64 protein-coding genes and 1 pseudogene (1 of these 65 cut by a window edge) are annotated in these 56,920 nt (G+C 39.4%); 16 read left to right on the top strand and 49 right to left on the bottom strand.

Features of this window, described 5'->3' with window-relative positions; all coding sequences use genetic code 11:
- A protein-coding gene (locus tag CH362_RS13935; RefSeq protein ID WP_100710942.1) for a ComF family protein crosses the window boundary here: on the bottom strand, positions 1–191 show its beginning. Its footprint begins 538 nt before the window's first position; 191 of the gene's 729 nt are visible here — the first part of the coding sequence; it begins with the start codon at positions 189–191; its stop codon lies off the left edge, out of view.
- 126 nt (positions 192–317) lie between these two features.
- Here CH362_RS13935 and CH362_RS13930 point away from each other — a divergent pair, with 126 nt between their 5' ends.
- The 3 genes from CH362_RS13930 to CH362_RS13920 all read left to right on the top strand — a co-directional run bounded on the left by CH362_RS13930 (position 318) and on the right by CH362_RS13920 (position 4,475).
- Entirely contained in the window at positions 318–1,622 is a 1,305-nt protein-coding gene (locus CH362_RS13930; protein WP_425269066.1) for an LA_0442/LA_0875 N-terminal domain-containing protein, read from the top strand.
- A gap of 84 nt (positions 1,623–1,706) precedes the next feature.
- The gene (locus CH362_RS13925) at positions 1,707–2,975 is read left to right on the top strand and encodes an LA_0442/LA_0875 N-terminal domain-containing protein (protein WP_244280590.1); all 1,269 of its coding nucleotides are present in this window, start codon (positions 1,707–1,709) and stop codon (positions 2,973–2,975) included.
- A gap of 105 nt (positions 2,976–3,080) precedes the next feature.
- On the top strand, positions 3,081–4,475 hold the full coding sequence (locus CH362_RS13920) for a hypothetical protein (RefSeq protein WP_100710940.1): 1,395 nt from the start codon (positions 3,081–3,083) through the stop codon (positions 4,473–4,475).
- Between the two features lie 18 nt (positions 4,476–4,493).
- On the opposite strand, the gene CH362_RS13915 is transcribed toward CH362_RS13920, so the two are convergent.
- Entirely contained in the window at positions 4,494–5,195 is a 702-nt protein-coding gene (locus CH362_RS13915; RefSeq protein ID WP_165780276.1) for a TetR/AcrR family transcriptional regulator, read from the bottom strand.
- Positions 5,196–5,304: 109 nt separating this feature from the next.
- Here CH362_RS13915 and CH362_RS13910 point away from each other — a divergent pair, with 109 nt between their 5' ends.
- From CH362_RS13910 to CH362_RS13900, 3 genes are read left to right on the top strand one after another with little or no spacing between them, the layout of a single operon-like run.
- Positions 5,305–6,771, top strand: a complete 1,467-nt coding sequence (locus CH362_RS13910; RefSeq protein ID WP_100710939.1) for an aspartate aminotransferase family protein — start codon at positions 5,305–5,307, stop codon at positions 6,769–6,771.
- A gap of 29 nt (positions 6,772–6,800) precedes the next feature.
- Positions 6,801–7,457, top strand: coding sequence for a class II aldolase/adducin family protein (locus tag CH362_RS13905; protein ID WP_100710938.1), 657 nt, complete (start codon positions 6,801–6,803; stop codon positions 7,455–7,457).
- Positions 7,454–8,110, top strand: a complete 657-nt coding sequence (locus tag CH362_RS13900) for a class II aldolase/adducin family protein (RefSeq protein ID WP_100710937.1) — start codon at positions 7,454–7,456, stop codon at positions 8,108–8,110. The genes CH362_RS13905 and CH362_RS13900 overlap by 4 nt, the downstream gene beginning before the upstream one ends.
- 245 nt (positions 8,111–8,355) lie before the next feature.
- Here CH362_RS13900 and CH362_RS13895 read toward each other — a convergent pair whose 3' ends face one another.
- Positions 8,356–8,859, bottom strand: coding sequence for an LIC10604 family protein (locus CH362_RS13895; protein WP_100710936.1), 504 nt, complete (start codon positions 8,857–8,859; stop codon positions 8,356–8,358).
- A 302-nt stretch (positions 8,860–9,161) separates the two neighbouring features.
- Between CH362_RS13895 and CH362_RS13890 the strand changes: the two genes are divergently transcribed.
- Positions 9,162–11,147 carry a PP2C family protein-serine/threonine phosphatase gene (locus CH362_RS13890; RefSeq protein ID WP_100710935.1) on the top strand — a complete coding sequence of 662 codons (1,986 nt, stop codon included), beginning with the start codon at positions 9,162–9,164 and terminating at the stop codon, positions 11,145–11,147.
- 32 nt (positions 11,148–11,179) lie between these two features.
- Here CH362_RS13890 and CH362_RS19170 read toward each other — a convergent pair whose 3' ends face one another.
- From CH362_RS19170 to CH362_RS13715, 35 genes are all read right to left on the bottom strand, one after another.
- Complete coding sequence (locus CH362_RS19170) at positions 11,180–12,157, bottom strand: hypothetical protein (protein WP_125169723.1); 978 nt, start codon at positions 12,155–12,157, stop codon at positions 11,180–11,182.
- Between the two features lie 771 nt (positions 12,158–12,928).
- A complete protein-coding gene (rplQ, locus tag CH362_RS13880; protein WP_100710933.1) occupies positions 12,929–13,513 on the bottom strand; it encodes a 50S ribosomal protein L17 in 585 nt (194 codons plus the stop codon).
- Position 13,514: 1 nt separating this feature from the next.
- Complete coding sequence (locus CH362_RS13875; RefSeq protein ID WP_008593478.1) at positions 13,515–14,492, bottom strand: DNA-directed RNA polymerase subunit alpha; 978 nt, start codon at positions 14,490–14,492, stop codon at positions 13,515–13,517.
- 22 nt (positions 14,493–14,514) lie between these two features.
- Positions 14,515–15,138 carry a 30S ribosomal protein S4 gene (gene rpsD / locus CH362_RS13870; RefSeq protein WP_100710932.1) on the bottom strand — a complete coding sequence of 208 codons (624 nt, stop codon included), beginning with the start codon at positions 15,136–15,138 and terminating at the stop codon, positions 14,515–14,517.
- 12 nt (positions 15,139–15,150) lie between these two features.
- Positions 15,151–15,558 (bottom strand): 30S ribosomal protein S11, encoded by a 408-nt coding sequence (gene rpsK / locus CH362_RS13865; RefSeq protein WP_008595617.1) that lies wholly within the window; start codon positions 15,556–15,558, stop codon positions 15,151–15,153.
- Positions 15,559–15,560: 2 nt separating this feature from the next.
- Positions 15,561–15,938 (bottom strand): 30S ribosomal protein S13, encoded by a 378-nt coding sequence (gene rpsM, locus CH362_RS13860; protein ID WP_100710931.1) that lies wholly within the window; start codon positions 15,936–15,938, stop codon positions 15,561–15,563.
- Positions 15,939–15,940: 2 nt separating this feature from the next.
- Positions 15,941–16,054, bottom strand: coding sequence for a 50S ribosomal protein L36 (rpmJ, locus tag CH362_RS13855; RefSeq protein WP_008594142.1), 114 nt, complete (start codon positions 16,052–16,054; stop codon positions 15,941–15,943).
- A 9-nt stretch (positions 16,055–16,063) separates the two neighbouring features.
- Positions 16,064–16,282, bottom strand: coding sequence for a translation initiation factor IF-1 (infA, locus tag CH362_RS13850; RefSeq protein WP_008595303.1), 219 nt, complete (start codon positions 16,280–16,282; stop codon positions 16,064–16,066).
- 1 nt (position 16,283) lies between these two features.
- Positions 16,284–16,847, bottom strand: coding sequence for an adenylate kinase (locus CH362_RS13845; protein WP_100710930.1), 564 nt, complete (start codon positions 16,845–16,847; stop codon positions 16,284–16,286).
- Positions 16,848–16,851: 4 nt separating this feature from the next.
- Positions 16,852–18,234 (bottom strand): preprotein translocase subunit SecY, encoded by a 1,383-nt coding sequence (gene secY, locus CH362_RS13840; protein ID WP_086448211.1) that lies wholly within the window; start codon positions 18,232–18,234, stop codon positions 16,852–16,854.
- 121 nt (positions 18,235–18,355) lie between these two features.
- Complete coding sequence (gene rplO / locus CH362_RS13835) at positions 18,356–18,880, bottom strand: 50S ribosomal protein L15 (protein WP_100710929.1); 525 nt, start codon at positions 18,878–18,880, stop codon at positions 18,356–18,358.
- Between the two features lie 13 nt (positions 18,881–18,893).
- Positions 18,894–19,073: a 50S ribosomal protein L30 gene (gene rpmD, locus CH362_RS13830; protein ID WP_008594182.1), complete on the bottom strand. Its 180-nt coding sequence runs from the start codon at positions 19,071–19,073 to the stop codon at positions 18,894–18,896.
- A gap of 5 nt (positions 19,074–19,078) precedes the next feature.
- The gene (gene rpsE / locus CH362_RS13825) at positions 19,079–19,594 is read right to left on the bottom strand and encodes a 30S ribosomal protein S5 (RefSeq protein ID WP_020770439.1); all 516 of its coding nucleotides are present in this window, start codon (positions 19,592–19,594) and stop codon (positions 19,079–19,081) included.
- Positions 19,595–19,596: 2 nt separating this feature from the next.
- Positions 19,597–19,959: a 50S ribosomal protein L18 gene (gene rplR / locus CH362_RS13820; RefSeq protein ID WP_100710928.1), complete on the bottom strand. Its 363-nt coding sequence runs from the start codon at positions 19,957–19,959 to the stop codon at positions 19,597–19,599.
- Positions 19,960–19,963: 4 nt separating this feature from the next.
- On the bottom strand, positions 19,964–20,503 hold the full coding sequence (gene rplF / locus CH362_RS13815) for a 50S ribosomal protein L6 (protein WP_100710927.1): 540 nt from the start codon (positions 20,501–20,503) through the stop codon (positions 19,964–19,966).
- Between the two features lie 25 nt (positions 20,504–20,528).
- A complete protein-coding gene (gene rpsH / locus CH362_RS13810; protein ID WP_008594088.1) occupies positions 20,529–20,927 on the bottom strand; it encodes a 30S ribosomal protein S8 in 399 nt (132 codons plus the stop codon).
- Positions 20,928–20,940: 13 nt separating this feature from the next.
- Positions 20,941–21,126: a type Z 30S ribosomal protein S14 gene (locus tag CH362_RS13805; protein ID WP_010513640.1), complete on the bottom strand. Its 186-nt coding sequence runs from the start codon at positions 21,124–21,126 to the stop codon at positions 20,941–20,943.
- 13 nt (positions 21,127–21,139) lie between these two features.
- Positions 21,140–21,691, bottom strand: coding sequence for a 50S ribosomal protein L5 (gene rplE / locus CH362_RS13800; protein WP_008594895.1), 552 nt, complete (start codon positions 21,689–21,691; stop codon positions 21,140–21,142).
- 3 nt (positions 21,692–21,694) lie between these two features.
- The gene (gene rplX, locus CH362_RS13795) at positions 21,695–22,048 is read right to left on the bottom strand and encodes a 50S ribosomal protein L24 (protein ID WP_100710926.1); all 354 of its coding nucleotides are present in this window, start codon (positions 22,046–22,048) and stop codon (positions 21,695–21,697) included.
- On the bottom strand, positions 22,048–22,440 hold the full coding sequence (rplN, locus tag CH362_RS13790; protein WP_008596038.1) for a 50S ribosomal protein L14: 393 nt from the start codon (positions 22,438–22,440) through the stop codon (positions 22,048–22,050). Before rplN ends, rplX begins: the two co-directional genes overlap by 1 nt.
- 1 nt (position 22,441) lies before the next feature.
- A complete protein-coding gene (rpsQ, locus tag CH362_RS13785; protein ID WP_100710925.1) occupies positions 22,442–22,711 on the bottom strand; it encodes a 30S ribosomal protein S17 in 270 nt (89 codons plus the stop codon).
- A gap of 2 nt (positions 22,712–22,713) precedes the next feature.
- A complete protein-coding gene (rpmC, locus tag CH362_RS13780; protein WP_100710924.1) occupies positions 22,714–23,016 on the bottom strand; it encodes a 50S ribosomal protein L29 in 303 nt (100 codons plus the stop codon).
- A complete protein-coding gene (rplP, locus tag CH362_RS13775; RefSeq protein ID WP_008593851.1) occupies positions 23,013–23,426 on the bottom strand; it encodes a 50S ribosomal protein L16 in 414 nt (137 codons plus the stop codon). Before rplP ends, rpmC begins: the two co-directional genes overlap by 4 nt.
- 30 nt (positions 23,427–23,456) lie before the next feature.
- A complete protein-coding gene (gene rpsC / locus CH362_RS13770) occupies positions 23,457–24,134 on the bottom strand; it encodes a 30S ribosomal protein S3 (RefSeq protein WP_086448204.1) in 678 nt (225 codons plus the stop codon).
- A gap of 11 nt (positions 24,135–24,145) precedes the next feature.
- Entirely contained in the window at positions 24,146–24,478 is a 333-nt protein-coding gene (gene rplV / locus CH362_RS13765; protein WP_100710923.1) for a 50S ribosomal protein L22, read from the bottom strand.
- Positions 24,478–24,759 carry a 30S ribosomal protein S19 gene (gene rpsS, locus CH362_RS13760; RefSeq protein ID WP_024863921.1) on the bottom strand — a complete coding sequence of 94 codons (282 nt, stop codon included), beginning with the start codon at positions 24,757–24,759 and terminating at the stop codon, positions 24,478–24,480. Before rpsS ends, rplV begins: the two co-directional genes overlap by 1 nt.
- A 2-nt stretch (positions 24,760–24,761) precedes the next feature.
- Entirely contained in the window at positions 24,762–25,601 is an 840-nt protein-coding gene (gene rplB, locus CH362_RS13755; RefSeq protein WP_100710922.1) for a 50S ribosomal protein L2, read from the bottom strand.
- 3 nt (positions 25,602–25,604) lie between these two features.
- Entirely contained in the window at positions 25,605–25,913 is a 309-nt protein-coding gene (locus tag CH362_RS13750; protein WP_086448201.1) for a 50S ribosomal protein L23, read from the bottom strand.
- Positions 25,910–26,545 (bottom strand): 50S ribosomal protein L4, encoded by a 636-nt coding sequence (rplD, locus tag CH362_RS13745; protein WP_100710921.1) that lies wholly within the window; start codon positions 26,543–26,545, stop codon positions 25,910–25,912. Before rplD ends, CH362_RS13750 begins: the two co-directional genes overlap by 4 nt.
- Before the next feature lie 15 nt (positions 26,546–26,560).
- Complete coding sequence (gene rplC, locus CH362_RS13740; RefSeq protein ID WP_100710920.1) at positions 26,561–27,181, bottom strand: 50S ribosomal protein L3; 621 nt, start codon at positions 27,179–27,181, stop codon at positions 26,561–26,563.
- Between the two features lie 11 nt (positions 27,182–27,192).
- Positions 27,193–27,501: a 30S ribosomal protein S10 gene (gene rpsJ / locus CH362_RS13735; protein WP_008593919.1), complete on the bottom strand. Its 309-nt coding sequence runs from the start codon at positions 27,499–27,501 to the stop codon at positions 27,193–27,195.
- A 10-nt stretch (positions 27,502–27,511) separates the two neighbouring features.
- On the bottom strand, positions 27,512–28,717 hold the full coding sequence (tuf, locus tag CH362_RS13730) for an elongation factor Tu (RefSeq protein ID WP_100710919.1): 1,206 nt from the start codon (positions 28,715–28,717) through the stop codon (positions 27,512–27,514).
- Between the two features lie 51 nt (positions 28,718–28,768).
- Positions 28,769–30,643 carry an elongation factor G-like protein gene (locus CH362_RS13725; protein WP_100710918.1) on the bottom strand — a complete coding sequence of 625 codons (1,875 nt, stop codon included), beginning with the start codon at positions 30,641–30,643 and terminating at the stop codon, positions 28,769–28,771.
- A gap of 58 nt (positions 30,644–30,701) precedes the next feature.
- Positions 30,702–32,003 (bottom strand): glycoside hydrolase family 1 protein, encoded by a 1,302-nt coding sequence (locus CH362_RS13720; RefSeq protein ID WP_100710917.1) that lies wholly within the window; start codon positions 32,001–32,003, stop codon positions 30,702–30,704.
- 1 nt (position 32,004) lies between these two features.
- Entirely contained in the window at positions 32,005–32,670 is a 666-nt protein-coding gene (locus tag CH362_RS13715; protein ID WP_100711128.1) for a TetR/AcrR family transcriptional regulator, read from the bottom strand.
- A 187-nt stretch (positions 32,671–32,857) separates the two neighbouring features.
- Between CH362_RS13715 and CH362_RS13710 the strand changes: the two genes are divergently transcribed.
- The 3 genes from CH362_RS13710 to CH362_RS13700 all read left to right on the top strand — a co-directional run bounded on the left by CH362_RS13710 (position 32,858) and on the right by CH362_RS13700 (position 35,087).
- Positions 32,858–33,718 (top strand): bifunctional helix-turn-helix domain-containing protein/methylated-DNA--[protein]-cysteine S-methyltransferase, encoded by an 861-nt coding sequence (locus CH362_RS13710; protein ID WP_100710916.1) that lies wholly within the window; start codon positions 32,858–32,860, stop codon positions 33,716–33,718.
- The gene (locus CH362_RS13705; RefSeq protein WP_100710915.1) at positions 33,715–34,419 is read left to right on the top strand and encodes a 2OG-Fe(II) oxygenase; all 705 of its coding nucleotides are present in this window, start codon (positions 33,715–33,717) and stop codon (positions 34,417–34,419) included. The genes CH362_RS13710 and CH362_RS13705 overlap by 4 nt, the downstream gene beginning before the upstream one ends.
- A gap of 68 nt (positions 34,420–34,487) precedes the next feature.
- Positions 34,488–35,087 (top strand): alpha-ketoglutarate-dependent dioxygenase AlkB family protein, encoded by a 600-nt coding sequence (locus CH362_RS13700; protein ID WP_100710914.1) that lies wholly within the window; start codon positions 34,488–34,490, stop codon positions 35,085–35,087.
- Here CH362_RS13700 and CH362_RS13695 read toward each other — a convergent pair.
- Together CH362_RS13695 and CH362_RS13690 are read right to left on the bottom strand one after the other, a co-directional pair.
- Positions 35,084–36,133 (bottom strand): questin oxidase family protein, encoded by a 1,050-nt coding sequence (locus CH362_RS13695; RefSeq protein WP_100710913.1) that lies wholly within the window; start codon positions 36,131–36,133, stop codon positions 35,084–35,086. The two genes, CH362_RS13700 and CH362_RS13695, sit on opposite strands and share 4 nt — an antisense overlap.
- Positions 36,134–36,169: 36 nt before the next feature.
- A complete protein-coding gene (locus tag CH362_RS13690; protein ID WP_100710912.1) occupies positions 36,170–37,189 on the bottom strand; it encodes an MBL fold metallo-hydrolase in 1,020 nt (339 codons plus the stop codon).
- Between the two features lie 68 nt (positions 37,190–37,257).
- Here CH362_RS13690 and CH362_RS13685 point away from each other — a divergent pair, with 68 nt between their 5' ends.
- From CH362_RS13685 to CH362_RS13675, 3 genes are all read left to right on the top strand, one after another.
- A complete protein-coding gene (locus CH362_RS13685; protein WP_100710911.1) occupies positions 37,258–37,845 on the top strand; it encodes a YdeI/OmpD-associated family protein in 588 nt (195 codons plus the stop codon).
- 119 nt (positions 37,846–37,964) lie between these two features.
- On the top strand, positions 37,965–39,452 hold the full coding sequence (locus tag CH362_RS13680) for an RCC1 domain-containing protein (RefSeq protein ID WP_100710910.1): 1,488 nt from the start codon (positions 37,965–37,967) through the stop codon (positions 39,450–39,452).
- Positions 39,453–39,595: 143 nt separating this feature from the next.
- Positions 39,596–40,921 carry a di-heme oxidoreductase family protein gene (locus CH362_RS13675; RefSeq protein ID WP_244280589.1) on the top strand — a complete coding sequence of 442 codons (1,326 nt, stop codon included), beginning with the start codon at positions 39,596–39,598 and terminating at the stop codon, positions 40,919–40,921.
- Here CH362_RS13675 and CH362_RS13670 read toward each other — a convergent pair.
- The 5 genes from CH362_RS13670 to CH362_RS13650 all read right to left on the bottom strand — a co-directional run bounded on the left by CH362_RS13670 (position 40,913) and on the right by CH362_RS13650 (position 49,266).
- Positions 40,913–42,967: a sensor histidine kinase gene (locus tag CH362_RS13670; protein ID WP_100710909.1), complete on the bottom strand. Its 2,055-nt coding sequence runs from the start codon at positions 42,965–42,967 to the stop codon at positions 40,913–40,915. The two genes, CH362_RS13675 and CH362_RS13670, sit on opposite strands and share 9 nt — an antisense overlap.
- 111 nt (positions 42,968–43,078) lie before the next feature.
- The gene (locus CH362_RS13665; protein WP_100710908.1) at positions 43,079–43,519 is read right to left on the bottom strand and encodes a DUF1761 domain-containing protein; all 441 of its coding nucleotides are present in this window, start codon (positions 43,517–43,519) and stop codon (positions 43,079–43,081) included.
- Positions 43,520–43,606: 87 nt separating this feature from the next.
- Positions 43,607–44,911, bottom strand: a complete 1,305-nt coding sequence (locus CH362_RS13660; protein WP_100710907.1) for a cyclic nucleotide-gated ion channel — start codon at positions 44,909–44,911, stop codon at positions 43,607–43,609.
- 82 nt (positions 44,912–44,993) lie between these two features.
- Positions 44,994–47,132 carry a 7TM diverse intracellular signaling domain-containing protein gene (locus CH362_RS13655; RefSeq protein ID WP_100710906.1) on the bottom strand — a complete coding sequence of 713 codons (2,139 nt, stop codon included), beginning with the start codon at positions 47,130–47,132 and terminating at the stop codon, positions 44,994–44,996.
- A 49-nt stretch (positions 47,133–47,181) separates the two neighbouring features.
- Positions 47,182–49,266: a 7TM diverse intracellular signaling domain-containing protein gene (locus CH362_RS13650; protein ID WP_100710905.1), complete on the bottom strand. Its 2,085-nt coding sequence runs from the start codon at positions 49,264–49,266 to the stop codon at positions 47,182–47,184.
- A gap of 66 nt (positions 49,267–49,332) precedes the next feature.
- Between CH362_RS13650 and CH362_RS13645 the strand changes: the two genes are divergently transcribed.
- Positions 49,333–49,782 (top strand): SRPBCC domain-containing protein, encoded by a 450-nt coding sequence (locus CH362_RS13645; RefSeq protein WP_100710904.1) that lies wholly within the window; start codon positions 49,333–49,335, stop codon positions 49,780–49,782.
- A 9-nt stretch (positions 49,783–49,791) separates the two neighbouring features.
- On the opposite strand, the gene CH362_RS13640 is transcribed toward CH362_RS13645, so the two are convergent.
- From CH362_RS13640 to CH362_RS13630, 3 genes are read right to left on the bottom strand one after another with little or no spacing between them, the layout of a single operon-like run.
- Positions 49,792–50,616, bottom strand: coding sequence for an SDR family NAD(P)-dependent oxidoreductase (locus CH362_RS13640; RefSeq protein WP_100710903.1), 825 nt, complete (start codon positions 50,614–50,616; stop codon positions 49,792–49,794).
- Positions 50,617–50,618: 2 nt separating this feature from the next.
- Positions 50,619–52,451 (bottom strand): alpha/beta hydrolase, encoded by a 1,833-nt coding sequence (locus tag CH362_RS13635; protein ID WP_100710902.1) that lies wholly within the window; start codon positions 52,449–52,451, stop codon positions 50,619–50,621.
- Positions 52,452–52,460: 9 nt separating this feature from the next.
- Positions 52,461–54,188: a GMC oxidoreductase gene (locus tag CH362_RS13630; protein WP_100710901.1), complete on the bottom strand. Its 1,728-nt coding sequence runs from the start codon at positions 54,186–54,188 to the stop codon at positions 52,461–52,463.
- A gap of 104 nt (positions 54,189–54,292) precedes the next feature.
- Here CH362_RS13630 and CH362_RS13625 point away from each other — a divergent pair, with 104 nt between their 5' ends.
- Positions 54,293–55,837: a metallophosphoesterase gene (locus CH362_RS13625; protein ID WP_100710900.1), complete on the top strand. Its 1,545-nt coding sequence runs from the start codon at positions 54,293–54,295 to the stop codon at positions 55,835–55,837.
- Position 55,838: 1 nt separating this feature from the next.
- Here the strand turns inward: CH362_RS13625 and CH362_RS13620 are convergent, their stop codons facing one another.
- On the bottom strand, positions 55,839–56,678 hold the full coding sequence (locus CH362_RS13620; RefSeq protein WP_100710899.1) for a sterol desaturase family protein: 840 nt from the start codon (positions 56,676–56,678) through the stop codon (positions 55,839–55,841).
- Between the two features lie 98 nt (positions 56,679–56,776).
- Here CH362_RS13620 and CH362_RS19410 point away from each other — a divergent pair.
- Positions 56,777–56,920: pseudogene (locus CH362_RS19410) on the top strand (adenylate/guanylate cyclase domain-containing protein); the annotation flags it as partial.

Here is a 56,920-nt window from a genome sequence, read left to right as displayed (position 1 = left end):
CAAACCTTCTCCGCATCGGACAAAGGAGAAGAACATAAATTACATCTGTATAATGGCTTGGAAGTCCGAGCAGCATAGGCGCATCTTTTACAAAGGCCTATTTTTAAGGAGAAGAAGTCTTCTCTGCCGCAAATCCCACAGAGTAAAGGAAAGAAGAAATCCAAAAGCCGAAGAAAGAATAAAAATCTCATAAACTATGCAGGTGTTAAACTATTTTTACCGCGGATATTTTTCCTCAATTAGAGCATCTTTTATTCATATATATATTTAATAAGTTATTGCCTATCGAGTAAACATAACTTCTAATAGACCACGTTATGGGAAGTTCCAACATAAGAATCTGCTTATTAATCCTTTTATTATCTTCCCCCTTAGCAGAATTATTTGCAGAACTGCAAACGATCTATATGAGGAGCGGGCAGATCTTACGCGGAGAAGTCGTCCAACAGACTGCAACAACAATGCAGATTAGAATGGAAGACGGAAAGATCAAACAGCTCACCAAAAAAGAGATACAAAGAGTTAGTTATAAAGAACCAACCATCCAAGAAAAAAAAGAATCAGAAGAAAAATTAAAACAACAAACTGTAGTAGTCGAAGAACCACCTCTTCCAACTTCGGAGCCTGTTAAAAAGTCCGAACCCGAAATTGATAAAGCAGCTAGTCCATATACAATCGACCAGGCCAAAAGAAAGGATATTGAATTATTCTTTGGAGCGGGCCTTGGAACATACCGCCCTCCTACTGAATCCTATTTAAATCAAACTTCGGTAAAAGCAAATGTATTATCGGGGCAGCTTCCTCCGGATCATGATTCACCCAGTTATAAAAGAGGTTTAGCTTATAGTATGGGTGCCATATACTATTGGAAGAAGTTTGCATTTGGCTTAAGCGCAAATCATTTCAGCGGTGAAACATCTGAAAGAATTAAAGTATATAATCCTAATGCTAGTTTACAAGAAATCGCCGGAAAATTCCCCGAAAAACAAAGCTCCTTAAAAGCAGATGTTTCCTATCTCGCTTATACTAATCAAAGGTTCGATCTAAGACCTAGCTTTGGTTATTCTCAATTTTGGGGAAAGACAGATGATAATAATACAATTTCGACCGGTTATAACGGAAATGAACTGACTTCTTTTTTCAAATACCATTACTATTTTTTAGAAAAGTTAAAAGGTCCATCGATCGGATTAAAAACTACAGTTAGACAAGGCGAAAGATGGGAGCATAGGATAGAATTACATTATCTGATTCTTTCAGGCGCTCAGTACAGTACAGGAAATTTGTCGATGTTTAACCCTCCGAATTTTTTTGATTATGGGGTAAGCCTAGGAAGTATACAGTGGGATGCAAAAGGATTCAATTTTTCTTATAAACTTTTCTATAAATGGACACCTACAATTTCTTTTTGGGTAGGGATCCAAGCATTCGAATGGAAATATTCTTTAAAATCATTTGATCAATCTTTCAATGGGCTAGCAAATATAGACAATCCAAGCCCAGTCGATCAATTGGTACTTATAAATCTTCTGTTAACTTCCGCATCAAAAATGACCCCTGCTACAAGCAAAGCATCCTCTTTAGAATTCGGAGTCATGAAAAGATTTGAGTTATCTCAATAATCGAAATTTATTTTTGAGCTCTAATTGAGTGCATTAAATTATTGCTTCTATCCTTTTAAGATGCAGACTACGCCGTAGATGAGATTGTATCGTTTTCGGTTACTTCTACCCTTTGTTTTCTTTCTAATCCCTGCGATTTCCTTGTATGCGGAAATGAAAACCATCTATCTAAAGAATGGCCAGGTCATTCGTGCGGAAATATTGCAACAAACTGCGACCAGCATGACGATCAAAACGACAGAAGGAAAAACGATACAATTAAACAAATCCGAGATCAATACAGTTAGTTTTAACGAACCTGCTAAAGTTCAGCAAGAAGAGAAAAAACCTGCCCAAGCAGAACAAATTCCTATTCCACAAATTACAGAAGTTCCCAAACCTATTGTAAATTTTCATATAGATCAGTTAAAGAGAAATGATTTGGAAATTTATTTTGGATTAGGAGCAGGAAGATATTCTCCGGAAACCCAAGGGTTGCCAGTACAGATCCAAAACAAAGTTGGATTAGCTTCCGGAACACTTCCGACTGTAATCGATAAACCAACACATTCTCCCGAATTATCACAAACCTATGGAGCAATATATACTTGGAAAAGATGGTCGGGAGGAATTGCAGGATCCTATTTAGGAAATAGAAGTACATATGATAGTCATTCTTATGCAAGTGGGATGATACATAGCACAGGAAGTTTCCCTGAAAGACAAAGTTCTTTAAAAAACGAAGTGTCATTTCTTGCGTTTACAAACGAAAGATTCGATCTAAGACCAACAATCGGATACCAATACTTCTGGGGACAATCTCAAGATACAAACATATCCACTTCCTATTATACAGGCAACAGTCTGTATTTATACTCTCAAGGTGTAATGAAGTTTAACGAAACACTTAAAGGATATTCAATCGGATTAAAAGCAACTATCCGAATGGGAGAAAGATGGGAAAATAGATTAGAATATCATAATTTAACTTTATCAGGAAACCAGGATGGAAGCATAGTATCCGCACTCGTTCCGGCAAATCTTTCTCAAGTAGCATTTTACAGACAATGGCAAAATATTTCCTGGGACGCAAAAGGATTCCATCTTCTCTATCGATTAGTTTATAGAGTGACTCCTACAATTTCTATTTACGCAGGATTTCAATTTTACGAGTGGAAATACAGCCTGAACTCAGATCAGCAATATCTTTATTCATCCAAAGACGGATTGATAGGAGTGGACTTGAGCAATCCTAATGCTTATCTAGTACAACAAAAATTAATGGAAGCAATAGGGAAAACAATCAATTCAGAGAGTAGATCTGCAATTTTAGAACTCGGAGTGATGAAGAGATTTGAGTTCTTACACCAATGACTTAGAGACTTGCCTGAACTTTATCCAAGTTGGGATAAATTCTTATACATAAATATAATACGAATATTGATTGTCCGATGACTTCTTTCTCCAGAAGTTCCTAATATGTATATTCTAAGAAAGGTCTTATTGGCAATTGTGCTATCTTTCCCTTTCTACATTATACCGAGCGAAGAAAAGAAAATTCGCTTAAAAAATGGTATATCTATCCAGGGAATTATCACAGAAGAAACAGATATTTACATAAGGATCAAAACAAAAGGAGGAGTGGAAGGAAAACTAGAAAAACGCTTTATTGAGAATGTATTCGATGAAGTTCCGGAATTTCCGAAAGAAACAAAATCAGTTTTAACTGATGCTGAAAATACGGATTATATCTTAGAATCCGTTCAAAAAAAAGAAGAGGAAAGCCTAAAACTTCAACCTGAAGAACTTCCACCATTTATAGAAATTCCTCCTAAAGAATCGAAAAACGAATCTCTTGAAACATCATTAGAAAACGGCAAAGCAGACGCCGTATTACCCTCGGAAATAAAATATCATACCCTAGAATTTTATGCAGGGATCGGGCCCGGAACATACCAATCACCCGGTGCGAAATTTACCGATAGATACCAAGATATCGAAGTCGGTATCACCGACCAAACGATAAGTTCGCCGATTCGTAATAAGAGTAATGAAGATCTATCAAACAGTTTTGGATTAAACTATTATTGGAAAAAAATATCCGTTTCTTTGGAATACCATCAATATCGAGGTACAACAAATCATCAAAACTTTGGATATTTTCCGGATTTCTCCAGTGGACCCTTGGTTCCGGTCCCATTTTCTACCCGCGGCAACCTTCCCGAAAATCAAAACATCAGTAAGGGGGATTTGGCTTACTTAATATATTCGAATTCTATAATCAAAGTTCGTCCATTAATCGGAATGATACAATCTTACGGGAACATAAACGATCATAATACATTATTTACTGTCTATAACTATGGAACATCTAGATTACCATATAGCGGAATCCAAGATGGAAATATTTCCGAAGTTATGAAAGGATTAATAACCGGTTTAAAATTATCATTTCCTATCAATTACCGTTGGGAGATCAGATTAGAGTCTTATTTTCTTTCACTAAGCGGAAATCGAAGTTATAATGCAGTTACTCCCGCCACTGTATATCAACCCGATCTTGTTACTTCTGGAGAGCCGACAAGTTTAATATCCGTTCTTTTCGAAAAGGTTAAATGGAGAGCAAAGGGGCAATACTACGGTATCAAAATCTTTTATCATTTTAATAGCGGTCTCTCTATTTGGATTGGAGCTGATTCATTCAGTTGGCAATATAAACTGGATACCTTATCGAATTTTTCTACCAATCGAGAATTGACTTTTGCAGCCGAAATCAATAGGCAAGGCTTAGTTAATCTAATCGCGAAATCTGATAGTCCTTCTTCAAGATCTCAATCAGTTGAGATAGGTTTGATGAAACGATTTGAGTTTTGACCAAATCGAACCGCTACCCTACTTCTTCTCCAAAGCCCTTCGAATAAAAGACATTATTCCTTTCACGACCTTTTCATCATTATCAAAGTCTTTTCCTAGATACACTTTCATTCTTTCACGATAATACTCGGTCGCATAAGAGAATTGGAGTATCATAAAAAGATTATCAATACAGAATGCGAAAACTTTCTCATCCACGTCTTTGCTTACAGATCCGGACTTTTTCGCCTCTGCCAATAAAGAAGTGTAAACTTTAGCGGAAACACTTTCCATATCAGAGGAAAGTCCACGGATCAATTCAGAATTTCCCTCTGCAGTGATCTCATTGTATAAACGAATGATATCTCTATTCTCTCTGGAATGTTTTTGGATGATTCTTAATATTCTTTCTATTTTGCCGAAAAGATCGCTGTCTTCACTCAAGACTTCTTCTAGAGTTTTTTCTAATTGATGGATCCCATAACCAACAGCTGTAAGAAAAAAATCTTCTTTTGTATCAAAGTATTTGTATAAGGACCCAACACTGATGCCGGCCTTCTTCGCAATAATATTGGTATTCGCATTATTGAAACCTCTGTTTGCAAATTCTGCGATCGCAACTGAGAGTATCCTGGTCCTTTTTTCTTCCGGGATCTTATCAAAAGTATCTCTATTGTATTTTGAAGAGGTAAATTCGGCCACAGTACTTCCTATATTTACTACCTGAGCGGTTCCTAACATCCGGAATACGGAAAATTTTCCCGGAAGCATCTTTTCTATATTTTCTAGTTGACAGTGAGTGAATACTCACTCACTGTCAACCTATATTCCGTAAAAAAAGGAAAAAGATATGTCTACCGGCTTCGCAATTTCTCAATACCCAGACGTAAAAGGGGTTTATAAGCAACTTCATGACCTGATTCGCCAGCCAATTCGCTCCATTAAGAAAAATGAAATGGAGAAGTACCTTCAGGAATATTTTGAGAAGAAATGCTCTAAATCCAAGACTATGATCGCGGAAGCTTCAGAGTATATCCCGGGCGGTGTGCAGCATAACCTCGCATTCAATTATCCCTTCCCTCTTGTTTTCACTAAAGCATCAGGAGCACATTTATTTGACCTGGATGGGAACAAATACATAGATTTCCTGCAAGCAGGAGGTCCTACAGTTTTAGGAAGTAATCCAATTAGCATCCGCAAGAAAGTGGTTAAACTTTTAGAAACCACAGGACCGGTTACTGGTCTATTCCATGAATATGAGTTAAGACTTGCGGAGAAGATTGTAGAACACATGCCTTCTGTGCAAATGTTCCGTATGTTAGGATCTGGAACCGAAGCTTGTATGGCATCTATCCGTGTAGCAAGGCTTGCTACCAAGAAGAAGAACATCGTAAAAATGGGCGGAGCATATCACGGTTGGAGTGATCAGCTTGCTTATGGACTTCGTCTTCCAGGCACAAGACATTTTGAATCTCACGGAATTCCTAAACATGTTTTCAAATATACTCAAGAATTCTATCCGAATGATCTAAACGCATTAGAAAGAACCTTAAAAAGAAATCGTTGGAGAGGCGGCACTGCTGCAGTTATCTTGGAGCCGATCGGACCAGAAAGCGGAACTCGCCCTATTGACATGGACTTCAATAAAGGAGTCAGAGAGCTTTGCGACAAATATGGAGCATTACTAATTTTTGATGAAGTAGTTACTGCATTCCGTATAGGTCTAAGCGGCGCGCAAGGTTATTATGGTGTCACTCCTGATTTAACCGTATTCGGTAAAGTGGTTGCTGGTGGTTATCCTTCCGCTGGTGGTTTGGGTGGAAAGAAGGAATACATGAAGTATCTTTCTGCAGGACTCCAAACAGGTGTTAAAAAGGCACTTATCGGTGGAACTATGGCAGCAAACCCTCTTAGCTCTGCTGCAGGATATTACACACTTCTTGAGATCGAAAAACAAAAGGCCTGTGAAAAAGCAGGAAGAGCAGGAGATAGGATCACAGCAGGTTTACAAAAATTAATTAAGAAGTATAATCTACCTTTCGTAGCATTTAACCAAGGATCTATTTGCCATTTAGAAACTGTCGGAACCATGCTTTTAGAGATTGATATTAAAAAATTCTGGAAGATCAAGTCTACGATCAAAGAAGCGCATACTCGCAAAAAAGCAATGGAAGAAATGGGTGCGGCATATATGGCAGAAGGTATCGTTACTCTTGCAGGAAGTCGCTTGTATACAAGTGCTGCAGACACGGATGCAGTAATCGACGACGCACTAAAAAGATTCGAAAAAGTTTTTCAAAAAGTCGAAGGTGTATAACCTTTAAGTCTGCTGAATAGGAGAAGAACATGGAAATAGATAAGGCCAAAAAAGTCGTTCGAGATACCGGGATCCGCCTCGTAAGGTCGGGACTTATCGCAAGAACTTGGGGAAATATCAGCCAACGTATCGATGAAAATTATTTCGCGATTACTCCTACCGGCAGAACTTATGAAGATCTAACTCCGGAAGAAATCGTGCAGGTAAATATCGAAGACCTGACTCACATCGGAAAGATCAAACCTTCCTATGAGAAAGGACTCCACTCTGCGGCTTATAAACTTCGTCCGAATATTGGTGCGGTCATCCATACTCACCAACTACAAGCAGCAGTTGTTGCAGCAGCAAGGAAGGATGTTCCTGTTCTAAATCCTCAAATGAAAAAAATCATCGGTGGGCCTGTTCTTTGTACGAATTATTCTCTTCCTGGAACTAAAAAACTGATCACGATGGCAATCTCTGCATTGGATAAGTCCGGAAGTAAAGCGGTTCTTTTAGCAAACCACGGAACTCTTTGCGTCGGAAAAGATATGGAAGATGCTTTTCAAGTAGCACTTGAATTAGAAAGAGTCTGTCAGTTATTCATCGAGAAAGAATTCTTAAAAGTTTCCGGTTATAAAAAAGGAGACAGAGATTCTATCCGCTCTTGGTATCTTAAAAACTACGGACTGGTAAAATCAGCATGAAAGCTCCTGACAGCCCAATGGATCTTCAGAAATTTCTCCCTCAGTTAGTGAAGGAAGGAATTTTAGCTAAGAACGGATGCGCAAGTGTTAAGATTGGAAAAAGTATTTGGATCACTCCTAAAAAAGCAGATCTAAATGCGATTGGGAAAAAAGCAAAGACTGCTCTTTTAGAAATTCCTTTGGAAGCAAATCAGATCTTCCCGAAAGATATTCCTGACGAAGCAATCCAACATCTTTCTCTATATTTAGCAAGACCCGAATTTACTGTTATCTTCCATTCTACTCAAGAGAATGTGATGACCTGTTCTATGGCGGGTGAAACCGTTCGTCCTTATCTGGATGATATGGCCCAAATTGTAGGACCTAACGCTAAAGTTGTGCCTAACGCATCTGATGAGAAAGGCCTGAAAAAAATAATTTCTGCTATTGGAAGAAGAAACGCGGTTTATCTTCAAAATGCTGGAGCATTATGCGCCCATAAAAGTTTAGATGATGCCCATGCCGTCTGTATGGTTTTAGAAAAAGCAAGCAAGGCATTCGTAGAATCTAGAATTTTAGGCGGCGGAAAACCGGTTCCTTGGTTAGAAGCAGAAGCAATCCGATTCGTTTATCAGAGAAAATATTCTAAACAAGCAGAGAAGAACAGAGGATAGGGAATCTACTGTAGATCTGAATTTGTTAAAGAGTGGCCCCGCCCTTCTTTGGGTGGGGGCCGGAGCGTAGCGGTGGATTTTTTTTCCACACCCCCACCCCTATCACAAAACTCAATTCTTCACAACTAAAATTTGTCATCTCCATCTTGTTGGAATTCCAACAAGAATCAAAACAAAATTTTCATTTACAACCTTGTTCCCTACTATTCTGGTCCCTTGTTTCTTTATTAAAAATCTTTGATTGATTATTTAGGAGAAGACTCCAACTTTTTACTAAGATCATCCAGATATGTTTTCAGAGTTGTATCATAACCGAACACGAACTTGGAAAGAACTCTAAATAGAGGATTTGTCACAAAACCTTTCTCAGTAATTTTCAGCTTAGTGGTTGGATCATTTCGGCTAATTTCAAATTCCCAACCACCGCCGAAAGGAAGATCTTCACTTAAAATTTTAGTCTTTAAAGAATGCGGAGACTTTTCTTCTATAATTCCAAAACGAATATTATTTCCATGAGAATCTGACTCTGTCCAGATTGTTTCAGATTCAATATCCACGGACTTTAGTCCGCTTCTCCAATCCTTATACTCACCAACATTACGAATGATCTTGTATATACTTTCAGGAGAAGAAGAAAAGTCTTTCTCTACACTTGCAACATGATCTTTCGGAAGTAAATACCCAGAAAGTATGATTAAAACTATAATGCCTACCAGGCTCAATAGAATGATCCAAACCATATTACTCATAGAGGTTATCCGGCCGAACAATAAAAGAAAGTTTTAAATTGCGAGATTGTTTTTAAAAGAGCCACTTACTTTTCTCTTATTTTTTCCGTCTCAAGTATCTGGAGGCGGGATTATATTTTTACAAGTATCCTACATTCTGTAAAAAATTTGTAGATGATACGTTCAAAAATATATTCACTAATCCAAATACTATAAGAACCGTCCCTAAAGGTCCGGTTCTTGAAGCCCGAGACTATATGTTTATCGATAAGCTAAGTTTTGGGACGGACTATAGGCGATTTCCAAACGAGGGCCGATTAGGGATGGAAGAAAAAAAAGAACTCATAACGGAGAGAATTATAGCCTCCGGTCCGCTGACGATCAATCGGATCCGATTCGGTCTAGCAGGGCTATTCTTACTATCTCTCGCGGCAGCTTGGACCCAGAGCTCCGCAGTTCAAAATGCGGCATATCTAATCGGGACAGGCTCGATGCTTGGTTATGCTTATTATAATTATTACTGCAATAAGAAATACGGAAAGATACCGTCTATGGTCGGTAAAGTTTCTGTACTCGCAGATATCATCATATTATGCGTAGTCATGTTCGTAGCTTCCTGGACTGACAGGAACATGGCATCGGGAGTGATCCGTCAGATCATTCTATATGCGATCAACATGATTTTCATTGTGTATTCAGTATTATTATTATCCCCAACAGTCGCAAAACTTTCAGGAATATTCAGTGTAGTCGGGCAAGGACTCGTGATCTTAAATACAATCTTCAGAGGAGTGGAATTCACTGAAGATGAGCTCAAAGTTATTTCTCCAGGATACGCATCCATTTCGGAACAATCCTTAAAGTTAGTATTTTTAGCGGTGGTATCATATATCACTCAAAGTGTTATCCTGATCTTCCGCAAGATCGGCGCGGTAGAAGAAGAATATGCAAATACTTTAGAGCAGAAGGTTGACGAAAGAACGATAGAAGTCACTAAAAGAATGGAGGAGATCCAAGCTCTTAAGGTTCAGCAGGACGGAGATTATTATCTCACTTCTCTCTTGAGTAAACCGCTCATGACAAACTGGAATACTTCTCAAGAAGTGAGCACAATCTTTTACATAGAACAAAAGAAGAAGTTCACGTTCAAAAATAGAGAATCCGAACTGGGCGGAGATATTTGTATCAGCGGGAATCTTCTGTTCGGATCTGAAAAGGAAAAATGGACCTTCTTCTTAAACGGTGACGCGATGGGAAAATCCCTCCAAGGAGCGGGAGGAGCGATCGTACTTGGAACTGCTGTGAATAATATCTTATCCCGTTCTGCAAGTCACGGAAAGACAATCGATATTAATCCGGAAGCTTGGATGCTCCAAACCCATAGAGAACTAGACGAAATTTTTAGAACATTCGATGGGACGATGATGGCTTCAGCAATCTTCGGACTGATCCATGATAAAACTGGAAAAATTTTTATACTAAACGCGGAACATCCTTGGCCTGTATTATTCAGAGATGATAGATCTTCTTTCTTGGCGCCTGAACTTTCCGCATGGAAATTAGGATCTCCCTTCGGGGCGAACATTAAGATCCATGAATCTTATTTGCAACCGGGAGATGTTCTATTCTTAGGTTCAGACGGACGGGACGATATCAATATCAGTTCGGATGGGATTAATTGGAAGATGAACGAGGACGAAAACTTGTTCGTTCGAATTGTCGAAGATTCAAAAGGAGATCTGGATACGATCGCAGGAAAGCTGCATGGAGTGGGTGCAATTGCTGACGACCTTTCTCTCATCCGCATCGGTTATAAAGAACTAATAGATCCTGAACATCCTAAGTATAACGATGCAGTAGCAAAGTACAACCAAGCGAAACAACATATAGCGAAAAAAGAAGTACCAATAGCTCTAGAACTTCTAGAATTATCCTGGAACTTGGCTCCAAATTTTAAAGAATCAGCAAGATTGATCGGACAGATCTATTACGACAAAAAAGAATTCTCTAAAGCATCCAAATGGTTAGAGCGTTATTTGAACTTGGATCCTGAATCCCATAATATCTGGTTCTTATTATCCTTATGTTATAAGCATATGAAGGAATTCCAACGCGCGGCGGATGCAGCGGAGAAGGTCCGAAATACTCAACCTCATCGTCTAGCGAACCTGATCAATCTCTCAGACAACTACAGGCTTCTGAATAAATTCAAAGACGCTAGATCTGTGCTCGAAAAAGCAAAAGAGTTAGATGGGGAAAGCGCACTCGTAGGTAAGCTGGACGAGTTTTTGAAAGCGAAAGGTTTCTGATAGAACAGAATTTTATCAATAACTCTCTTCATCTATTCTGATAAGGAAGTATCTATTTTAATTCTAGGATAATTTTCTATTTGTATTTTTCCAAATTCGTAAATCGCATCATATTTACGTAACTTTCCGAATTGGTATTTCCAAAACAACTCCAAGCGGCGCTTATCCCATACATATTCGCGAGTTAAAATTCTAATCCCATCGTAATATTCTTTCAATCCAAGATCTGTTATCTCATTCTTTCCAGACTTTATACCTTCAATATACCCTTTAGGTAAAAATCTCTTCTTATGCCCAACTCTTCCATAACCCCTCAATCTTGATAAGAGAGCATCTGACAAGGCGTAAAAATCTATGATATGATAATTGGGACCCAATGAATATCCGAATATACCTATTTGGCCTCTTAAGACGACTGAATCGTCAACCTTATACAATTTTGCACGACGAGCCAGCTTATACAAAATGGATCCACTAGTATTGCGATGTCGAAAAGCTGTCTTAGAATAATAGATATTTTTTTCATTTGCGATCCCATCTACAAAGTTCTTAGACAACGAACCTATTTGATCGACATGGATTGGAGTAAATTGAAATAGAAAATTATAAATTATGACTAAGAGAATGGTTATTAATCCATCTTTTAGTCTGAAAGGAAGCCTTGCTAATACCAAACCGAAAAAGAAAACTACCGAAGTGAAGAAGCGACCAGCCATAAAGTCGCCACCTATAAATAGTATATAAAATAAAAAGGGAACTGCATATAGAAAGGCAATAGGGAGAGCCCATCTTAATTGCTTAAATGCCAAATGAATTAAGAATACTAATGGTATAAAAATGAAAGAAATTGGATCCCAAAAGAACTGAAATTTAAAATATTTTAAACCTTGGAGAACAATATCAGGAAATGGCTCTAAAATATTAGTTTTGGCAAAATACGTATTCGGCAAAAACGAACCAAAATAAAATCCAGAAAACAATAGCCACAAAATAATAGGAAGTAATCCCAAAATAGATAATAGAATTACCTTTCTATTAATTCTATTTTTTGAATACTCAGAGTATAAAAGAACTATATACGGGATCGCAAATATTAAAACGAAATCAAACCTAGATACGACTGCAATAGAGATCAAAAATGTGCAAATAGGAAGTTTACCTTTAGGGCTGTCTTCATCCTTCCACAAATAATAAAAGAAAGAAGCTTCTATTAAATAATTGAGAGAATTTTCTAATCCGGAAAATACATAATCGAAAAAAGTAACAGAAGAGAACAAAAACAAGATCGAAACAACAAAAGATAATCTAGATACGGCAATTTTCTTTAAAAGATAAATAGATCCGATCCCAAATATAAAAGAAGTGATAAAAGAAATAGCGACAATATTTCTCCACAAATAGTACAAAGGAGAAAGAATCAAAACAAGAAGAGGATTAGTGAATACCTGAACTCTTTCAGCGATATTCCATCGCAGCCCATAACCGTTTACAAAATTATCTACAACTCGAAAGCTAATGAAAGCGTCGTCAGAAAGCCATGCTTGAAAGTACGAAATATAAGCAAAAATGAAAATGCCAACCATCAAATCCAAATATTTTAAGTTAAGAATCCGACTTAGCATGTATCTCTTCGTCTCTGCTTATTTCAGAAAATTTGCTTAAACAAAACAACTTCGTTAAAGCATTTAAAGTAAAATATTCATCTCATAAAATAAAAAACCCCGATGCTGTTTCCAACACCGGGGCCCACATATCTCCCATCTCTTCGGGGATTATATATATTATTTTTTCTTCTTAGGAGCAGCTTTCTTAACTGCTTTTTTCGGAGCCGCAGGCTTCTTAGCTGCTTTAGCTTTAGGAGCTGCTTCTTTTTTAGGAGCTTTTTCCTTTTTAGCCGGAGCAGGAGCTGCCGCTTTTTCCTTTTTAGAGTCGGAAATAGCCTCTCTCTTATCTTTGATCTCTTTGATAAGGGTCGGACGATCCTTTCTGTTAGTGAGTTCTAAAATTCCTACTTCGGAATTGTCAGAAGCTCTGTTGATCATTTTCAGAATTCTAGTATATCCACCGTTAGTGCTTGCATAACGAACTGCGATATCTTCGAAAAGTTTCGTAACGATATTGCGGTCCTTTATTCTTTTTAGAACTTCACGTTTGTTGTGAAGTGCAACCGCAGGAGCGATATCAGTCGCAAGATTTCTTTTTGCTCTGGTAATGATCTTTTCAGCGTGAGAACGAACCACTTTCAATTTTGCTTGAGTAGATTCAATTCTCTCGTATTTGAAAAGACTAGTGATCATGTTATTGATCAGAGCGTCTCTATGACCTTTTTCGCGGTTGAGATGTTTTACTTTATTTCTTTTGTTCATGTTAGAAATCTCTCATTCCGAACGAAAGTCCTAAACCAGCAAGTTTAGACTTAAGTTCTGCGAGGCCTTGCTCGCTATAATGTTTGGATTTGGACATCTCTTCTTCGGATCTTTTTACTAGATCTCCGACGAAGTCGATTTCCAAACTGCGAAGAACGTTTAAGGAACGTACAGAAAGTTCGAGCTCTTCCACGTGTTTGGAAAGGGAAGCTTTCAACTTCTCGTCCGCTTCGTCTAACTCGTCTTCTTCTTCCTCTAATTCTTCTTCGAAGTTGATGAATACTGTAAGGTGCTCTTTAAGGATTTTAGCTGCTTGAGCAACTGCATCCTCAGGAGAAATGGATCCGTCTGTCCAAACTTCCAGAGTCAGTTTTTCATAATCGGATCTCTGAGCCACACGGGTTTCAGAAATTTCGAAAATTACTTTTTGAACTGGAGAGAAGATAGAGTCGATTGGGATAGTTCCAAGAACTTCTATATCCTTCTTCTTATCTTCTGCTGGAACGTATCCTCTTCCTCTTTGGATTTCCAGATCCAATACAAGGTTCGCATCTTCATTCAAAGTTGCGATATGTAGATCTGGGTTCATGATTTCGATGGAAGAATCCACAGCCAGGTCTCCAGCTCTGAAATATCCTGCACCTTTCAATTCCAAATGGATAACTTTGCTTTGGTCCTTGTCCTCAGGCTCGTATTTGATACGAACTTGTTTGAGGTTTAGGATGATACGAGTAACGTCTTCAGCGACTCCTTCGATATAAGAGAACTCATGGTTCACACCTTCGATACGAAGAGCGGAAATTGCCGCTCCTTCGATAGAAGACATGAGAGTTCTACGAAGAGAGTTTCCGATTGTGGTCGCAAAACCGCGCTCGAAAGGCTCCGCTACGAATTTTCCGTAGTTCGGAGTATTCGCTTCCGTAGTAAATTCGATCTTTTTGGGACGTTTAAATCCTTTGAGTAAACTTTTTAGAGACACTTAGAAACCCTTCCCAATAAAATTACTTGGAGTACAACTCCACGATCACCTGCTCTTTCACTGGAATGTCGATATGATGACGTTCCGGCAAAGACAGAATTTCTCCTGAAAACTGAATGAAATCAGAAGACACCCAAGAAGGAATATTATTCAGAGATTGAGCCAATTGGATATTCTGGGTAATAAAACCAGAAGTTCTAAATTTAGGTTTGATCTCGATCTTATCGCCTACTTTCAAACGGAAAGATGGAATATCCACTTTCTCTCCATTTACCAAAATATGGTTGTGAGCGATGAAGTTTCTCGCCTGACGTCTAGTCACTGCGAAACCTAAACGATATACAACGTTATCTAATCTTCTTTCTAAAAGTTGAAGAAGGATTTCACCAGTTACGCCATGAGCGTGCGATGCTTCTTCGTAAAGGCTACGGAACTGTTTTTCTAAAAGTCCGTAAGCTCTTTTCAACTTCTGTTTTTCACGAAGCTGAGAACCGTACTCGGAAATTTTCGGTTTCCGTTTAGGTTGCATTCCAGGAGGTCCCTTTTTATGGAACTTATCTCTATTGAAAGTAAAACTGGATTTGAGGTAAAGGTTAACACCTTCTCTCCTCATTAGTTTAACGACAGGTCCTCTATATCTTGCCATATTATTCCTACCTTAAACCCTTCTTCTTTTACGCGGACGACAACCGTTATGCGGTAGAGGTGTAACGTCCTTGATCATTTTAATAGAAAGTCCTCTAGCAACTAAGGAACGGATCGCAGACTCGCGTCCGATACCTGGGCCAGAAACCAGAACATCCACTTCGGCTAAACCGGTAGAGTCGATTGCTTTCTCGGCAGCATTCCCCGCAGCGATCTGAGCCGCATACGGAGTAGATTTTTTGGATCCACGGAAACCCATTGCACCAGCGGTTGACCAAGACAGAGTGTTTCCTGCCAAGTCAGTGATGGTGATGATGGTATTGTTAAAAGAAGCGGTGATATAGACCTTTCCGCGAGGAACGACCTTCTTCTCCTTCTTCTTAACCTTTTTCTCTTTTTTGCCTTTTTTATCTTCAGCCATGATTACTTAGTCACCTTCTTCTTATTGGCAACGGTCTTCTTAACACCCTTACGAGTACGAGCATTCGTTCTGGTTCTTTGACCGCGAACTGGAAGACCTCTTCTATGACGCAGGCCTCTGTAACAACCGATATCCATCAATCTTTTGATATTGAGTTGGTTTTCGGAGCGAAGATCTCCTTCCACCTTGATACTTTCTTCGATCGCTTTTCTGAGAGCAGCTTCTTGAGTGTCAGAAAGATCTTTCACTCTGATTTTTTCGTCTACTCCCGCTTTAGCGAGAAGTTTGCGAGAAGTGGATCGGCCGATTCCGTAAATATACGTTAGACCAACAACGATTCTTTTTTCTCTTGGAAGATCGATACCTGCGATACGAGCCATGATTATGCTTGCCTTTGCTTGTGTTTAGGGTTGGTGCAGATCACTCTGATCACACCTTTTCTTCTGATAACTTTGCAGCTAGTGCAGATTTTTTTTACGGAAGTTCTTACTTTCATAACGTGTTCCTATTTTTTGCGGTAGGTAATTCTACCCTTGGTCAAATCGTAAGGAGAAAGTTCCACGGTGACTTTGTCGCCAGGGAGGATTCTGATATAATGCATTCTCATTTTACCGGAAATATGAGCCAAAACTTTATGACCATTTTCCAGCTCAACGCGGAACATAGCGTTTGGGAGAGGTTCCAAAACGGTTCCGTCCACGGTGATTGCATCTTCTTTTGCCAAGTTAAGCTAACTCCTTCTCGATGAGCTTTGTAACTACATCCAGGTTCCCCACTCCGTTTACACGGGAGAGATTTCCTTTAGCAGCATAGTAGTCCAATAATGGAAGAGTCTTTTTGTTATAAGTTTCCAAACGACTCTTGATCGTAGTTTCGTTGTCGTCGGAACGACCTTCGATTTCTGCACGTTTTAATAAACGTTCCAGAAGTTCTTGATCAGGAACTTCTAAATTGATCGCTCTCTTGATTTTTAAACCTTCTGTGCTTAGGATTTTATCCAAAGCATCAGCTTGCTCGACGGTTCTTGGAAATCCATCCAATAAGAATCCGTTTTTGCAATCAGGCTCTACAAGACGATCTTTGATAATGCCAATAACTACTGAATCCGGAACTAAATCTCCGGCATCCATGTATTTCTTTGCTTCTAATCCCATTTGGGTTCCGTTTTTAACGGCTGCTCTCAAAATATCTCCAGTAGAGATCTGAGGAATTCCCAAAGTGTCGCAAAGTATCTTTGCTTGAGTACCTTTACCAGCACCCGGAGGGCCCATGAAAATGATGGAATTCATTTTCTTAAGACCTTCCCTTGATTTTAGTTTTTTTCAAGAAACCATCATAGTTTCTCATAAGTAATTGAGACTCTAATTGTTTCAGAGTTTCCAAAGCAACCCCTACCATGATCAGTAGAGAAGTTCCTCCGAAGGTGTAAACCAAGGAGCCACCACCAGAGTTAGTTCCTAAATTCAAGAAACGAATAATGATATAAGGAGCTAATGCAAGTCCTGCTAAGAAAACTGCACCAGGAAGAGTGATCCTGTTTAGGACCTTCTCAATGTATTCCTTAGTATGAGAACCTGGACGAATTCCAGGAATGAATCCATTATACTTACGAAGATTCTCCGCAAGTTCTCCAGGGTTGAATTGGATCGCAGTATAAAAATATGCGAAGAACACGATAAGTGCGATATACACAAAGAAGTAGAACGCAGCGTGATACCAAGTCTGAGAGAATGGGTTCAGATAATCCAATAAAAGAACCCAACCCGCCCAATTAGGAAGCTCGGATATCTGTTGGATAATCGTTTGAGGAAAAAGTAATAAAGAAGAAGCGAATATGATAGGCATTACACTCGCGCCATTCACTTTGAAAGGAATGCTTTGAGACTTAGCTTGGACCATCTTTCTTCCCACCATTTGTTTTCCATACTGTAAAGGAACCTTACGGACACCTTGAGTAAGAAGAACAGTTAACGCGATGAGCAGGATGAATAAAAGAAGAAGAATGATAATGTTCAGTCCGTCTACGAAGTTCTCACGGAACAACTGAGCTACGGAAACTGGAAGACGTCCTACGATACCAGCGAAGATCAAAAGAGAAATACCGTTACCGATCCCTCTCTCAGTGATTTGTTCACCTAACCAGATTAAAAGAACTGTTCCAGTAGTGATGGATAATAGAGCGATAAAGAAGAACCAAGATTCAACAGAAGAGTGGATCAAACCTGGGTGAAGAGCAGGTGCATTGTCCGCTCCATAAGACCAACGTTGAGCCAAACGGATAACTGCTAAAGACTGAACTCCACAAAGTAGGATAGTTCCGTATTTAGTGTATTGGCTGATCTTCTTACGACCTTCTTCTCCTTCTTTTTGAAGTTTTTGTAAAGAAGGCACAAGAACCATCACTAACTGCATAATGATGGAAGAAGAAATATAAGGCATGATCCCTAATGCGAAGATGGAGAAGTTTAGAAGAGCTCCTCCAGCAAACATATCGAACATTCCTACAAGACCTTCGGCTGCGTTTGCATCCAAAGCAATTGCAGAAACTACTTTAGGATCGATACCAGGAATAGTAATATGAGTTCCGAGACGGAAGAGTAAGAGCATGCCAAGAGTAAAGAAAACCTTGTTCCTCAACTCTGGAATTTTGAAAATATTTGCAATCGAAGTCAGCATGCGGCTTTGTTCTCTTTCCTTAGTCCTTGGTCATTCCCCTTTCGGGCAAAAGGGACTCAAGTATTGAGTCCCTCTACAAAATAAAAGAATCGGTCTTCCAAACGGTCGAAAACGACTCGGATTAAGCTTCTTTAGAAGCTAACTCAGAGCGAAGTTTAATGGAACCGCCTGCTTTCTCTATCTTTTCCTTAGCAGAAGCGGAGAATCCATCTGCTATTATATGAACAGCTTTTGTGATCTCACCGGTTCCTAGAATCTTGAAAAGAGAGCTCTCGTTATCAAGAATCTTCGATTCAACCATAATTTTGGCATCTATGTTGCCGGTCAACCCGCTTTTCTCTATGTCTCTGAGGTTGATTGGGAAGAAATCCTTATGAAATATAGAAGTAAATCCACGTTTTGGGAGTCTTCTGTGGATAGGCATCTGCCCACCTTCGAATCCTCTACGAACGGTATTACGAGCATACTGTCCTTTGGATCCGCGGCCCCCAGTTTTACCGGTTTTGGAACCGATACCACGACCTAAACGTTTCTTGTTCTTAGTAGAACCTGCTGGAACTGGAATTGTGTTCCCTGCTGGCTTATCTCCCTTTTCAGTGCGCTCTTTTCCGAACGCCAGGGCAGCCTTAATTCTTTCTTTACTCATTTCCCTTACCTAATTACGCCTTTTCGACTCGGACCAGGTGTTGAACGTCATTGATCATTCCTTTCACCTGCGGAGTTAGAGTATGTTTTCTTTGTTGTCCGGTTTTACGGAGTCCCAAAGCAGCCAGAGTTAGCTTCTGGCCTTTTTTAATCCCGATATTACTTTTAATCTGAGTAACGATTACGGTTTCCATGTTTATTATCCTACGTCGTTTCCGAAAAGACGAGCCAGAGTGATTCCTCTTTTACGAGCTGCTAATACCGGAGTCTCCAATTGTTGAAGAGCGTCCAGAGTCGCCTTTACGATGTTTACTGGATTCGAAGAACCCCAAGATTTGCTAAGAATATCTTGGATCCCAACCTTCTCCACTACGGAACGAACGGATCCACCAGCGATGATTCCAGTTCCCGCAGTAGACGGTTTCAGGATCACTCTTGCCGATTTGAATTTTCCGATCACTTCGTGAGGAATGGTATGTCCTCTGAATTGGATTTTCACCAAATTTTTCTTAGCAGACTCGATGGATTTACGGATCGCATCAGGAACCTCGTTCGCTTTACCGAATCCGATCCCTACTTTACCTTTTGCATCTCCAACTACTGTTAGAGCGTTAAAGGAGAAACGACGTCCACCTTTTACAACTTTAGCAACGCGATCGATCTTTACGACCTTCTCGTTAAACTCTTTCTGTTCTTGATCTTGTTCGTATGCCATTATTAGAACTCCAATCCGGCTTCTCTAGCCGCGTCCGCGAAAGCCGCGATTCTTCCGTGATAGATCATCCCGGAACGATCTAACATAACTACCTTCACACCTTTAGAAGCGGCTTTCTCTCCGATCGCTTTTCCCAAAGCCTTAGCAGCTTCTTTATCTTTGCGGCTTTTACCAGCAAATGTAGCTTCTAAAGTAGAAGCAGCTACCAAAGTAGTTCCCTGAGTATCGTCGATGATCTGGCAGGAAAGATAACGATTGGATTTATTGAATACCAATCTTGGACGAGAGCTGGACTGTCTCAGTTTGAATCTGGAACGCTCTGCTCTTCTGCGTTTGGCTGCGATTTTTTTCAGTTTATTAATCATGGCCTTACTTCTTACCGGTTTTTCCGGCCTTTCTCTTGATAAATTCGTCGTTGTACTTGATCCCTTTACCTTTATAAGGCTCAGGAGGTCTCTTAGAACGGATATCTGCCGCAACTTGTCCGACTAGTTGTTTGTCGATCCCAGAAATTTTGATCTTCACTTGTTCAATGACTTCGATCTTAATTCCTTTAGGAGCTTTATAAACAACCTCGTGGGAATATCCAAGGTTCATCACCAGATCTTCACCGCGCTTAGCAGCACGATAACCAACCCCTGTGATCTCCAGGTTTTTTTCCCAACCAGCGGTCACTCCCTTTACGCTATTCATAAGAAGAGCGCGGGTTAATCCGTGAAGAGCTACTACGTTTTGCTCTTCGCTGGATCTTTCTAATTTTACAATTCCACCCTCGCTTTTCAGAGAGATTCCTGCAAAAATAGGAGTTTGTAACTCACCTAGAGGACCCTTCACTTTAATTACTGAGGTGTCCTGTTTTACTTCCACTTTATCCGGAAGTTTGATTTCTGCTTTTCCAATCCTGGACATAGGTCTTTATAAGTTTCCGTCACTCTTAAGAGAGTTTACAGATAACCTCTCCTCCTACGCGTAATTTCCGAGCTTTTTTGCCGGTCATAACTCCCTTGGAAGTGGAGAGAATCATAGTTCCCATATTGTTTTTATACGGGCGGATCTCTTCGCTTTTCATGTAAACTCTACGACCTGGTTTAGATACACGAACTAACTCGCGGATCACTGGTCTTTTGGTTACATCGTATTTCAAAGCAACTTTGAAATCTTCGAAACTTCCGTTAGTCACCGGCTCATAGCCGTTGATAAATCCTTCTTCTTTCAATAATTCCAGAATAGAACGTTTGATCTTACTTCCTGGAATCACACAACTCTCATGTTTCGCACGACCAGCATTACGAATGCGGGTCAGCATATCACCGATTGGATCAGATAAACTCATTATAATGTCCTCCTTACCAAGATGCCTTAACTACGCCCGGGATTTGAGCTTGGCTAGCAAGCTTCCGGAAGCAAATTCTGCACATGTCGAATCTTCTTAGGTAACCGCGAGGGCGTCCGCAAAGTGGGCAACGATTGTGAACCCTTACTTTGAATTTCTTTTTTTTCTTATGTCTTTCGATTAAAGAGGTCTTAGCCATGATTGCGGGCTCCTTATCTCAGGTTCCGGAACGGCATACCGAAAGCAGCGAGAAGGCTATAAGCTTCTGCGTCTACCTTGGTGTTCGTTACGAAGGTCAGGTTCATTCCATAGAGAGTGTTGATCTTATCCACTTTGATCTCTGGAAAAATGATTTGTTCTTTGATGCTGAAGTTGTAGTTTCCGCGGCCGTCGAAACCTTTCTCGGAAACTCCTTTAAAGTCACGCACCCTTGGTAGAGCCACGTTCACCAAACGATCTAGAAACTCATACATATAGTTTCCACGTAAGGTAACTGTGGTTCCAAGACTCATACCTTCGCGGAGTTTGAATCCTGCGATGGATTTTTTAGCCTTGGTTTTAACAGGGCGTTGTCCTGTGATCAATGCGAGTTCTTCTACAGCCGCTTCCAATGCTTTAGGGTTGGTATGAGCCTCGCCCATTCCCACGTTCAGAACAATTTTTTCCAAACGAGGAACTTGCATAATGGACTTGAAGTTATATTGTTTCTGAAGAGCGGGAACGATTTCTTTCCCGTATTTATCTCTCAATCTAGCTGCTGCCATGACTTAGATCTCTTTCCCTTCCGGCTTAGAAACGCGGACTTTTTTACCTTTATTCTCTTGGTAGCCCAGACGAACTCCTTTCTTCTTCTTGGAGTCGTAGAACATTACATTGGAGATGTGCATTGGAGCTTCTACTTCAACTACACCACCTTGAGGGTTCTCTTGGGTAGGTCTTAAGAAACGTTTACGTTTATTCAGTCCTTCTACTACTACACGATCCCTTTTCTTATCGATAACTAGGATCTTGCCTTTTTTCCCCTTCTCTTTTCCTGCGATGACAACTACTTCGTCATCTTTGTGAAGGCGAACGGATTTGAATTTTGTGTATTCGGATCCCCGATATGTCAGCTTAGACATTATAGAACCTCCGGCGCTAGGGAGATAATTTTAGCGTATTTTTTATCGCGAAGTTCGCGAGCTACTGGCCCGAAAATACGGGTCCCTTTCGGGTTACCTTTGTCGTCGATAATTGCGACTGCGTTATCATCGAAACGAATATAAGAACCATCTGGACGACGGATTTCTTTTTTAGTTCTGACGACTACTGCGCGTTGAACGGCCTTGTTATGGACCTTTTTCCCCGTGGAATCTTTTAACCCATAAGCAGGTTGTGCGTCTTTAACAGCGACGATAATCTCGTCTCCTACAGAGGCGTAACGTTTTTTAGAGCCTCCTAAGACTTTAATACACATAACTCTTTTGATTCCGGAGTTATCGGCGACTTGGAGGATGGTTTCCTGTTGGATCATCTTACTTTGCCTTTTCTACGATCTTAAATAGACGGTGACGCTTTTCACGGGATAGAGGTCTGGTTTCAATCGCCAGGATTCTATCTCCTACTTGGCACTCATTTCTTTCGTCATGAACCTTCATTTTAACGGTTCTACGAACGATCTTCTTAAACTTAGGGTGAGTCTTACGTGCTTCCACTAACATCACTAAGGTTTTATCCATAGCGGTGCTCACTACTTTACCTTCGCTCAGAAGTGATTTTTTTATATGCTTCTTTGCAGTTTCCATAATCAGTTCGTTCCCTTAGCAGCTTTCTTAGCAGAAGCATTAGATTTTGCTAAAGCTTGCGTCTTGCGAGTAGCTCTCGAATAACGTCTAGCTTTAGTAGTGCCAGACTTTGCAGCCAACTCTCTGTTCTTTTGGATAGTTAGAAGGCGTGCGATTTTTTTCTTCGCGTTAGTAATCACCTTCGGGTTCTCTAAAGAACGAGCAACTCCGTATTGGAAACGTGCTGTACGAATGATTTTGTAAGCATCTTCCAATTGTGCTAAAATTTCTGCGTCTTTTAACTCTGCGAGTTTGATCTTTTTCACAGCGTAGACCTCTTCACGAACTCAGTTTGAACAGGCAGTTTATAAGCAGCCAGATCCAAAGCTTTTTTAGCGGTCGCTTCATCGATTCCGCTCATTTCGAATAAAACTCTACCAGGTCTGATCTCTGCGATCCAGAACTCAGGGTTACCTTTACCTTTACCCATACGAGTTTCCGCTGGTTTTTTAGTAATAGGTAGATGAGGGAAGATCCTAATCCAAAGTTTCCCGCCTCTTTTTACCTGACGGTTGATAGTGATCCTTGCCGCTTCGATCTGTCTTGCAGTCAAACGTCCGGAAGTAACGGCTTTAAGACCGAACTCACCGAAGGACACTTTGGAACCACGCTCGTCGTTTCCTTTCAAGCGGCCCCTTTGTCTTTTTCTGAACTTAACTCTTTTAGGTGATAACATCGTTTTTTACCTTTGGATCATCAAAGACGATCAGTTGGTCCTTCTTTTAACGGCGTATTTATCTTCTTCGGACTCTTCTTTACTGTTGATGAAGTCTCCAGTGTAAGTCCAAACTTTCACTCCGATTTGTCCGAAAGTGGTGCTTGCTTCACGGAATCCTAGATCGATTTTCGCTCTAAGGGTATGAAGAGGAATTCTTCCTTCACGATAACCTTCGCGACGAGCCATGTCCGCTCCGTTCAAACGTCCAGAGATAAGGATCTTAATTCCTTCTACTCCACCTCTCATCGCACGACGAAGTTCTTGTTTCATCACGCGGCGGAACGGTTGACGTTCTTGGATTTGGATCGCAATAGACTCAGCGATACATTGTGCAATAGTCTCAGGCTTCTTAACTTCGATAATGTTAAGATTAAGAGGTTTTTCGGTCATAGTCTTAAGGACTTTTTTAACGGCTTCGATATTCGCTCCGTTTTTACCGATTACCACACCTGGTTTAGCAGTATGAAGGTTAACGTTGATCTTCTCAGGAAAACGCTCCACAACTACTTTTACAACGCCTGCTTCTTTGAAACGGCCTTGGATAAATCTACGAATTCTAATATCTTCGTGCAGGTTCTTTTTGTAGTCGGCTTGCGAGAACCAAATAGAATCCCATCCGCGGGTAATTCCGATACGAAGTCCGATTGGGTTAACTTTCTGTCCCATGATTTCCCCTATTAATCCGAGATTACCACAGTAACGTGGCTGGTTCTCTTACGGATCCTTGCAGCTCTACCACGAGCGCGAGGACGGAAGCGTTTAAGAATTGGGCCTTCGTCCACCAGGATCTTTTTAATGAACATCTTGCCTGGATCAGCGTTATCACTTTTCACAACTGCGTTTGCAGAAGCGGATTTGATAAGTTTGAAGATAGGCTCGATCGCTCTCTTATTAGTATATTTAAGAATATCCAAAGCTTCAGTAACTTCGTATCCACGGATCTCATCCGCAACAAGACGAAGTTTACGAGGGGACATTCTAACAAATCTTGCGATTGCTACGGCTTCCATTATTTCTTAGCCGCCTTTTTATCGGTGTTTCCATGACCACGATAAGTACGAGTTGGAGCGAATTCTCCTAACTTGTGTCCTACCATGTTGTCATTGATGAAAACAGGGATAAATTTGTTTCCGTTATGAACCATGATTGTGTGACCGATCATGTCTGGGAAAATCGTACTTCTACGAGACCAGGTTTTAAACGGTTTCTTTTGGTTTTCAGAGTTCAGCTTGATCACCTTGCTCATGAGGTGACTGTCGATGAACGGACCTTTTTTAGAAGATCTCATGATGATTACCTGCTCCTATTTCCCTTTCTCTTCTGGATAATGAACTTGTCAGAAGGTTTAGCCCTGCGACGAGTTTTATATCCTTTGGTTGGAATACCCCAAGGAGTCACTGGGTGACGACCTCCGGAAGTACGTCCCTCTCCACCACCATGCGGGTGATCAACCGGGTTCATTACAACCCCTCTGACCTTAGGACGTTTTCCCAACCATCTGTTTCTACCAGCTTTACCGATGGAAACAAGGTTATGATCTCTATTGCTGCAAATTCCTATAGTAGCGTAGCAGTTCTGGTGAACTTTACGAACTTCAGAGCTTGGAAGTTTAAGAAGAACATACTCTCCGTCTCTACCAGCTATAGTAGCGAAGGATCCTGCAGTTCTTGCGATTTGTCCGCCTCTTCCAATTTTCAATTCCACGTTATGCACATTAGTGCCTGGAGGAATTTTCCCAAGTGGAAGTGCGTTTCCAACTTTGATTTCAGCCGCTTCTCCATTGGAAACTTTGTCTCCAACTTTCATGCCTTCAGCATTTAGGATATAAGCGTATTCTCCGTCAGAGTAACTAACAAGAGAAATAAACGCCGAACGGTACGGATCGTATTCTACAGTTTTAACTGTAGCGGTAATCCCTACTTTACGACGTTTGAAGTCGATGATACGATATTTGCGTTTTACTCTTCCGCCTTTTCTGCGAACCGCAATTTTACCACCTTCTCCGCGACCTGCTTTGTAATTTAAGCTGATCGTTAAAGGGCGATACGGTTCTGTCTCGGTGATTTCCTCAAAGGTTAATACCGATTTAAAACGGCTGGCGGCAGTAACGGGTTTAAACTTTTTAATTCCCATTTCTTATGCTTCCTTTCCGAAGTCGATGCTCGCGCCGTCTTGGAAAGTCACGATTGCTTTTTTCCAATGAGCTTTAGGAGCAGGTAGATGACGGAATCTTTTTATCTTTCCGCGATACACTTGGATGTTTACGGAAGAAGGTACTACATTGTAAATTTTGCGGAAAGCTTCCTTCACTAGAGTTTTGTTTGCTCTAGGGTGGATTTCCACAGTATATTTTACGGTTCTTTTACCGGCTTTCTCACCGATAGTCTCCAGATCCTGGGACTTCTCAGTGATGATCGGAGATAAAATTACTTCGTTAAGATTCATTTTCCTTCTCCGTAATGTTTGAGAATTTCTCCCAAAGCTGCTTCGGTGATTACAAGATTTCTATTATATAGAATGTCACGAACCGCGATACGTTTAGAGTTGATGTATTTTACAGTAGGGATATTACGAACTGACTTTTTAAGGAAGTCGTTCTCTCCATCTACTAAGAAGCCGATCACTCCGGTGTTCTTTAGTCCGATATTGCTGAATAAAGTAGAGAAAGCTTTTGTGCTGAATTCTTTTGGATCCAGATCTTCTATTACTTTAATGACCGCGTCTTGAGCTTTCTTATTCAAAACGGAAAGAACCGCTCTGCGTTTCACTTTTGGAGAAACGTTATAAGAATAATCTCTCTTGCGAGGTCCGTGAACAGTACCACCGCCCACCCATTGAGGAGCACGGATAGAACCTTGACGAGCTCTACCAGTTCCCTTTTGGGACCAAGGCTTTTTACCACCCCCGGATACTTCCGAGCGAGTTTTGGTATGATGATTCCCGGAGCGAAGGTTAGCATTCTCCGCTTTGATGGCGTCGTATATCGCGCCACTGCTATATTTGGATTCGAACAACGCTGCAGGAAGTTCGATTTCCGAGAGCAGTTTTCCTTCTTTTGAGTACTTCTGTGCTTTCATGACTAACCGCGGTCTTTATATCTTCTCAATAGTGATGATGGAGTTTGCACGTCCCGGAACGGATCCGCTTACAAAAACCAAATTTTCTGCTTCATTAATACGAACCACTTTCAGGTTCAATACAGTCTTTGTATCAAAACCCATACGGCCCGGTAATTTACGACCTTTGAATACTCTACCTGGAGTGGTGTTGGATCCCATGGATCCTGGATGTCTATGAAAACGAGAACCGTGAGCTCCTGGTCCACCATGGTGTCCGTATCTTTTGATAACACCTTGGAAACCTTTACCTTTGCTGGTTCCTGTAACTTTTACAATATCCGAAACTGCAAACACGTCTTGTGCTTTCAATTCAGCTCCCGCTGTCGGCTCTTCGCCGAAATTCCGGAATTCCTTCAACACTCTCTTAGGAGTTAGTCCAGCTTTTGCCAAATGCTTTATCTCGCTTTTGGTCAGGTGTTTCTCTTTATCATCCTGATAAGCTAATTGTATCGCGTCGTAACCGTCCGTAGCGGCGGATTTGACTTGGGAAACTGCGCAGGGACCTACCTCTAAGACGGTCACAGGAATAATGTTTCCTTGCTCGTCGAAGATTTGGGACATCCCTATCTTTTTACCGATTAATCCCTTTGCCATTTCTTCTTCCCTTAGGATTTAATATCCACTGAAACACCTGCAGGGAGTTGTAGCTTCATTAAAGCCTCAACTGTGTCTTCATTGGTGTCCAGAATGTCTATGAGCCTTTTGTGAGTTTTCATCTCAAACTGCTCTCTTGATTTTTTATTTACGTGTGGAGAACGGAGGACTGTGTATATTTCCTTCTTCGTTGGAAGAGGAATCGGACCGGAGACAGTAGCTCCGGTCCTTTTGGCAGTCGCAACGATCTCGTAAGTTGATTGGTCGATCAACTTATGATCGAAAGCTTTAAGCTTTACTCTGATCTTTTGGCCAGCCATTTCCTTTCTCTTACTCGGTGATCTCAGCCACTACGCCAGAACCAATAGTCTTTCCACCTTCGCGAATCGCGAATTTAAGACCTTTGTCCATAGCGATCGGGTGAATCAACTCGATGCTCATTGTAACGTTGTCACCAGGCATTACCATTTCCATACCGTTAGGTAGGTTACAAACGCCAGTGATGTCAGTAGTTCTGAAATAGAACTGTGGACGGTAGTTATTGAAGAATGGAGTGTGACGTCCACCTTCGTCCTTAGTAAGAACGTAAACTTCCGCGTTGAATTTTTTGTGAGGAGTGATTGATCCTGGTTTAGCAAGAACCTGTCCTCTTTCGATGTCTTCTTTTTTAGTTCCACGAAGAAGAGCACCAATATTGTCTCCAGCTTCAGCAGAATCTAAAAGTTTACGGAACATCTCGATACCAGTAACAACTGTTTTGGTAGTAGGGCGAACACCAACGATTTCAACTTCGTCGTTGATTTTCAAAGTTCCTTGTTCTACTCTTCCAGTTGCAACAGTTCCACGACCAGTGATAGAGAACACGTCCTCTACTGGCATTAGGAATGGTTTGTCAACGATACGTTTTGGATTCGGAACGTAAGTGTCCAATGCTTCCATTAGTTTAACTACTGATGGAGCTCCTAATTCGGACTCGTCGCCTTCAAGAGCTTTAAGAGCGGATCCATAAATGATTGGGGTGTCATCACCAGGGAAGCTGTACTTGTTTAACAAGTCACGAACGTCCATCTCAACCATTTGAATCATCTCTTCACGCTCATCAGCAGCAAGCATGTCCGCTTTGTTGATGAATACGATGATGTAAGGAACACCTACCTGACGAGCGAGCAGGATATGCTCTTTCGTTTGAGGCATTGGTCCGTCAGTTGCGGATACAACTAAAATCGCAGCGTCCATCTGAGCAGCACCGGTGATCATGTTTTTAACATAGTCAGCGTGACCCGGGCAGTCTACGTGTGCATAGTGACGGTTAGCAGTTTCGTACTCTTGGTGAGAAGTAGCAATGGTGATCCCACGAGCTTTCTCTTCAGGTGCGTTATCGATTTGGTCGTAAGCTACGGCTTTGTTTTTTCCACCCAATACTTTTGCAAGCGTAGTGGTGATTGCTGCCGTTAGCGTGGTTTTTCCATGGTCAACGTGTCCGATTGTACCAACGTTTAAGTGTGGTTTGGACCTGTCGAATTTCTCCTTAGCCATAGCGTTTTTAACTCCTTACTTTATTAACAAATCTGAATTCAGACTTGTTTGTTAAAACAATACAGAATGGTTATCAAAGTCGAAAAGGGTGTCCAAAGATAGGACGCCCCTTCCCTGTGCCATATTTCTAAGGACACCGCTAAAGCCAAGCAAGTTTTGCGTAGAAGCGCTTGCCTGAATCAAATGACGCCCTTCGGTCAACTCAGTGACCTTACGAATCTTCGCGTCCCTCTTAGCCAAACTGGCCAATATATCTCCGAGATATTGATTCGGTGTAAGAATCTCTAACTCGGAAAGGGGACCAATGAAATCCGAATGATTCGGAATTATGTCCTTTAAACCTTTGATGACAGCTACTTTGATCAGGGAAGAAATATCGAAAGACTTTGTCTCACTTGGAGACTCATAACCTTCGACAATCATTTGTAGACCGAGAACTTCTTCTCCGTCTATTCCCCGGGCGGTGACTTCCGTAAACGCGGATGTTATCGCCTCTTTGATTGGATCAGCTAGCTGAACATTAAACCGCACTCCCTTAGAAAAGTTGTGAGAACTTTCCAAGGACGCGAGCACCTGACCGCTCGAGATCTTTTGATCGAACGCGGTATGCTGAAATGCGACCTTTTGAACCAAATTTTTCCATAGAGCAAATCTTGCAACCTTGATTCCGCTTGTTTGAAAGCTTTTTGAAAAAGACTCTTTCAAACGAGAGAGAGAAATCTCTAAATGCAACTCGCCGGTACCTGATAAACGAAATTGGCCGGTCTCTGAGAGAATATCCACGCTTACCGCTTCATCCAACCAAGCCAGATCTTGCAAACGATCCCAAAGTTCTTGTCGATCTTCTTCCTTTTCTGGTTCTATTAAGATCTGAAATTGTTTTCTGATCGGAGTGAGTAGAGTTTTGTTTTCTGTATTATGTCTCGAAAGAATTTCTCCAGGGATCCAGTTCAGAAGAGATGTGGTCGCGAGAAGTTCTCCTGCATGACCTGCAGAAACTTCTTCGTAGTCCCTTGCGGAAATTTGGTATAAGTTCTCTATCTTATATTTTGTTTCCCCATGTAAGAAGAAGTCCCCGACTTTGATGGGTGCTAATGTTTGGAAATGAAGAAGTTTTCCAAGTTCAGGATGGATCTCTCTTTTGAATGCAACCCCTGTTTGTTCTTTGGAAGAAGGTTGAACAGGTTTTCCTTGGGCAAGGACCTCTAAGAGAGAAAGTAATTCATTTACACCTAGTCCCTGGAGTGCGGACCCTCCCAGCACTGGAAAAATTTTCCCTTCCCAAAATCCTTTTACCAATCCTTTGATAGCAAGCTTAGGAAGAAGGCCATGATCTTTAAGATATTCTTCTGAAAGCCCGTGATCCCATTCTATCAATGGCAGGAACTCAGACTCCTCCCCTTCTCCCTTTAAGATAGGAATACTTCCATCTTCTCTAAATAGAAGAATTGGCTCTTTTCCTAATGCTACTTCCAGATCCACGAGAGGGGAAAGAATGTCCGCACCTGGACGATCTAGTTTATTTAGAAAAAATAATATTGGTTTTCCTGACTTTCTAAGAGCCTCCACATTTTGGAAGGTCTGTGATTTTAATCCTTCAAAGGAATCGATAAGAACTAAGCCAAAATCGGAAACTAGTAGAGAAGCATTTGCTTGGGATTGAAAATCCAAATGACCAGGATTATCCACAAATTGTAGAATGACTCGAGGCTTTTCAGGATTAGGATATGGAATCCGAGCCACGGTGGACTGGATAGAAATTCCCCTTTCTATTTCTTCAGGGAGATAATCGGACTCTGTGGTACCTTCTTCAATTCTGCCCGGCGCAGAAATTTTGCCGGTCTCAAATAAGATCCTTTCTAAGAGTGTGGTTTTGCCCGCATCAATATGCGCGAATATTCCTGGATTTAAGAATGGTACTGACATGGATCCCAAGCCGAAGGTCGAAACACCATTCGTTCTTCAGCAAGGGAGCAAGTCAATATTATCCGCGTTGTTGAATCTTCTTAGTACGGCAAATCTCTGCGTAACGAAGTGCACTTAAGCGCGGTTTTCTTTTCATAGTAGTGTAATCCACTTCTACCAAACCAAATCTAGGACCATAACCATCATTCCATTCTAAATTATCCAAAAAGGACCAATGATAATAGCGTTCTACTTTAACACCTTCATCCAAAAGTAATTTGATCTGATATAGATGATCTACGATATATTTTTCCCTCTTCTCATCTTTCTCATCAGGAATTCCGTTCTCTGTGATATAGATAGGAAGTTTGTATTTGTCCCAAGCGCGATGGCAAACTTTGTGGATACCTTCTGGATAAATTTCCCAACCCAGATCATTCTTCTCCGATTCGGAAACCTTAGGATCTACCAAAGGAGTAGCGAATAAATTGCCTGGATTATAACTAGCCTTGAACAAGTGTCTGGAATAATAATTAATCCCTATAAAATCGCAGAAGATCCCCTTCCCTTCCGGATAACCACCAAAGCCTAAAGGGAAACAAAGTTTACCTTCTACAAAACCTTTCATATGGATTTCATGAAATAGATAATCGCTTAAGAAACAACCTAGTTTAGCGAGAGGATGAGAATTAAAAGGTTCGAATATAGCAAGATGATGAGCAAATCCTACTTTTGTTTCTCCCGCAAAACCAAGTTCTTTACGGATCTTGTGAATAAGTTTATATGATTTCAAATGTACAAGGATTAGGTTTTTAGTAACCTTCATGTAGGCAGCAATATCGCCATGACTTCCTGGTGGATATTTTCCATCCATATAACTATCATTTGCGAATACATTCGGCTCGTTGATCGTGCACCATTCTGAAACCAAATCTCCAAAATTTCTAATGGAGAAGTCCACGAATTTAATAAAGTCCTCTACTGCATTTTCAGAAAGCCATCCTCCTTTTTCTTGGTACCATTGAGGGCAGGAAAAATGATGAAGAGTTACAAGTGGCTTGATCCCGGCTTTGATCAACCTTTGGAATTCGTCGCGATAATGTTCTACTCCTTCTTTAGACCATTCTCCTTGTTTAGGTTCTATACGACTCCACTCAATACTCATTCGATAACATTCTTGATGAAGTTGAGAAAGAAGTTCTATATCTTCTACATATCTGCGATAATGATCAGCTCCAGTGATGGATGATTCTCCATTTCCAACTTTTCCGATAAGAGACCAAGCATACCAATTATTATAGATATCTCCACCTTCTATCTGAGTTGCTGCAGTTGCAGAACCTAATAAAAAATCTTTAGGAAGTTCAAAACTTTTAGACATGTTAATTCTCCTTCTTTTCTCCGGGATCTTGTTTTGTTTCTAAAGCAAGCACCAATAGATCTATTTGCGTTTGTACTAGTTCCATACCATTCACCCCGAATTCTCTCGGTATCAAAGTTTCTCTAAGAGCAACTCTTTGCCCAAGACTCCAAAGAACTGTTGTAATTGTAGGAACTAGTATTGCTAAGGAAGAAGGGATACTGAGACTTCTATCCCCTTCTCCCTTTTCTAAAATTTGTATGATAAGTTTTTCGGTGAATAGAAACTCTGCGAATAAAGACTCTTCTGAAGAGGCGTCTAATTGAAAAGAACTGCGCTCTCTGAACACAAAGTCGAACTCCGCAGTGAAACGAAGCAAAGGTTTATGAGTTTCTAAATATTTGGCCAGAGTTTTGAGAAAGGAAACTAGTTCATCTCTTCCGGAAAGATTGGAACTTCTTAACCTCTCGAAAGTTTGAAGCTGAAAATCATTCCAAGGAGAAAGAAGTTTTCTAAGAACTTCAATACTGAGCGCTTCTTTTGTATCAAAGTAACGATATAGATTTCGCCGAGTGCAAGATGCTTTTGCGGCAATATCCTCCATGGAAACTTCCAGGAGTCCTTTGGCCAGAAACAGGGATTCTGCAGCTTCTAATACAAGTTCTCTGGTTTGCTCCCTCGTTCCCACATCCCCTCTTTTAAAAATGTCACATATTGTGACATTTTTAAAAGAGGGGATCTGAAATGAAGAATCGTCAAGCCTTGTTTTAACTAAAATTAGGAAAGAAGAAGGTCTTTTAAATAGCTGGAATTTCTGGTACAAATAGCAAGTATCGGGTTTCGAGTTATCTCTTTCTTATCTATACTCCAAAATCATGAAAGGACAACAAAACACAGACTTTGATAGGATTGCAGACGCGATCTTCTATCTTCGTAAAAATTTCAAAACACAACCAAGTTTGGAAGATGTGGCAGGCAAATTAAAACTTAGCCCTCATCATTTCCAAAGAATGTTCACCGACTGGGCAGGAGTAAGTCCAAAGAAGTTTTTACAATATACCACTTTGGAATACGCTAAAAATTTATTAAAAGAGAATGGATCCTCTTTGTTAGACACGGCCTTAGACTCAGGACTTTCTGGAACAGGTAGATTACACGATCTATTTGTTAATATAGAAGGAATGACTCCAGGAGAATACAAGAATGGAGGAAAGGATCTATCGATTAACTATAGTTATGCGGAATCTCCTTTTGGTAAATTACTTGTGGCTTCTACTTCAAAAGGAATTTGTTATATTTCATTTTTTGAAAATGAGAAGAAGGTATTCCAAGAGTTAAAGTCGATTTTCCCGAACGCGACTTATAATCAAACAGTGGATATGATCCAACAAAATGCATTGTTCATATTCACTCATGATTGGAGCCAATTGGGTAAGATAAAATTACATCTTAAAGGTACAGACTTCCAGCTCAAAGTATGGGAAACTCTTTTAAAAGTCCCTATGGGAAAACTTTCCACATACGGACAGATCGGAGAACAAATGGGAAATCCTAAAGCGACAAGAGCAATAGGAACTGCGATCGGAAATAATCCAGTAGCATTCTTAATCCCTTGCCATAGAGTGATTCGTTCTTCCGGAGAATTCGGTGAATACCATTGGGGAGATTCGCGTAAAGTTGCGATGATCGGCTGGGAAGCTGCTAAAACGGATCTGGTCAATAGGAATGATCTGTGAACCCAGATTTTGCTAAATTAAACTGGGACAGTCTATTAGAAAATTTGAATTCTTCTGGGGCTGTCCTTCAAAAGAAAGTTTTGGATGAGGCAAGTTGTTTAGATTGGATCTCTTTATACAATCAATCTGATCTATTTCGCAAAACTGTAGTAATGGAAAAATATCGTTTCGGGTTCGGAGAATATAAATATTTCAAAAATCCTGAACCTGAACAAATTATAAAAATCAAAAAGGAAACCTATCCGCGACTTTCTCCATTAGCGAATCAATGGATGGAAAATTTAAAAATAGATAAACGATTTCCTTTAGATCTAAACACTTTTCAAGATTTATGCGTAGAGAAAGGGCAAACCCAACCTACAAGTCTTTTACTCAAATATGGAAAAGGAGGATTTAACACTCTTCACCAAGATTTATATGGAGATATTTATTTTCCGATCCAGTTAGCATTCTTCCTAAATGAACCAGATAAGGATTATGAAGGTGGCGAATTCGTACTAACTCAGTCGAAACCGAGAGCTCAATCTAAAGCTATAGTATTCCGTCCCGAAAGAGGAGATATGATCATATTCACTACTGATTTTTTCCCAGTCAAAGGGGCAAAAGACTATTATAGATCTCAGGTTAAACACGGAGTCAGCGAAGTTCATAGTGGAAACAGACACACTCTGGGTATAATCTTTCATTACGCGGTATCTTAAAGAAGCGATCCGTTTAAGGTTTAGACCTTGTGGGCACTGTTTAAAAGAAAAATATAAAGTTTGGAAACATGGAACTATTTGAATCGGAAAGGCAGAGGAACTTACTTCCTTATCAGGGAATTGTAACGTATTACGGGACGATCATTGCTCGAAATCTTTCAGATAGTCTTCTAAAAATTTTACTCGAGGACATCCCTTGGAGGAACGACGAGGCTATAATTTACGGGAAACATATAATCACTAAAAGAAAAGTAGCCTGGTTCGGAGATTCAGATTATGAATACACATATTCAAACACCACTAAAAAAGCGCTACCTTGGACAAAAGAACTTTCTGAACTCAAAAGTTTAACAGAAAAAATTACTGAAACCAAATTTAATTCCTGCTTACTTAATTTATATAATAATGGAGAAGAAGGAATGGCCTGGCATAGCGATGATGAAAAATCGTTAGGAAAAAATTCTACTATCGCTTCTCTATCATTCGGGGCAGAAAGAAAATTTTACTTCAAACATAAGTCCACCAAAGAGCAAGTTTCTTTAATATTAGAACATGGAAGTTTATTAGTAATGCAAGGAGCCCAAGAATCTTGGCTGCATAGCCTTCCTAAAACAAAATCGATCAAACAACCCAGAGTAAATTTGACTTTCAGAACAATGCGCTATTAAGATAAAGGTTCCAAAAACTTTCTAGCTAAACGAGCAGCTGCGTAATATGCAGGAGAAGGATTGAATTCAAATTCTTTCAAACATACTTCCGTAAATTTGATCGCGTGTTCGTCTCCATGCTCAATTGCCCTATCTATCATTTCTTCTCTGGATTCTTTTTCTATTTTTTCAGGAAGTTCTAGATTTGATTTTTTACCGAACGCAGAAAACAAAGCCGCGCCCGACTGCCAGGAATATCGTAACACCGATTTTTTTTCATGCTCATTCAGAAAAGGTAATATACTTCTAAGAGCAGAAACACTTGTTACGGAATGTATAAAAACGATCGCAGAAAGATTATCTTCCACATTATTTAAGACAACTCTAGAAAACCCTTCCGACAAACCTGAAATAATTTCTTCAGGCTGTTTAGAAACGTTTAGATATCCGATCACAGGAGAAAAATGATCATATTCTCCCAATCCCTGCAAAGAAGAAACGATTGTACCTGAAAAATTTTTAGATTCTTTCGGAACAAAGTCCACTTTTTGTATGGCATCTTCCGGTTGTAGGCCCAACAAAGAATCGAAAGAAGTCGGCAATTCCAAATAAGTAGAAGCCCAAACTGCTAACCCGGAAGCAAGTTCTCTCTTCCTACGTCTTGATTCTTTTCTAGTTAAACTTCTGACTGCATGTCCAGTACGGATTACACCATGAGTAGCATCCGCGCAGATCCCTGGAGCAAGTTTGACCGCCCATTCAGAGACAGTTTTCTGCCAGGGACCTTCTTCCAATTCTGTATTAAAAAAGTTTTCCCACTCAGGATAAGTTTCCGGAAATCCTAAGAAATCTTTCCAGTCACCGCTATAAATTTTGTTTCTGGGTTTCTTTTTTTCTAAAAATTGGTTTCCGTATCTTTCCAACCAAGGAAAAACACTTTCTCTTTTTCCCATTGTGAGCAATGCCTCGCAGGCCATAGGAGCATGATTACTAAGTCCGTTTTTTAGATCCGGACCATAGGGTTCTAAATATTCTAAAACTTTTTCCATCGTATCCTCTTCTTCCATATAGCCTAGCCGCCTTGATCCGCACCAACCAGTATATTAAAATAACAGAATGCTCTCAAAACCTCGCAGGATCTTGAATTGTATCCCATCCTGGGAAGTTTTCTGTATCATAAACTCCATTCCGGTTTTCACATCGTCTCCTAAACTCAAGTTAGGCTCCAAAGGTTGAGTCAATGGTTTGAAAAAATTATCCCAATGTACAGGGATTACCATCTTAGGAGAAATTTTGGTCACAGTTTCTTCGTAATACTTTGATTTAAATTCTTCTTCTTGTTTGCCTAGCATAGCAATCCCTAAGAATAGAACATCTGCCTTTAAACCTTCCCAAGCATTCTCAATATAATTTGTGCTACCTTTGATCAAGATGGAATGTTTTCCATGTTCCACCAAGAAGTCGTAAGTCCCACCTTCTATATAATCCTCTGCCTTAGCAGGTTGAGGCAGTGCTTCCGTTAAATCCGGTCTATTTGGATCTGCAGCATTTGTTTTTCCCAAAATTTTAAAAGGAGGAGTATGTTTTGAATTTAGTACAGTGATCTTAAACTTACCTATCTGGATCTTCTTGCCGGGTTGGAATAATACCAATTGTTCTTCAGGAAGTCCTCCTCCTTTTCCAATCTGGATGGTGGAGAGGGAGCCGTATAATTTTGCTCCAGTCTCTTTGGCAATATAAGGAGAATCCATAGAATGATCATAATGAGAATGACATACTAAGATCCCTTTCAAACGTTTAATGCCTGCAAGAAGCATAACGTATTTGATCTCTTGTTCATCAGAAGAAATTTTTGAGAACATAGTTTTAAAAAGAGAAGGCCTCGAAAAAAATCCATCGGTCAGAATCTGAGTCTCCCCATCATCTAATAGAATGGAGCTTGTCCCTAAAAATACTGCTCTTATCTTTCCCTTTGGGATCTCAGAAGATAGATCCTTAGGATCATTTCCTATAAAATGTTCCTTATAGTCCTGGATATTTGCGGAAGATGTCAGACAGTTCTGCAATAATAAGACCGCAGTCAAAAGACTAAAAAAACCGGACTGGGAACCTCTTATACTCATGCTACCTACCGAAAATAACTTTCATAAAGTTATATACACTTCAAACTTCTGCCAAGTAGAAATTCCTAATGATACCAAAGTTCTTTAAGACAGGAAAGGAATTCCGCTCATGGCTTTCCAAAAATTATAAAAAAGAAACAGAACTTCTTCTAGGCTTTTATAAGATAAAGTCCTCTAAAAAGGGAATTCTATATGGAGAGGCAGTCGATCAGGCGTTATGTTTCGGTTGGATAGATGGAATCAGAAAGAATATAGACGAAGAGAGTTATTCTGCCCGTTTTACTCCCAGAAAGATAGGAAGTATTTGGAGTAAGGTTAATATAAAACGTATCCAAGAGTTGATCCAGGAAGGTTTAGTCCAAGAGTCTGGCTTACAAGCCTTCCATTCTGAAAAGAAGAAGACTGCGCAATATTCGTTCGAACAGGAGAAGATAGAACTACCTTCTGCATTTAAAAAACAATTCCAGAAAAATAAAAAAGCCTGGGACTTCTTTACAAGCCAAGCTCCCTCTTACCAGCGAACCGCTATTTGGTGGGCGATCAGTCCCAAAAGAGAAGAAACCAGACTTAAAAGGTTGGATATCCTAATCTCAGACTCCCAATCCCAAAAAAGGATAGATGCTGTCACATGGAAGAGGAAGGAGCCCCAAACCTAAAAGGCATATCTACCCTTTTCCTTTGAAATTCGTGTTTTAATGGATTGACCAAAAGGTGATTCTTTCGATTTTGGTATTTTTGATATTGAGACTTAGATTCATTATCGCGAGGGAATACCATGAAACGCTTATTACCCCTAGTTCTTCTATTCCTATGGACCTGCTCCAATTCATCCTCCAAAACTCCAATGGGGCTATTAGGCGGAACCACCTCCACTGCAAGTTCCAATTTCGAGATCACCTCTCCCGCCGAAGGAGAGGTTTTATCCGTTTACCAATTTGACCTGGGGATCACGGGTGCAAGCTCCGGGACCTACGAAGTTTTCCTAAATGAAACTAAGGAAACAGAAATTGAAGGAGAAAGCACCGAGTTACAAATAACAAAACTCAAACCAAGAAGAGGACAAAACACTCTCAAGGTAGTTTTAACAAATGGAGAAGGTAACGTACTTGAAAAATCCGTCTCCTTCTATTTCGGAAACAAACTAACAGCTGGTGGGGCACATTCAGGATTTATAATAGATGGTTTTATCTATTCCTGCGGAAGAAATAATAAAGGCCAACTCGGGACTGGATTTTCAGAAGGAGATACAACCAATCCGAATATATTAAAACTTACTTCAATCTCCGGGATTGTAAGCATTTCATTTAACCAAAACAATTCATTAGCAATTAAAGACGATGGAAAAGTGTATACCTGGGGGGCAAACGCGCAAGGGCAATTGGGACTTGGAAATACAACTGAACCTGCGGTAGGAACTGCAGGAAATCCTGCTGCACAAACACCTCCTACAGAAGTTCCAGGAATCACCGACGCAGTTATGGGTGCGTTCGGTTTCAACCATGCAGTGATTTTAAAGTCAGATGGAACAGTAGTCGCATTCGGACAGAATAATGTGGGCCAATTAGGAAATGCAGATCCAGCTATTACGACTACAACAGTCTCTTCCAATCCTGTGACCGTTGTTGGACTTACAAATATCATACAAGTAATTGCGGGTTCTCAACATTCTGCCGCCTTAGATTCAAACGGTGACGTTTATGTTTGGGGAAGAAACCAGTATGGAAATTTAGGAAATGGAAGCACCTCCACAGCAACCGCAATCACATCAACTCCCGCTAAGGTTCCTGGACTTACCGGTATCAAAAATATTGCAAATGGAAGAGATCATATTCTTGCATTAAAAAGTGATGGGACGGTTTTTGCTTGGGGATTAAATGCAAGCGGTCAGTTAGGATTGGGAAATCAAGATAGTCCCAAAAATTCTCCATTACAAGTAAATAATATAACAAATGCGATCAGGGTATTTGCAGGTGGAACCCAAAGTTTTGCACTACTCTCCGACGGAAGTATCCAAGGTTGGGGAGAAAATGGACAAGGTAATCTAGGAAACCCCGATGCTGCCACCAAAGTTACAGAACCAAACTTAAGTGTGGTTGGAATTGCAAAAGGATCAAGCTTAGGAATAGGAGCTCTTCACGGTTTCGTGTTATTACCGGATAGCTCCGTATATGGTTGGGGTTGGAATTTCAGAGGCTCTTTAGGGAGACCTGATCTGCAAGATAGCTGGGCAGCCAAAACTCCTGTCGCATTGACATTTCCTTAATATAAGTGGCGATTAATATTCAAAGAATTATATTAGCATTTTCTGTTTTTCTAATAGGATGTTCCGAACTTGGAAAACAAGTTTTTGGGAATGGGAACTGTGACCCTCAAAACTTGACTTGCGGATTTTCAGAAATCTATCCATTGGTTTCCATATCCAGAGACCAATTGGATTCCTGGGAATATGAAGAAGGAGAAGAATTGTCCGGAGGTAAAGGTATGACCTCTTACGATTTTACCTCCAGGGCGTATTTACAATTCCCCTCTGGACTTCCCCTGGATAAAATTTCAGATTTTACAGTGGGGCAATCAGTCTTTGAAGTCCCTTGGGAAAATTCAAGTTCAGGCCAGATTGATAGAAGAGGACTCGGACCTCTATTCAATGCGAATTCTTGTTTAGCCTGTCATGTGGGAAACGGAATCGGAAAAGTACCTTCTGGGCCGACTGAGATAATGTTAACTGCGTTAGTAAGACTAAGTAACGATCCAAATTACGGAGGTCAATTCCAACCATTTTCATTAAGCGGTGTTCCCGCAGAAGGAAAGGTATCCGTTTCTTATTCTCAAATAGATGGAGTTTTAAGAGACGGTACCTCTTACACATTAAGAAAGCCTAAAGTAGAATTTTCCAATCTAAATTACGGGCCTTTGGCTTCGGAGGGAGAAATCTACTCTCTTAGAAATACTTCTAAGGTAATCGGAATGGGATTACTAGAAGCAATACCTGATGATACTTTATTAGCTCTTCAAGATGAATATGATCTCAATTTAGATGGAATTTCTGGAAGGATCAATTTGATTCCAGATATTGAAACAGGAAGCATTAAGATAGGTAGATTCGGATGGAAAGCAAACGAACCAAACTTGAAACAACAAGGTTCTCGGGCATTCTTAGAAGATATAGGAGTGACCAGTCCTCTTTTTCCTTTTAAGAATTGCACTTCTTCCCAAACTGCATGTGATTCTTCTCCTCATGGCACCTTACCTGAGTTGAATCCTACTAAAATAGATATGATGGTAAAATATATGAGGTTGATCGCAGTTCCCGCAAGAAGATCGCCTTCTTCTTCCGAAACTATTGCAGGGAAACAGATCTTTTTCAAAGCAGGATGTAATTCTTGCCATATCTCTAAATTAGTAACGGGTAATATTCTCGGAGCTCCAGAGATCTCAGGGCAAACTATCCGGCCTTATACAGATCTTTTATTACATGATATGGGAGAAGGTCTGAAAGACGGAAGACCTGATCACTTAGCTTCTGGAAGAGAATGGAGAACTCCTCCTCTTTGGGGGATCGGTTTAGTTTCTAAGGTAAATGGAACATTACAATTATTGCATGATGGAAGGGCAGAAAGTTTCATGGAAGCAGTCCTATGGCATGGGGGAGAAGCAGAGAGGAGTAAACAATATATATTAGAACTTTCTCCTTCACAAAGAGACCAACTGGTTAAATTTCTGGAATCACTTTAATTTTGGGTCTTGTCCAGGCAGAGTGAAATAGAATGTTGCACCATCCCCTTCTTTGGATTCTGCCCATACGACCCCTCCATGACGAGAGACAATCCTTTTAACAATTGCAAGACCTACTCCTGTGCCTTCAAAGTCTGCATTGGAATGTAATCTCTGGAAGACCCCAAATAGTTTATTATAATACTGCATATTAAAACCTGCACCATTGTCTTTTACATAATAAACAGTTCCTTCTGCTGATTCCATGGAACCAATTTTGATAATAGAAGATTTTGCCTTTTTAGTATATTTGATAGCATTAGAGATCAAATTCACCCAAAGCTGGCGTATTGCAGGTTGGTCCGCTCTAACATTCGGAATATCTTGTATTTCAAAATGAATTTCTCTGCCTGATTCTAAGTTTATTAATTCTTTATATACAGTAGTTGCCAATTCTTTCATGGAAATTTCTCTTTCGGCAAGTTCAGTTCTTCCTAACCTGGAAAATTCCAAAAGATCATCGACAAGCTGTCCCATCTGTTTGGCATTCTCTATAATTTTACCGATGATTCTTTTCCCTTCCGCATCAAAATTCACTCCATAGTCTTCCATCAAGATCTGTGTGAAACCACTGATTCCTCGTATTGGTGCCCTTAAATCGTGAGAGATAGAATAAGAGAAGGATTCCAATTCTTTATTAGCCAAAACCAATTGTTCAGTTCGAACTTTTACTCTTTCTTCTAAATCATTATTCAATAAGCGAATCTCATTTTCCGCTTCTTTACTCGCGGTAATATCTTGATGAACTACGATTACTTCTAATATATTTCCAGCTGTATTTTTTATAGGATAAAGTACCATTTGCAACCAACGATCTCTCCCTGAGCTTCCTATTAATTTTGGATCGTAAGGAAAAGGTTCGGACATTGCCGCCTCTCCACTAAATGCCTTCTCCACATAAGGAAAAAAGCCAGCTTCTTTTATTTGGGGATCCTTTAATATATTATAATCGACTAATACGTCTCTTCTGGTATTCCACATTTCTTCCCAGGCAAAATTTGCTCCCGTGCAAATTCCTTGTGGATCATACGTCAACACAGGATAAGGAAATTGTTCTAAAATAGTCCTAAATCTATTCTCACTTTTGAATAGATCCATAGTTTTGGAACTAACCAATTTCTCTAATTCTTGATTTAGCTCTGAAAGTTTTTTCTCCGCATCCGTTCTTGCTATATCCGATTTTTCTAATTGAGTGGCAACAAACCAAACCAAAACGAAAAATGTGAGTATGATCCCTGTCATCAAGAACCCTACTCCCAACTCCAAGCTTACAGGATTTAACCTGTTTAAATAGATCCTAATATATCCGAACAAAACAGGGACAATGATCAAAAATGGAATTAAAACTCTAGCTAGGATCCCTCCAGAACTTTTGCTTGTGAACACCTTCATAAATCCTGAATGTCCGTTGATCAGCAAAAGAGCAAAAGAACAGAAAATAAAACTAATCGCAGTGTGAATTGCCATAGGAATGAAGGAAAGAATTCCATAAAACTCCTGGACCTGATACACATAACCAATGACCGAAAAAAGTCCGATCAAAAGTACTAAAATACATAGATAATTAGAGATAGAACTTAAAAGATCCTTTCGAAAGGAACTTAAGAAAATGGCAGAGCCAAGTACTACAAAATCGAAAGCTGTATTCGGAGCCATTCGATTCGGAACACCTTTGATGATATCCTTTGCTATCTTTTCCGAAAAAAGGATCTTATCCATCCCAAGATCGAATCCACTGATGATGGAATATAATTTAGAAAGACCGATCAAAAGAACAAATAGCGCGATAATTCGAATCAAATTTTTCGAAACATTTAAATCAGGCCGATTCAAATTAAGATACAATGCAAATCCAATAAAAACAAAAGAAAGTGCAGATGTTGGATTCATTGCGACCATGGAAGCTCTAGGTCGTTTCAAGATCTCTATATCAAATAACCAGCCAAATAGAACAAAAGCTCCGATCAAAGAGGGAATAAAAATTAGTACGTTATGCTTACTTTTCAAGAGAACTTCCGGATATCCTTCGGAAAGAAATTTTTGATTTTGACTTAAGATACAAAAAGGGATCCCGATTTGGAATCCCTTTTTTAAATATTAAAAATGTGGATCGTTATATTAAGCAGGCCAAACAGCGAGGATTAGACCGATAGCAGCTAAAGAAGCTAAATTATATCCTGCATTGATAAAAAACAATCTCCATGATTTTGATTCCCAAGCCACAGAACCTAAAAGCATTGGTATATAGAAACCTAGCCAAGTATAGAATGCAGCATAAGCTCCATACATCCAGGCAGGTCCATCTCCAGGAAGATTCCAAGAAGAAGGTTTCCATACAAATAAACTATGAGCTAAAACATACGCTGTTAAAAAAGAACCGATGATCATGATAACCAATGATTTTATCATCGCTTTGTTATCAGGTTCCTTATTGTCCAAGCCCATTTCTTTTGCCCAGACCTTACCGAAAATTGGACCAAACCAAAGAAATCCGATCACTACGTTTGCAAGAACTCCAACTAAAATTGCTAAATAATTTAACGGTATTACCGGTAACATAAAATCTCCTATTTAAGCTCGTGCTTTTTAGCAGAATTTAAGAGTCGGTCAAGTAATTTCGAAACGATTATAAGGAGAAGATTGTAGTTACGATTTTTTCAGATTAGAAACGGATTCTTCAATAGCCGACCTGAATTCTGAAAATCTTTCCAAAGAATGATCAAAATCCGATTTACTCAAAGTATAAATTTCACAGGTACTTGTAGCTCGAACCGTTGCGGATCTCGGTTCCTCAGTGACTAAGGCCAACTCCCCGAAAAACTGACCTTCTTGCAAATTTAACAAAACAGTTTTGTCATCAGAACCTAAAATATCTACGGAGCCTTCGCTTAAAATATAAAGGCAATCACCCTTCTCGCCTTTTTTGAAAACTGTATCACCATTCAGAAAGATCGTAGGTGTTAAAGAAAATACGAGACTAGCTACTAAAGCAGGATCTGCTCCTTTTAAAAAAGGTACTTTTTCCAATAGACTTCGATGTAACTGAATTTTTACTTCTTTTCTCAAGGATAAAGGAAGATCGTTCAAAAGCAGACTTTCATCTTCTCCCCAGCCCCTATCTATTATGTACATATAATAATCACGGACCCTTCTCCGCATATCCGCCGGAATATTCCTTGCTTTCAGGAAAGAATCTACCTGGGCCATTTTTTTCATTTGAGCGGCTTTAGTAATATCAAGATTACCTAATATACTTGCAATATTACCGATAACGGTAGCATATACACCTGCCCCGAGCATCATTACAAATATTGTATATATTCTTTGTACATCCGTAGAAGGAGTAATATCCCCGTAACCAACTGTAGCGATAGTAGTCACTGTCCAATACAGAGCTCTGATATATTCAGATCGACCAGTTTGATAATCCTGAAGATCGTCCATATACAGCCAACCAACTGCACACCAATGAGCGACCAAAGTTACCCAAAAGCCAAAAAGGACTAATCTTAAGACCCCAGGTGTAGGTTGAAATGCAAGATTGATCCTATGTAGGATCTCCGAAATCCTGAAAACTTTTAAGATACGAGTGATACCCAAGACCAAATATAAATAAGGATATTGGGATTGTTGTACTCCGAAAATTTTGAATGCGGCATATTCAAGTGGAAGAGCAGCGATCAGGTCTATAATAAACCAAGATCTTAAGTAATCTCGGATCACTTGAGAACGTACTAAGACCCATTTCCCGTCTTTAAACTCAGGAGTGATACAATTCCATATGATATCCAATCCGAAAACAGAATCTATGAAAAAGTAAATACTGATAAGAAGAAGGTTTTGATCGTAAGAGATAACGATCCGAAGAGGAGATTCTAAAGAAGCCCAAAATATACAAACGAATACGAGTATATCCCAATATACCCTAACGCGATTATTCGAGCTTATCATATATTTTACCTAAGGACTGACTTAAATATCGGATTGTACAAAGGCGTTTCTACAGCCTTCTGTTTGAAAAATTAAGGAAGAATTAACCTAGATATTCTAAGACGACCATTGCCATATCGTCATGAGAACTTTGTTCTTCTTCAGTGAAATGTTGGATCTTACCGATTACTGAATTGCAAAAAAGTTCAGGCTCTAATTCTGAGAAGTTTTTAAGAAGATCTAAAAATCTATCGTCTCCGTAAAAGTCCCCATCTTTAGATCTTGCTTCAGGAAGACCATCGGTATAAAGGATAAGCTTATCACCCTTAGTCAATTCAGTCTTTAAAGTTTGGTAATTAGGAGTAGATAAGAACTCATTGATAGCAATCCCGGAAGGACGATAAGTCTCATGTTTCCCATTAGATTTGCGAATCAATATTGCTTCAGGATGTCCTGCGTTTGCGATCAAGATCCTTCCTGATTCAGGATAGAATGTGATCATAGTAGCAGTTACAAAATTTCCGTTCAGTTTTCCCATGAGTTGCGCTCTCATTTTTGCAAGCATGTATCCTGGATCGCTTAGATAATCGGACCAATCTGCAAGAGCCATCTTTACCATTGCAGCAACCATCGCTGCACCAGTTCCATGTCCTGTCACATCGCAGATAAAAATTCCGAGCGCTCTACCTGTTCTATCGGAGATCAAGTCTACAAAGTCACCACCAACGTGAAGCATAGGAATACATCTATATGCAATTCTTACATTATGTGCTTTTGGAAGAACAGAAGGAAGAAGTGAAAACTGGATCTTTCCTGCAATGGCAAGATCCTTCTCGATCAATTTTGCCTTAGCTTCTATATCTAATTTTTGCTCTTCTATTGTTTTGGTTCTTTCTATTACCAAAAACTCTAAAGAGTCGTTTAGAGTTTTTTGCATTTCCAGATTTTCTTTTTGGGCTTCAAAAATCTTTCGTTGTGCATCTTCTTTTTCTTTTTTGAGAATATTGATCTTATCAGCCAACGCAAATGAGAATATCAATGCAGACATAGAAGATCCTATATACAATCCATCATCTGCCCAATTAGAAACTCCGACCAGATTCGCAAATTTTAAAACCACGAACATTCCGGAAATACATAAGAAGCTAAACGCCAATAAGAAGTATCTAGCTGGTCTATAATTTTTGAAAAAGCAAATAGAAGCCGCAATCAAGACTAAAGAAGGAGCAAGAATACTCAAAGCCAAACTTACTTTTACAGTAAACTCTGGAGGCAAAAACAAAGGAGAAAATATTAGAAGAGCGTGAAGCGCCCAAGTAAAATTAAGAGAATAATTCAGATTACGATTTATATTCTCTTCAGTATTCAAAAACTTTTGGGCAAATAAAACCAAAGAAGACATACATATTCCAGTAAAGACTACATACAAATTCCTCTGTAGATCAGGATATTCCGACCAAAGATATTGAAATCCATGACCAGTAAGAACCAATTGTATCCCGAAAAATCCAAAAATATTGGTCACAAAAAATAGATAACTGATATCTCGAGTAGATAAGAATATTAATAAATGATAGAGGATCATCACACACATGATCCCATAATACAATCCAAGGCCTAAATGAATATCAGCGTTATGATGATAGAATGTCTCCGGATTCCAAAGTATCAGAGGAAAAACTAAACCACCGCTTGTGTTCAACTTGAGATAGAAGGTGCGGGTTTGTTCAGGTTGAAAATCTAAAGTATAGATAAAATTTCTGTGATTTACTTTTCGAACAGGATAAGGAAAAGCCATCCCGCTTGAGTTGACTAACTCTTGTTTGCCGGAACTATTCTCCGCAAAAAAGTCCACCCGATCAATATTTGTATAATCTAATTCTAATATTTTTCGGATCTGTGTCTTTTCTGGGTTTTTAAGGGTAATCTTGATCCAATAATCGAAGTTAGTCTGTCCGAAATTCAAAGGATCCATATCCGATTTTTTGAATTTTCCGGAATATTCTACTGAAGAGGCCTTCTCTATACCAAGACCCTTATTAGAATCTTCCAAAAAATAGACCTCAGTACTAATTCTTTTACGTTCTACTTGTGAAGATAAAGGGATAGCCTCCTCTGAAAACAAAGACGAGGCCGAAAAACATAAAATTAGAACGAAAACCCTGAATAGGTACATTGGAGTATGTTTGTAGGAATATTTTACTCCTCCCTTCTTTAGGAAAGAATAAAATAGCCTTTTCAAGTTCCTAATGACGGGTGATTTATCAGGATCAGATGCCGTTCGTGCCCGGTTATTCTTCTACTTCTTCTAACTTCCGATCATGAGTTACAGGGTACAAACGTTTTAAGTAAAGTTGAGTGGCCTTATCATCCGGGAAGATTGAGATTACATTCTCAAACATTTGTTTTGCGTCTTCGAATGAATTAGAATAAAATGCCTTCACACCTTTTTCGTAGGATTCTTTGGTCTTTAATTTTAGATCTTGGTGCTGAGGTTCATCTCCATCGAACACTTCATAAACGGAAACGGGCTTTTGTTTGCCTTTTACTTTCACTCTATCTAAAAAGCGGAAATGGAATTTGCCGTCTCTTTTAACTTCTTCAATCGTACTTTCACTGACTGCAATTCTGGACCCATATACTTTAGTAAGACTTTCGATTCGAGAAGCCAGGTTAACTGTATCGGAAATTACCGTACCTTCTAACCTTTCTTCTGCTCCAATTGTCCCGAGCATCAAAGAACCAGAATGTATGCCAACTCCGATCTGGATAGGAATATAACCTTGCTTGTTTCTATGCTCATTGTATTCTTTCAAATACCTTTGCATTTCTACACCGGCAGATACTGCATCTATTACATTTCTTTGAAATAGGGCCATAATCGCATCACCTATAAACTTATCTATAAACCCATTATGCCTTTGGATAATCGGGCTCATCCTACTTAAGTAAGAATTGATAAAATTGAAATTCTCAGCAGGAGTCATCTGTTCAGACAATGTAGTAAAAGAACGAATATCACTAAAGAGAACTGCCATCTCTTTTTGGATTTGATCCCCAAGTCTCACATCCAAAATGGAATCCTTTCCTAAATTAGCCAAAAAGTCTTTAGGAACAAATCTAGCATAAGACTCTGTGATTATTTTTTGCATCTCTAAAGTTTTTGCTTGGGCTTCTTCCTTTTCTTTTTTCATAATATTGATACGGTCTGCTAAAGCAATGGAAAGAAGAATTACTTCCATCGTAGATCCAAGATACAATCCGTATTCAGTTAAGAAAGTAGAACCCAAAACATTAATAAAACGAAGAACTACTACTGTTCCCGAAATAGTAAGAACCGTGAATGCCAAAAGAAAATAACGTGCGGGACGGAATTTTTTCAAGAAGCTAATCACAGTTGCAGCAGGAATAAATATCAGAACAGGAAGTGTCAGTACTAATGCTAATTTTACCGTAATCTCCGGAGGTAAAACCAGTGGAGTAAATACAATTAATCCATGGGCAACAATTAACACCTTCATGGACTTATCCAACCAGCTCGGAACATTCTCCTTAGTGTTCAAAAATCTTTTTGTGAACAATAGCACCGAGGCCATACAGATCCCAGTGAAGACCACGTAAAAATTCCTTTGTAAAAAAGGAAATCCGGGCCATAAATATTGGAATCCGTGACCGGTTAAAACCAGCTGGATACCTAAAAATCCAAGAATATAACTCACATAATAAAAATAACTCACATCTCTTACGGAGAAGAAGATGAAAATATTATAGAGGATCATTACAATCATCACTCCATAATATAAACCTAAACCATGTTGAACGTCCGCATTGTATTGAGAGAATGTTTCCTTGTCCCAAAGAGTGAGAGGAATATTCAAACCTCCACTGGTCCAAGTCATTAAATAATAAGTTTTTTGTTCTCCTGGTTGCAGCTCGATCTGATAAACAAAGTTTCTATTTTTAAAACTTCTGGCAGAAAAAGGGAAAAGCATCCCGCTTTCTTCTTTAGAGTACGTACCATCAGGATTCGGTTTATAAAATTGTGCTATATCTATATTACTATAATTGATCTCCACAAGTTTAGAAACAGACTCGGGAGTATCATTTTCGAACGTTAATCGAAACCAATAATTATAATTTAATTGTCCAAAATCTAATGAATCTTTATCAGATTTAATGAATTTAGATCCAGCATCCGGCTTAGAAATATCATCGAATGTTAATTTCCTTTCCGGATCTTCCAGATAATAAACAGACTTACCCAAAGGTAATCGTTCAATATCCTTACTAACTTGTATTTTATCTTCTGCAGATAAAGAAGAGCTCGCGAATAACGCAGCGAAGATGATATAGAGAATAAAACTTTTACAATTCATAAATTACCAAATTTTAAACATTTATTAGATAGACATTTTTCAGATAGAACATCAGATATGTGACGAATGAATCCTCAAACAATCGTCACCTCGATAGAAATCCAGGCACCCCCTGAAAAAATTTGGAGTATTTTTACCGACTTCTCCAAGTTTCCTTCTTGGAATCCTTTCTTAAAAAGGATTCTCGGCAAACCGGTGCAAGACGGGACGATTATTGTTTTCGATTATTATTTTACGGGAGTGTATCTACCCACCAAGGCGTTGATATACGAACTCGCCAATTCTAAATCCATATCTTGGAAAGGTGCCTTTCCGCTCTTTTTCAAATACATGTTTGCCGGAGATCATCGTTTTACTTTCGAAAAGATCACCCCTGGTCGAACCAAATTCAGTCACACTGCAATCTTAACTGGGATTATGCCCACTGTATTTAGTTCGCATATCCAAACTGCAGTGCGTAATTCACATATAAAAATGAATCAAAAATTGAAAGAGTTAAGCGAAGATAATTTCTAATCTTCGCTATTAGTCAAAAACTCCTTTTCTTTTCCATGATTCGAAATTTCTAACTCCTTTTTTAGCCATGATCGGATAGATCAAAGACAATAAAGAAGGGAATAATAACGCAACTCTGGCCAGCAACCCTTGAGAATAAGGAACATATATCTCAGCCTTATCAGTTTGGATGGCTTTCCAAATTGCTTTTGCGACTGCAGAAGGTGGTAAAGGTGGATTGATATAAGCCATAGGCGAACTATCTCTAGATGCCATATACTTAGTCATAGGAGATTGAATCGTTCCGGGTAGAATGGAACTAACCCGTATACCAATCTCTTTCCATTCTAAATATAAACTTAAAGCAAAACCTCTAAGAGCAAATTTAGTCGCACTATAGATAGAATGATGAGGAGCAGGAACAATTCCCGCTAATGAGGATAAGATAACCAGTTTACCCTTAGATTTTTTAAGAGCAGGCATTCCCAGTTTAGTTAGCCGAATGGTCCCAATGATATTGATCCCTATCTGCTCATCTATTTCCTCTTGGGAGAGGTTTTCAAATTTAGAAGGTCTCATAATCCCTGCATTATTCACAAGAACGTCGATCTTTCCGAATTGTTTTACACATTCTTTGATCGCTTTTTCTGAATCTGCAGCTTTAGAAATATCACAAGGAAAAACTACATGATCTTTTCCTAATGTTTCCGCGAATTTTTTAAGATCTGCAGATTGTTTCTGCAAATCGGTTAAAAAGAGAAGATACCCTTTTTCAGAGAGAAGGGCCGCAGTTTCTCTGCCGATACCCCCTGCTGCTCCTGTTAGAAAAACGACTGGGCGATTTTCCTTAGACATATTTATCCTTTTTTCACTCCGTTGGAATTCTTACGCAGGAACTCCACTATCCTAGGGAACACATCCTTATCGCTCTTTTTCCCCATCAGAGTATCCTGATGGCCATAACCCTCGGCGATAAACAGTTCGTTTTTATTGCCTGGATTCAAACGATTCAATGTTTCGTAAGCTATAATATTAGAATCTTTGAATACTTTATTTTGGTCACCCGTCATAAAGAGGACCGGAGTTTTGACATCAGATGCCTTATCTAGATAATTATTCGGAAGAGAATCATAACGACTGTCAGTAGGCTTAAACTTGATCATGGCCTTACGACCAACTGCCTTTCTGATATGTCTATAATAGTTCATAGAAGTCGCCCCAAACAGATCCCCAACCCTTCTATGAGTAACATCAGGAAGATTAGCATGTTCATAACAAGCAGGCCATCCCGTTCCCCACATCAAACTCAACATATGGCAAGCAGGCTCGTCACATTCGTGATGAAAAAGACTTACGAATCTCGAGAGTAGCTTTCCGGAAGCCAAACCAGGCAGATAATACCAACGAGGGTTTACATTCGGGAATCTAAAAACAGACTCCATCAAAAAAGGAGAGAATGCCAATTTGATCTTAGACCAAGTCGGCACATTAGGAGTGAGAGAAACACTATTAGAAACTACACTTGTCACTCCATCAATCTTTCCTCCGAACAAACTCATAAAGAAGGAGATGGATCCCACACAATGTACAACGAAATGGATCCTTTTACCAGCACCCACTGCGTCTTTAACTACTTTTAAAGCAGCGGGAACATCATAAAGAGCGATATCGTCCAAAGTATATCTATGAGGAAAAAGATTATAATTAAAACGTAAACTTCCTCTCCAATCGAAACTCCAAACATCAGTGAATCCGTTCTCATGCAAATATGTCACAAGGTTCTTATGCTCAGGCATAACGAACATATCTGTAGAAGTAGTAAGCCCGTGCATGAGTATTACAACGTCCTTGCTCTCCTTCTTCTGAAAACGTACTAGATTTAGAGATATTTTATCATCTGTAGTGAATGGATGAAAAGTGATCTTGGAATTTTTAACTCCATCCAAAGTGAATACAGGGATATCTCTTTCTCTCCATAATTCAGGTTCTGCTTTTCTGAATTGGGCTCCGTAAATTTCCCAGAGATTCCCCATGAACAATTCACCAAATCTAAACAGTGCATCTTTTCTTTCTGAAAAAGTACGGCCATTGGACTTGAAAGTTGTCATCTGCTTAATAAAATCTTTTTCTAATATATGTAATATACCTTTTGCGAGAACATTCGCCTTAGGTTCTGCTTTTTCATCTACATATCCTTCGTATACAGTTGTATAAAGGGTAGAAGTATCTCTCCAGATATTTAAAATGCCGTCGTCTACTACCTTCTTAAATCCGTTTAAGGTAATCTTCTTCCCTGCTTTGTTCTTAAGGAACAAACGGTATTTCATATGTTTTTCGTTGGCAGAGGGTTTTCCATAATCCACGAAGCAGTTAAAAACACCTTTTTCTACTTCGAATCTTCCGCCTAAAGGTTGGCATTCTACCCAACCAATTGCTTCTCCAGTTTCATTTGGATCATAAACAAAAAACTGAGTATCATTCACTCGGATTGTTAGGTGAAACATCAAATAGTTTCCGGCCTTCTTCCCCGCAGCATAATCTTCTTGGTAATTAAAAGATCCGGGCATGGAAACGAAACCTTTCATTTCCTCAGTAAATTCTAAACTTACTGGATGAGAATTGACTCCTGTTTTGCCTAACTTAGGTTTACCGGCGCTTTTTTTTATTTTATTTTTCGTCGCTGTAGCCAATCGAATATCCTACCTTAAATTTGCATTCGGCTTCTTGCCTGTAATTCCTTCTGCAACCATTTCCGATAAAGCGGAAATAGTCATAGAAGGATTAGCACCCACTGCGGTAGGCAATAAACTGCCATCCGCAACATATAAACCTTCGTAACCGAAAACCTGACCGAAAGTTTTCAGATCCGAAGAACAAACTCCCGCTTTAGCAGAAGGTCCTAAAACACAACCGCCCAGAGGGTGGACAGTAACGTTATTACGGACTGGCCAAGAGTAAGTCGGCATCGGAAATCTTGTTTTTGCGTCGGTGAATTTCGCAAATCTTTTGTTCACATCCATTATGGTATTATAAAGTGTTAGATTCTCTTTTTGAGGCCAATGTATCTGAAGATTTCCATTTTTATCCAAATACATCTTTCCGTCGGAGGTATCAATCCCCATACAAAGCAGAACTGCCGAAGTATAAGAAAGATCTCCTTTTAGAGCCTCGCTCAAAAGAAATCCTACTCTACCGAAAATTTTTCCGCTAATGATGCTCTTAAACAGTTCTCCTATAAAATGGAAAACATACTTCAATCTAAAGATGATCGGAAGGGCACCAGACACAAAATAGGAAGCGAATACCGGATAACTCGCATCCTCCAATAAAAATGCTTTTTTAGAATCGAAACTGGAGAATAAGTTATAATCCGTATACTGAGTGATCACTGGACCATAATTCGGATCCGCAGGCTTCTTCCCTTTCGCAGTAAAAGAAAGAAAGTCGCCGTTCCCAGAGAATTGTGTTCCTAGTTTATCAGAGATCTTAGTTAAGGTCTTAAACTTTGTTTTACATTTAAGTAGAAGTTCCGTTGATCCCAAAGTCCCAGCTGAAACCACGATACGTTTTGTATCAGCAAAAGATTCAGAAGTTTTTCCGTTTTGCAAATTCAGATAATGAACTCTAAAGCCGTATTTGCCTGATTGAGAAGGGTCTTCTTCTCCCTTGCTATTCAAAGGAACAATTTTGGTAGCAAGATGTTCTGTCTTTATCTCAGCTTTGTTGGAGTTCCTAGCCACAAAAAGATAATTCAGATCCAATGTATTTTTAGAATGGGTATTACATCCTACATCACATTCTGCACAATACGTGCAGGAAGTTTGAACTGCTCCAAAACGATTTTTTTCCTGAACTCCTATAGGAGTCGGTTTCTTAAAATCGTTCCCAAAAAACACATTGATGTCTGCTCTTTTGGAAACTCTGGATTCATGCTTAGCAAAATGTTCGTACAACTCCGTACGAACTACCTTACGTCTATCTTCTCCAGTGTCAGGAATGGGTCTTGAGCCCAAGATATCTTTTACTATTTTATAATAAGGTTTTAAATGTTTCTTTTTAGTAGTTTCTGGCCAGCGATGATCGAAAATGTGATCAGGTGGTTCCAAGAATACGTTTGCGTAGATTAAAGAACCCCCGCCTAAGCCAGCGGAAAGAACTACATCTAGTTTTGGATAATTACGAATATCGAATAATCCAGTTTGTCTACCTGCTTTTTTGAACTTAGAAGATCTAGGAATATGACCTTCTTCTGGAATATTCCAGAAGTTTTTGGACATTCCCTCTGGAGATCTTGGAAAAGAACCTTTAGGATATTCTTTCCCTCGTTCGAGTACTAAAACTTTACCTGGCCATTTTTTTGATAAACGACAGGCATTGATCGAACCGCCGAAGCCGGTTCCGATTATTATAGCCTCGTAAGATTTCAAGTAGACCTCCTAACGTCGAAAAATCTACTTATTTGCCGCATTTACCCAAAAATAGCAATAATTAATTGATTTTATTAACGTTTTTTGAATGATTCACTTCCTAAATGCCTAAGAGTAAAATTAAATATATCGTTATCTCCGACATTCACTTGGGAGCATATAACAGTTTACTTACATACATCGAAGAGTTCCCTGATCCAGTAAAAGATTCAGATAGATTCAAAGTAAATCCTCAGAAAACTTCTCCCGCACTTGTTGAACTTCTAAACTGTTTAAAACATATCGTTCACTCGGTAAATGGTTCTTCTAAACCACCTCAGTTCATATTATTAGGCGACGTGCTTGAATTAGCATTAGGTGATATGAACGAAGCATCTATGACTTTCGAAAGATTTTTAGAAGTTGCTTATAAGGAAACGAAACATCATTTTTCAGAAAGTATTCTCTACATCCCGGGAAATCATGATCATCATCTTTGGGAAACCGCGAGAGAAAAACAATATATGGACTATATTGCAAGCCTAAAGCCTAACCAGTATATCAATCAAACTTGGCATACTACTAAGATGGTGAATCCGGATTTCATACAATCCGATCTACTCACTGGAATTTTAAGAAAGAATAAAAAGTTAAAGAGAGCAGAAGCAGTTATTGCTTATCCGAATTTAGAAATCGCTTCTAAAAATGGAAAACGATCTGTGTTTTTAACTCACGGACATTTTTTGGAGAACATCTACTCTTTGATGAGTACAGTCCAAAGAATACTATTGCCTGAAATTGACGATGATCCAGATGCTCCTAAGCCCAATCGTTCCGTATGGAGCAAAATGAATGATTACAACCCTTTCAAAAGGGCGAAAGAAATAACTTCGCCAAAATCGATCTATGTCCTCGAAAGAGAAAATTTTGCCTGGATAGACTTCTTTTGGTCTACACTTGGAAGATCCGGAAAAGTAGGAACAGGGATAGGCCTTATTTATGATATGCTCCAGGACACAAAAGCAGTTGGCAAACTTGCTCAAAACGTCTCTGCATATTTATTAAGAAATCTGAATCTTCCGTTCCTACTTAGAATTTTAGGTATCAAATGGCTTTTATATAAGGGAGTTTCATATATTCTCACCAAAATAGTAGTAAAAGTTGGGCAGGCAGAAAGAGGAATGTCTGACTCCGTCCTGAGCGAAGAAGTAATCCATAATATGGATTCATATTTAGGCGAAACTCTTCCTGCGCAATGGAAAGCGGAGACACAAAAAACCAAAAGAGAATTCCCTAATGATTACACCCTTATCTTCGGTCATACGCATAAACCATTCGCTGTCGAGACCCAAGATTTAGGCTTAAAAATTTCAGGCAAAGAAGTATTTAATACAGGTGGCTGGGTAGTAGATACAATCCAGCCGATGTCCTCACACGGAGGAGCAGTTCTATTCATAGACGAAGATGCAAATGTTGCTTCTTTTAAGGTTTATACAGAAGGAGAAATAAAACCGAGCTTCTTAGTTCCGGATGGAAAAACAAATCCGATGTATGAAACATTGGTAGAGAATATAGATCTTCAAAACAAAAAGTTTGGAGCATTGTCCAAATCTTTGGAAGAAGAGATACGTCTCAGAAGAAGATTATTAAAAGTCAGGATCAAAGAATAAATTAAGATTTCTGCAAGTAGGTGGAGGGGATGATGGAGATCTGCTCCTTCTTCTCCCCGCCTACACTATTCTCGAAAATTTCGGAATAGTCCTTAAAATTTGTCCCCATTATCCTATCCCAGAAATTAAAATAGAGACTATAGTTTCCATGAAACTTCTGGTGATGAAGGTTATGATGTGTAGAAGTATTGATCCATTTCAAGATCGGGTGAGTGGTCCAACCTTTAGGAAAGAATTCATATCCCAAATGCCACCATATATTCATGATCATAGCATAAAAAGTATGGATCAAAAAAACATAAAAGTGAAGAGGAAGAATACATAAAGCGGGAACAACATATACTCCTTCCAGAAACGCTTCTACCCAATGAAAATTATAAGCGGCCATAGGAGAAGGATTTACAGATCTGTGATGAATAGAATGTACATAAGAATATACTTTTCGATTATGCATGATCCTATGAGCCCAATAAAACCAAGTCTCATGCCAGATAGTAAGTAATACAAAACTGAAAATCGCATAACCTAAACCGTATTCAGCAAAATCCTTATACGTTTTGATATGGAGTATTTTCAATTTCCCAAGAACATATACTGAAACAGCGATCGTGCTGAACATGATCAAAGTAATCGCGGATTGTTTTAATTCAAAAATTACCTTTTCTTTTTTAGGAAAATCTTTCTGGATCCTAAACTTCTGGAAAAAGTCTTTTTTCCAAACCCAGAAGACCAGAAATGCAATACCTGCAATCGGATAATAACGCAGGAAATTCATTTTTAATTGATAGAGAGCGAAACCGGATACACAGTATTCCCAACTTAGTTCACAAACGAATCTCATCCCGACCTTCCTTGTCTAGAATAACCGATTTTAAAGATTTAGTCTTTCAAAAAATAGGTCGACGGATCTGAACATAAACACTCAACTAATCGATTCTTATGGCATTCAAGAGAAGTATATTTGCAAGCGCATCCGAAGATAGATTAGAAAACCTAGTTTTAGAAAGATTAAAACCGGGAGCAGACAAGGAAAAAATAGACGCCCGCATCTGGGACCTATTCGGAGAAGTTTGGTGTATTATG

The sequence above is a fragment of the Leptospira saintgironsiae genome, assembly GCF_002811765.1.
Classification (GTDB): Bacteria; Spirochaetota; Leptospiria; order Leptospirales; family Leptospiraceae; genus Leptospira_B; species Leptospira_B saintgironsiae.
The sequence above is the reverse complement of the archived record's forward strand: the minus strand, read 5'-3'. Positions and strand labels throughout refer to the sequence as shown.

Excerpts from the sequence above, each read along its gene's own strand:
- rplV (WP_100710923.1), bottom strand. The coding sequence starts at position 24,478 with ATGGAAGCCGTAGCAATCGCAAGATTTGTTAGAATGTCCCCTCGTAAA.
- tuf (WP_100710919.1), bottom strand. The coding sequence starts at position 28,717 with ATGGCTAAGGAGAAATTCGACAGGTCCAAACCACACTTAAACGTTGGT.
- rpmD (WP_008594182.1), bottom strand. The coding sequence starts at position 19,073 with ATGGAAACCGTAATCGTTACTCAGATTAAAAGTAATATCGGGATTAAA.
- rplE (WP_008594895.1), bottom strand. The coding sequence starts at position 21,691 with ATGGCAGCAGCTAGATTGAGAGATAAATACGGGAAAGAAATCGTTCCC.
- CH362_RS13700 (WP_100710914.1), top strand. The coding sequence starts at position 34,488 with ATGGAACTATTTGAATCGGAAAGGCAGAGGAACTTACTTCCTTATCAG.
- CH362_RS13650 (WP_100710905.1), bottom strand. The coding sequence starts at position 49,266 with ATGAATTGTAAAAGTTTTATTCTCTATATCATCTTCGCTGCGTTATTC.
- CH362_RS13725 (WP_100710918.1), bottom strand. The coding sequence starts at position 30,643 with ATGTCAGTACCATTCTTAAATCCAGGAATATTCGCGCATATTGATGCG.
- CH362_RS13665 (WP_100710908.1), bottom strand. The coding sequence starts at position 43,519 with ATGTTACCGGTAATACCGTTAAATTATTTAGCAATTTTAGTTGGAGTT.
- CH362_RS13620 (WP_100710899.1), bottom strand. The coding sequence starts at position 56,678 with ATGAGATTCGTTTGTGAACTAAGTTGGGAATACTGTGTATCCGGTTTC.
- CH362_RS13625 (WP_100710900.1), top strand. The coding sequence starts at position 54,293 with ATGCCTAAGAGTAAAATTAAATATATCGTTATCTCCGACATTCACTTG.
- rplB (WP_100710922.1), bottom strand. The coding sequence starts at position 25,601 with ATGGGAATTAAAAAGTTTAAACCCGTTACTGCCGCCAGCCGTTTTAAA.
- rplD (WP_100710921.1), bottom strand. The coding sequence starts at position 26,545 with ATGAAAGCACAGAAGTACTCAAAAGAAGGAAAACTGCTCTCGGAAATC.
- CH362_RS13805 (WP_010513640.1), bottom strand. The coding sequence starts at position 21,126 with ATGGCTAAGACCTCTTTAATCGAAAGACATAAGAAAAAAAAGAAATTC.
- CH362_RS13695 (WP_100710913.1), bottom strand. The coding sequence starts at position 36,133 with ATGGAAGAAGAGGATACGATGGAAAAAGTTTTAGAATATTTAGAACCC.
- CH362_RS13845 (WP_100710930.1), bottom strand. The coding sequence starts at position 16,847 with ATGAATTCCATCATTTTCATGGGCCCTCCGGGTGCTGGTAAAGGTACT.
- CH362_RS13930 (WP_425269066.1), top strand. The coding sequence starts at position 318 with ATGGGAAGTTCCAACATAAGAATCTGCTTATTAATCCTTTTATTATCT.
- rpsM (WP_100710931.1), bottom strand. The coding sequence starts at position 15,938 with ATGGCTCGTATCGCAGGTATCGATCTTCCAAGAGAAAAAAGAATCGTT.
- CH362_RS13640 (WP_100710903.1), bottom strand. The coding sequence starts at position 50,616 with ATGTCTAAGGAAAATCGCCCAGTCGTTTTTCTAACAGGAGCAGCAGGG.
- CH362_RS13685 (WP_100710911.1), top strand. The coding sequence starts at position 37,258 with ATGATACCAAAGTTCTTTAAGACAGGAAAGGAATTCCGCTCATGGCTT.
- CH362_RS13710 (WP_100710916.1), top strand. The coding sequence starts at position 32,858 with ATGAAAGGACAACAAAACACAGACTTTGATAGGATTGCAGACGCGATC.
- rplX (WP_100710926.1), bottom strand. The coding sequence starts at position 22,048 with ATGTCTAAGCTGACATATCGGGGATCCGAATACACAAAATTCAAATCC.
- CH362_RS13910 (WP_100710939.1), top strand. The coding sequence starts at position 5,305 with ATGTCTACCGGCTTCGCAATTTCTCAATACCCAGACGTAAAAGGGGTT.
- CH362_RS13920 (WP_100710940.1), top strand. The coding sequence starts at position 3,081 with ATGTATATTCTAAGAAAGGTCTTATTGGCAATTGTGCTATCTTTCCCT.
- rplR (WP_100710928.1), bottom strand. The coding sequence starts at position 19,959 with ATGATTAATAAACTGAAAAAAATCGCAGCCAAACGCAGAAGAGCAGAG.
- CH362_RS13720 (WP_100710917.1), bottom strand. The coding sequence starts at position 32,003 with ATGTCTAAAAGTTTTGAACTTCCTAAAGATTTTTTATTAGGTTCTGCA.
- rpsJ (WP_008593919.1), bottom strand. The coding sequence starts at position 27,501 with ATGGCTGGCCAAAAGATCAGAGTAAAGCTTAAAGCTTTCGATCATAAG.
- rplP (WP_008593851.1), bottom strand. The coding sequence starts at position 23,426 with ATGTTATCACCTAAAAGAGTTAAGTTCAGAAAAAGACAAAGGGGCCGC.
- CH362_RS13660 (WP_100710907.1), bottom strand. The coding sequence starts at position 44,911 with ATGATAAGCTCGAATAATCGCGTTAGGGTATATTGGGATATACTCGTA.
- CH362_RS13680 (WP_100710910.1), top strand. The coding sequence starts at position 37,965 with ATGAAACGCTTATTACCCCTAGTTCTTCTATTCCTATGGACCTGCTCC.
- rpmJ (WP_008594142.1), bottom strand. The coding sequence starts at position 16,054 with ATGAAAGTAAGAACTTCCGTAAAAAAAATCTGCACTAGCTGCAAAGTT.
- rpsH (WP_008594088.1), bottom strand. The coding sequence starts at position 20,927 with ATGAGTTTATCTGATCCAATCGGTGATATGCTGACCCGCATTCGTAAT.
- rplN (WP_008596038.1), bottom strand. The coding sequence starts at position 22,440 with ATGATCCAACAGGAAACCATCCTCCAAGTCGCCGATAACTCCGGAATC.
- rpsK (WP_008595617.1), bottom strand. The coding sequence starts at position 15,558 with ATGGCTGAAGATAAAAAAGGCAAAAAAGAGAAAAAGGTTAAGAAGAAG.
- CH362_RS13895 (WP_100710936.1), bottom strand. The coding sequence starts at position 8,859 with ATGAGTAATATGGTTTGGATCATTCTATTGAGCCTGGTAGGCATTATA.
- rplQ (WP_100710933.1), bottom strand. The coding sequence starts at position 13,513 with ATGAACAAAAGAAATAAAGTAAAACATCTCAACCGCGAAAAAGGTCAT.
- rpsQ (WP_100710925.1), bottom strand. The coding sequence starts at position 22,711 with ATGGAAACTGCAAAGAAGCATATAAAAAAATCACTTCTGAGCGAAGGT.
- CH362_RS13890 (WP_100710935.1), top strand. The coding sequence starts at position 9,162 with ATGGAAGAAAAAAAAGAACTCATAACGGAGAGAATTATAGCCTCCGGT.
- rplF (WP_100710927.1), bottom strand. The coding sequence starts at position 20,503 with ATGTCCAGGATTGGAAAAGCAGAAATCAAACTTCCGGATAAAGTGGAA.
- CH362_RS13645 (WP_100710904.1), top strand. The coding sequence starts at position 49,333 with ATGAATCCTCAAACAATCGTCACCTCGATAGAAATCCAGGCACCCCCT.
- rpsC (WP_086448204.1), bottom strand. The coding sequence starts at position 24,134 with ATGGGACAGAAAGTTAACCCAATCGGACTTCGTATCGGAATTACCCGC.
- CH362_RS13900 (WP_100710937.1), top strand. The coding sequence starts at position 7,454 with ATGAAAGCTCCTGACAGCCCAATGGATCTTCAGAAATTTCTCCCTCAG.
- CH362_RS13905 (WP_100710938.1), top strand. The coding sequence starts at position 6,801 with ATGGAAATAGATAAGGCCAAAAAAGTCGTTCGAGATACCGGGATCCGC.
- secY (WP_086448211.1), bottom strand. The coding sequence starts at position 18,234 with ATGCTGACTTCGATTGCAAATATTTTCAAAATTCCAGAGTTGAGGAAC.
- rplO (WP_100710929.1), bottom strand. The coding sequence starts at position 18,880 with ATGAGTAAAGAAAGAATTAAGGCTGCCCTGGCGTTCGGAAAAGAGCGC.
- CH362_RS13750 (WP_086448201.1), bottom strand. The coding sequence starts at position 25,913 with ATGAATCTTAACGAAGTAATTTTATCTCCGATCATCACTGAGAAGTCC.
- rpsD (WP_100710932.1), bottom strand. The coding sequence starts at position 15,138 with ATGGCAAGATATAGAGGACCTGTCGTTAAACTAATGAGGAGAGAAGGT.
- rpsE (WP_020770439.1), bottom strand. The coding sequence starts at position 19,594 with ATGGCATACGAACAAGATCAAGAACAGAAAGAGTTTAACGAGAAGGTC.
- rplC (WP_100710920.1), bottom strand. The coding sequence starts at position 27,181 with ATGGCAAAGGGATTAATCGGTAAAAAGATAGGGATGTCCCAAATCTTC.
- CH362_RS13690 (WP_100710912.1), bottom strand. The coding sequence starts at position 37,189 with ATGAGTATAAGAGGTTCCCAGTCCGGTTTTTTTAGTCTTTTGACTGCG.
- CH362_RS13915 (WP_165780276.1), bottom strand. The coding sequence starts at position 5,195 with ATGTTAGGAACCGCTCAGGTAGTAAATATAGGAAGTACTGTGGCCGAA.